General features: G+C 63.9%; 63 protein-coding genes and 5 pseudogenes (1 of these 68 only partly in view). 38 read left to right on the top strand and 30 right to left on the bottom strand.

From position 1 onward, the window contains the following. Nucleotides 1-128: 128 nt before the first annotated feature. The 5 genes from RMO95_RS00620 to rsxG all read right to left on the bottom strand — a co-directional run bounded on the left by RMO95_RS00620 (nt 129) and on the right by rsxG (nt 3,359). Nucleotides 129-662, bottom strand: coding sequence for an RnfABCDGE type electron transport complex subunit B (locus RMO95_RS00620; RefSeq protein WP_310448639.1), 534 nt, complete (start codon nt 660-662; stop codon nt 129-131). A gap of 15 nt (nt 663-677) precedes the next feature. Then, a complete protein-coding gene (rsxA, locus tag RMO95_RS00615; RefSeq protein WP_310448638.1) occupies nt 678-1,259 on the bottom strand; it encodes an electron transport complex subunit RsxA in 582 nt (193 codons plus the stop codon). Further along, nucleotides 1,256-1,942, bottom strand: a complete 687-nt coding sequence (locus tag RMO95_RS00610) for a SoxR reducing system RseC family protein (protein ID WP_310448637.1) — start codon at nt 1,940-1,942, stop codon at nt 1,256-1,258. Before RMO95_RS00610 ends, rsxA begins: the two co-directional genes overlap by 4 nt. Then, a complete protein-coding gene (locus tag RMO95_RS00605) occupies nt 1,932-2,606 on the bottom strand; it encodes an electron transport complex subunit E (protein ID WP_310448636.1) in 675 nt (224 codons plus the stop codon). Before RMO95_RS00605 ends, RMO95_RS00610 begins: the two co-directional genes overlap by 11 nt. Nucleotides 2,607-2,720: 114 nt before the next feature. Further along, nucleotides 2,721-3,359, bottom strand: a complete 639-nt coding sequence (gene rsxG, locus RMO95_RS00600) for an electron transport complex subunit RsxG (protein ID WP_310448635.1) — start codon at nt 3,357-3,359, stop codon at nt 2,721-2,723. Between the two features lie 273 nt (nt 3,360-3,632). Between rsxG and nifL the strand changes: the two genes are divergently transcribed. From nifL to RMO95_RS00545, 11 genes are all read left to right on the top strand, one after another. After that, nucleotides 3,633-5,198: a nitrogen fixation negative regulator NifL gene (gene nifL, locus RMO95_RS00595; RefSeq protein WP_310448634.1), complete on the top strand. Its 1,566-nt coding sequence runs from the start codon at nt 3,633-3,635 to the stop codon at nt 5,196-5,198. Continuing rightward, nucleotides 5,195-6,787 carry a nif-specific transcriptional activator NifA gene (gene nifA, locus RMO95_RS00590; RefSeq protein WP_310448633.1) on the top strand — a complete coding sequence of 531 codons (1,593 nt, stop codon included), beginning with the start codon at nt 5,195-5,197 and terminating at the stop codon, nt 6,785-6,787. Before nifL ends, nifA begins: the two co-directional genes overlap by 4 nt. After that, on the top strand, nt 6,784-7,344 hold the full coding sequence (locus RMO95_RS00585; protein ID WP_310448632.1) for a flavodoxin: 561 nt from the start codon (nt 6,784-6,786) through the stop codon (nt 7,342-7,344). Before nifA ends, RMO95_RS00585 begins: the two co-directional genes overlap by 4 nt. Further along, the gene (locus RMO95_RS00580; protein WP_310448631.1) at nt 7,331-7,618 is read left to right on the top strand and encodes a nitrogen fixation protein NifZ; all 288 of its coding nucleotides are present in this window, start codon (nt 7,331-7,333) and stop codon (nt 7,616-7,618) included. The genes RMO95_RS00585 and RMO95_RS00580 overlap by 14 nt, the downstream gene beginning before the upstream one ends. Before the next feature lie 147 nt (nt 7,619-7,765). Then, complete coding sequence (gene nifB / locus RMO95_RS00575) at nt 7,766-9,277, top strand: nitrogenase cofactor biosynthesis protein NifB (protein ID WP_310448630.1); 1,512 nt, start codon at nt 7,766-7,768, stop codon at nt 9,275-9,277. A 10-nt stretch (nt 9,278-9,287) separates the two neighbouring features. Next, nucleotides 9,288-9,566, top strand: coding sequence for a 4Fe-4S dicluster domain-containing protein (locus tag RMO95_RS00570; RefSeq protein WP_310448629.1), 279 nt, complete (start codon nt 9,288-9,290; stop codon nt 9,564-9,566). A 2-nt stretch (nt 9,567-9,568) separates the two neighbouring features. After that, entirely contained in the window at nt 9,569-9,982 is a 414-nt protein-coding gene (locus RMO95_RS00565; RefSeq protein ID WP_310448628.1) for an ArsC/Spx/MgsR family protein, read from the top strand. Nucleotides 9,983-9,994: 12 nt separating this feature from the next. Next, nucleotides 9,995-10,282, top strand: coding sequence for a 2Fe-2S iron-sulfur cluster binding domain-containing protein (locus RMO95_RS00560; protein ID WP_310448627.1), 288 nt, complete (start codon nt 9,995-9,997; stop codon nt 10,280-10,282). Between the two features lie 51 nt (nt 10,283-10,333). Beyond that, nucleotides 10,334-11,230 carry an ADP-ribosyl-[dinitrogen reductase] hydrolase gene (gene draG / locus RMO95_RS00555; protein ID WP_310448626.1) on the top strand — a complete coding sequence of 299 codons (897 nt, stop codon included), beginning with the start codon at nt 10,334-10,336 and terminating at the stop codon, nt 11,228-11,230. Nucleotides 11,231-11,327: 97 nt separating this feature from the next. After that, nucleotides 11,328-11,552: an AbrB/MazE/SpoVT family DNA-binding domain-containing protein gene (locus tag RMO95_RS00550; RefSeq protein WP_310448625.1), complete on the top strand. Its 225-nt coding sequence runs from the start codon at nt 11,328-11,330 to the stop codon at nt 11,550-11,552. Next, nucleotides 11,549-11,950, top strand: a complete 402-nt coding sequence (locus tag RMO95_RS00545; RefSeq protein ID WP_310448624.1) for a PIN domain-containing protein — start codon at nt 11,549-11,551, stop codon at nt 11,948-11,950. The genes RMO95_RS00550 and RMO95_RS00545 overlap by 4 nt, the downstream gene beginning before the upstream one ends. Nucleotides 11,951-12,009: 59 nt before the next feature. Here RMO95_RS00545 and RMO95_RS00540 read toward each other — a convergent pair whose 3' ends face one another. Then, on the bottom strand, nt 12,010-12,363 hold the full coding sequence (locus RMO95_RS00540; protein WP_310448623.1) for a type II toxin-antitoxin system PemK/MazF family toxin: 354 nt from the start codon (nt 12,361-12,363) through the stop codon (nt 12,010-12,012). A 38-nt stretch (nt 12,364-12,401) separates the two neighbouring features. Beyond that, nucleotides 12,402-12,653, bottom strand: a complete 252-nt coding sequence (locus RMO95_RS00535) for an AbrB/MazE/SpoVT family DNA-binding domain-containing protein (protein ID WP_310448622.1) — start codon at nt 12,651-12,653, stop codon at nt 12,402-12,404. 360 nt (nt 12,654-13,013) lie between these two features. Between RMO95_RS00535 and RMO95_RS00530 the strand changes: the two genes are divergently transcribed. Next, nucleotides 13,014-13,226, top strand: coding sequence for a hypothetical protein (locus RMO95_RS00530; protein WP_310448621.1), 213 nt, complete (start codon nt 13,014-13,016; stop codon nt 13,224-13,226). A gap of 2 nt (nt 13,227-13,228) precedes the next feature. Here the strand turns inward: RMO95_RS00530 and RMO95_RS00525 are convergent, their stop codons facing one another. Continuing rightward, entirely contained in the window at nt 13,229-14,089 is an 861-nt protein-coding gene (locus RMO95_RS00525) for an SIR2 family protein (RefSeq protein ID WP_310448620.1), read from the bottom strand. Between the two features lie 213 nt (nt 14,090-14,302). Beyond that, nucleotides 14,303-15,238, bottom strand: coding sequence for an NAD(+)--dinitrogen-reductase ADP-D-ribosyltransferase (locus RMO95_RS00520; RefSeq protein WP_310448619.1), 936 nt, complete (start codon nt 15,236-15,238; stop codon nt 14,303-14,305). A 134-nt stretch (nt 15,239-15,372) separates the two neighbouring features. Between RMO95_RS00520 and nifH the strand changes: the two genes are divergently transcribed. The 9 genes from nifH (at nt 15,373) to RMO95_RS00475 (ending at nt 23,088) form a co-directional block, all read left to right on the top strand. After that, nucleotides 15,373-16,257 carry a nitrogenase iron protein gene (gene nifH, locus RMO95_RS00515; protein WP_310448618.1) on the top strand — a complete coding sequence of 295 codons (885 nt, stop codon included), beginning with the start codon at nt 15,373-15,375 and terminating at the stop codon, nt 16,255-16,257. Between the two features lie 70 nt (nt 16,258-16,327). Next, the gene (gene nifD, locus RMO95_RS00510; RefSeq protein ID WP_310448617.1) at nt 16,328-17,809 is read left to right on the top strand and encodes a nitrogenase molybdenum-iron protein alpha chain; all 1,482 of its coding nucleotides are present in this window, start codon (nt 16,328-16,330) and stop codon (nt 17,807-17,809) included. Nucleotides 17,810-17,965: 156 nt separating this feature from the next. Continuing rightward, on the top strand, nt 17,966-19,534 hold the full coding sequence (gene nifK, locus RMO95_RS00505; RefSeq protein WP_310448616.1) for a nitrogenase molybdenum-iron protein subunit beta: 1,569 nt from the start codon (nt 17,966-17,968) through the stop codon (nt 19,532-19,534). Between the two features lie 54 nt (nt 19,535-19,588). Beyond that, on the top strand, nt 19,589-19,813 hold the full coding sequence (gene nifT, locus RMO95_RS00500) for a putative nitrogen fixation protein NifT (protein WP_310448615.1): 225 nt from the start codon (nt 19,589-19,591) through the stop codon (nt 19,811-19,813). Nucleotides 19,814-19,827: 14 nt separating this feature from the next. Further along, complete coding sequence (locus tag RMO95_RS00495) at nt 19,828-20,025, top strand: 4Fe-4S dicluster domain-containing protein (RefSeq protein ID WP_310448614.1); 198 nt, start codon at nt 19,828-19,830, stop codon at nt 20,023-20,025. A gap of 316 nt (nt 20,026-20,341) precedes the next feature. Next, complete coding sequence (locus RMO95_RS00490) at nt 20,342-21,055, top strand: dinitrogenase iron-molybdenum cofactor biosynthesis protein (RefSeq protein WP_310448613.1); 714 nt, start codon at nt 20,342-20,344, stop codon at nt 21,053-21,055. Beyond that, complete coding sequence (locus RMO95_RS00485; protein WP_310448612.1) at nt 21,052-21,348, top strand: hypothetical protein; 297 nt, start codon at nt 21,052-21,054, stop codon at nt 21,346-21,348. The genes RMO95_RS00490 and RMO95_RS00485 overlap by 4 nt, the downstream gene beginning before the upstream one ends. 13 nt (nt 21,349-21,361) lie before the next feature. Then, nucleotides 21,362-22,117, top strand: a complete 756-nt coding sequence (locus RMO95_RS00480; RefSeq protein ID WP_310448611.1) for a 4Fe4S-binding leucine-rich repeat protein — start codon at nt 21,362-21,364, stop codon at nt 22,115-22,117. Then, on the top strand, nt 22,114-23,088 hold the full coding sequence (locus RMO95_RS00475; RefSeq protein WP_310448610.1) for a hypothetical protein: 975 nt from the start codon (nt 22,114-22,116) through the stop codon (nt 23,086-23,088). Before RMO95_RS00480 ends, RMO95_RS00475 begins: the two co-directional genes overlap by 4 nt. A gap of 168 nt (nt 23,089-23,256) precedes the next feature. On the opposite strand, the gene RMO95_RS00470 is transcribed toward RMO95_RS00475, so the two are convergent. Then, on the bottom strand, nt 23,257-23,832 hold the full coding sequence (locus RMO95_RS00470) for a nitrogen fixation protein NifQ (protein WP_310448609.1): 576 nt from the start codon (nt 23,830-23,832) through the stop codon (nt 23,257-23,259). 212 nt (nt 23,833-24,044) lie between these two features. On the opposite strand from RMO95_RS00470, the gene nifE reads away from it, so the two are divergent. From nifE to nifS, 10 genes are all read left to right on the top strand, one after another. Beyond that, nucleotides 24,045-25,469: a nitrogenase iron-molybdenum cofactor biosynthesis protein NifE gene (gene nifE, locus RMO95_RS00465; RefSeq protein ID WP_310448608.1), complete on the top strand. Its 1,425-nt coding sequence runs from the start codon at nt 24,045-24,047 to the stop codon at nt 25,467-25,469. Then, nucleotides 25,462-26,859, top strand: a complete 1,398-nt coding sequence (gene nifN, locus RMO95_RS00460) for a nitrogenase iron-molybdenum cofactor biosynthesis protein NifN (protein WP_310448607.1) — start codon at nt 25,462-25,464, stop codon at nt 26,857-26,859. The genes nifE and nifN overlap by 8 nt, the downstream gene beginning before the upstream one ends. Further along, nucleotides 26,765-27,298 (top strand): NifB/NifX family molybdenum-iron cluster-binding protein, encoded by a 534-nt coding sequence (locus tag RMO95_RS00455; RefSeq protein ID WP_310448606.1) that lies wholly within the window; start codon nt 26,765-26,767, stop codon nt 27,296-27,298. The genes nifN and RMO95_RS00455 overlap by 95 nt, the downstream gene beginning before the upstream one ends. Nucleotides 27,299-27,332: 34 nt before the next feature. Next, nucleotides 27,333-27,815, top strand: coding sequence for a NifX-associated nitrogen fixation protein (locus tag RMO95_RS00450; protein WP_310448605.1), 483 nt, complete (start codon nt 27,333-27,335; stop codon nt 27,813-27,815). A gap of 352 nt (nt 27,816-28,167) precedes the next feature. Next, nucleotides 28,168-28,377, top strand: coding sequence for a CCE_0567 family metalloprotein (locus tag RMO95_RS00445; RefSeq protein ID WP_310448604.1), 210 nt, complete (start codon nt 28,168-28,170; stop codon nt 28,375-28,377). Nucleotides 28,378-28,381: 4 nt separating this feature from the next. Further along, nucleotides 28,382-28,672: a ferredoxin III, nif-specific gene (gene fdxB, locus RMO95_RS00440; protein ID WP_310448603.1), complete on the top strand. Its 291-nt coding sequence runs from the start codon at nt 28,382-28,384 to the stop codon at nt 28,670-28,672. Continuing rightward, nucleotides 28,669-29,010: a hypothetical protein gene (locus RMO95_RS00435; RefSeq protein WP_310448602.1), complete on the top strand. Its 342-nt coding sequence runs from the start codon at nt 28,669-28,671 to the stop codon at nt 29,008-29,010. Before fdxB ends, RMO95_RS00435 begins: the two co-directional genes overlap by 4 nt. Nucleotides 29,011-29,165: 155 nt before the next feature. Then, nucleotides 29,166-29,492: an iron-sulfur cluster assembly accessory protein gene (locus RMO95_RS00430; protein ID WP_310448601.1), complete on the top strand. Its 327-nt coding sequence runs from the start codon at nt 29,166-29,168 to the stop codon at nt 29,490-29,492. Nucleotides 29,493-29,513: 21 nt separating this feature from the next. Next, the gene (gene nifU, locus RMO95_RS00425; RefSeq protein ID WP_310448600.1) at nt 29,514-30,389 is read left to right on the top strand and encodes a Fe-S cluster assembly protein NifU; all 876 of its coding nucleotides are present in this window, start codon (nt 29,514-29,516) and stop codon (nt 30,387-30,389) included. A gap of 10 nt (nt 30,390-30,399) precedes the next feature. Further along, nucleotides 30,400-31,617, top strand: a complete 1,218-nt coding sequence (gene nifS, locus RMO95_RS00420) for a cysteine desulfurase NifS (protein WP_310448599.1) — start codon at nt 30,400-30,402, stop codon at nt 31,615-31,617. Between the two features lie 191 nt (nt 31,618-31,808). On the opposite strand, the gene RMO95_RS00415 is transcribed toward nifS, so the two are convergent. The 5 genes from RMO95_RS00415 to mltG all read right to left on the bottom strand — a co-directional run bounded on the left by RMO95_RS00415 (nt 31,809) and on the right by mltG (nt 35,847). Next, the gene (locus RMO95_RS00415) at nt 31,809-32,438 is read right to left on the bottom strand and encodes an ankyrin repeat domain-containing protein (protein WP_310448598.1); all 630 of its coding nucleotides are present in this window, start codon (nt 32,436-32,438) and stop codon (nt 31,809-31,811) included. Continuing rightward, nucleotides 32,431-33,204, bottom strand: a complete 774-nt coding sequence (locus RMO95_RS00410) for a TatD family hydrolase (protein WP_310448644.1) — start codon at nt 33,202-33,204, stop codon at nt 32,431-32,433. Before RMO95_RS00410 ends, RMO95_RS00415 begins: the two co-directional genes overlap by 8 nt. A gap of 8 nt (nt 33,205-33,212) precedes the next feature. Next, on the bottom strand, nt 33,213-34,163 hold the full coding sequence (holB, locus tag RMO95_RS00405; RefSeq protein WP_310448597.1) for a DNA polymerase III subunit delta': 951 nt from the start codon (nt 34,161-34,163) through the stop codon (nt 33,213-33,215). A gap of 76 nt (nt 34,164-34,239) precedes the next feature. After that, nucleotides 34,240-34,857, bottom strand: coding sequence for a dTMP kinase (gene tmk / locus RMO95_RS00400; protein WP_310448596.1), 618 nt, complete (start codon nt 34,855-34,857; stop codon nt 34,240-34,242). Beyond that, nucleotides 34,858-35,847 carry an endolytic transglycosylase MltG gene (gene mltG / locus RMO95_RS00395; RefSeq protein WP_310448595.1) on the bottom strand — a complete coding sequence of 330 codons (990 nt, stop codon included), beginning with the start codon at nt 35,845-35,847 and terminating at the stop codon, nt 34,858-34,860. Between the two features lie 102 nt (nt 35,848-35,949). Here mltG and RMO95_RS00390 point away from each other — a divergent pair, with 102 nt between their 5' ends. Further along, the gene (locus tag RMO95_RS00390; protein ID WP_310448594.1) at nt 35,950-36,996 is read left to right on the top strand and encodes a folate-binding protein; all 1,047 of its coding nucleotides are present in this window, start codon (nt 35,950-35,952) and stop codon (nt 36,994-36,996) included. 13 nt (nt 36,997-37,009) lie between these two features. Continuing rightward, entirely contained in the window at nt 37,010-37,804 is a 795-nt protein-coding gene (locus RMO95_RS00385; protein WP_310448593.1) for an NRDE family protein, read from the top strand. Here the strand turns inward: RMO95_RS00385 and RMO95_RS00380 are convergent. From RMO95_RS00380 to ppdK, 4 genes and pseudogenes are all read right to left on the bottom strand, one after another. Next, nucleotides 37,758-38,090, bottom strand: a complete 333-nt coding sequence (locus RMO95_RS00380) for a GNAT family N-acetyltransferase (RefSeq protein WP_409574914.1) — start codon at nt 38,088-38,090, stop codon at nt 37,758-37,760. The genes RMO95_RS00385 and RMO95_RS00380 overlap by 47 nt on opposite strands. A gap of 84 nt (nt 38,091-38,174) precedes the next feature. Continuing rightward, nucleotides 38,175-38,651 (bottom strand): annotated as a pseudogene (locus tag RMO95_RS00375) (L,D-transpeptidase family protein); the annotation flags it as partial. 11 nt (nt 38,652-38,662) lie between these two features. Further along, complete coding sequence (gene tadA / locus RMO95_RS00370) at nt 38,663-39,127, bottom strand: tRNA adenosine(34) deaminase TadA (RefSeq protein ID WP_310448592.1); 465 nt, start codon at nt 39,125-39,127, stop codon at nt 38,663-38,665. A 45-nt stretch (nt 39,128-39,172) separates the two neighbouring features. Next, the gene (gene ppdK / locus RMO95_RS00365; RefSeq protein WP_310448591.1) at nt 39,173-41,968 is read right to left on the bottom strand and encodes a pyruvate, phosphate dikinase; all 2,796 of its coding nucleotides are present in this window, start codon (nt 41,966-41,968) and stop codon (nt 39,173-39,175) included. A gap of 270 nt (nt 41,969-42,238) precedes the next feature. Here ppdK and RMO95_RS00360 point away from each other — a divergent pair, with 270 nt between their 5' ends. Beyond that, nucleotides 42,239-42,949 (top strand): ankyrin repeat domain-containing protein, encoded by a 711-nt coding sequence (locus RMO95_RS00360; protein ID WP_310448590.1) that lies wholly within the window; start codon nt 42,239-42,241, stop codon nt 42,947-42,949. Between the two features lie 27 nt (nt 42,950-42,976). On the opposite strand, the gene RMO95_RS00355 is transcribed toward RMO95_RS00360, so the two are convergent. The 3 genes from RMO95_RS00355 to nhaR are packed head-to-tail and all read right to left on the bottom strand — an operon-like array spanning nt 42,977 to nt 44,761. Continuing rightward, nucleotides 42,977-43,237, bottom strand: a complete 261-nt coding sequence (locus tag RMO95_RS00355) for a hypothetical protein (RefSeq protein WP_310448589.1) — start codon at nt 43,235-43,237, stop codon at nt 42,977-42,979. A 37-nt stretch (nt 43,238-43,274) separates the two neighbouring features. Further along, a complete protein-coding gene (locus tag RMO95_RS00350; RefSeq protein ID WP_310448588.1) occupies nt 43,275-43,823 on the bottom strand; it encodes a hypothetical protein in 549 nt (182 codons plus the stop codon). A gap of 14 nt (nt 43,824-43,837) precedes the next feature. Continuing rightward, entirely contained in the window at nt 43,838-44,761 is a 924-nt protein-coding gene (nhaR, locus tag RMO95_RS00345; protein ID WP_310448587.1) for a transcriptional activator NhaR, read from the bottom strand. 234 nt (nt 44,762-44,995) lie between these two features. On the opposite strand from nhaR, the pseudogene RMO95_RS00340 reads away from it, so the two are divergent. After that, nucleotides 44,996-45,300: pseudogene (locus tag RMO95_RS00340) on the top strand (M48 family metalloprotease); the annotation flags it as partial. Here RMO95_RS00340 and RMO95_RS00335 read toward each other — a convergent pair. The 4 genes from RMO95_RS00335 to RMO95_RS00320 form a co-directional block, all read right to left on the bottom strand. Then, entirely contained in the window at nt 45,225-46,001 is a 777-nt protein-coding gene (locus tag RMO95_RS00335; RefSeq protein ID WP_310448586.1) for a type 1 glutamine amidotransferase, read from the bottom strand. The pseudogene RMO95_RS00340 and the gene RMO95_RS00335 sit on opposite strands and share 76 nt — an antisense overlap. Next, nucleotides 45,998-47,128, bottom strand: coding sequence for a YbdK family carboxylate-amine ligase (locus RMO95_RS00330; RefSeq protein WP_310448585.1), 1,131 nt, complete (start codon nt 47,126-47,128; stop codon nt 45,998-46,000). Before RMO95_RS00330 ends, RMO95_RS00335 begins: the two co-directional genes overlap by 4 nt. A gap of 2 nt (nt 47,129-47,130) precedes the next feature. Further along, entirely contained in the window at nt 47,131-48,321 is a 1,191-nt protein-coding gene (locus RMO95_RS00325) for a cation:proton antiporter (protein WP_310448584.1), read from the bottom strand. A gap of 89 nt (nt 48,322-48,410) precedes the next feature. Further along, nucleotides 48,411-48,866 carry a lipopolysaccharide assembly protein LapA domain-containing protein gene (locus tag RMO95_RS00320; RefSeq protein WP_310448583.1) on the bottom strand — a complete coding sequence of 152 codons (456 nt, stop codon included), beginning with the start codon at nt 48,864-48,866 and terminating at the stop codon, nt 48,411-48,413. Between the two features lie 156 nt (nt 48,867-49,022). On the opposite strand from RMO95_RS00320, the gene RMO95_RS00315 reads away from it, so the two are divergent. Further along, on the top strand, nt 49,023-49,697 hold the full coding sequence (locus RMO95_RS00315) for a Bax inhibitor-1/YccA family protein (protein ID WP_310448582.1): 675 nt from the start codon (nt 49,023-49,025) through the stop codon (nt 49,695-49,697). A gap of 74 nt (nt 49,698-49,771) precedes the next feature. On the opposite strand, the gene RMO95_RS00310 is transcribed toward RMO95_RS00315, so the two are convergent. Then, the gene (locus RMO95_RS00310; RefSeq protein WP_310448581.1) at nt 49,772-50,530 is read right to left on the bottom strand and encodes a hemolysin family protein; all 759 of its coding nucleotides are present in this window, start codon (nt 50,528-50,530) and stop codon (nt 49,772-49,774) included. Next, nucleotides 50,482-51,075 (bottom strand): annotated as a pseudogene (locus RMO95_RS00305) (CNNM domain-containing protein). The gene RMO95_RS00310 and the pseudogene RMO95_RS00305 overlap by 49 nt, the downstream one beginning before the upstream one ends. A 171-nt stretch (nt 51,076-51,246) precedes the next feature. On the opposite strand from RMO95_RS00305, the pseudogene RMO95_RS00300 reads away from it, so the two are divergent. Then, a pseudogene (locus tag RMO95_RS00300) lies at nt 51,247-51,369 on the top strand (transposase); the annotation flags it as partial. Here the strand turns inward: RMO95_RS00300 and RMO95_RS00295 are convergent. Together RMO95_RS00295 and RMO95_RS00290 are read right to left on the bottom strand one after the other, a co-directional pair. After that, nucleotides 51,352-51,609 (bottom strand): annotated as a pseudogene (locus RMO95_RS00295) (MerR family transcriptional regulator); the annotation flags it as partial. The pseudogenes RMO95_RS00300 and RMO95_RS00295 sit on opposite strands and share 18 nt — an antisense overlap. A gap of 6 nt (nt 51,610-51,615) precedes the next feature. After that, the gene (locus tag RMO95_RS00290) at nt 51,616-51,954 is read right to left on the bottom strand and encodes a YnfA family protein (RefSeq protein ID WP_409574913.1); all 339 of its coding nucleotides are present in this window, start codon (nt 51,952-51,954) and stop codon (nt 51,616-51,618) included. Between the two features lie 84 nt (nt 51,955-52,038). Here RMO95_RS00290 and RMO95_RS00280 point away from each other — a divergent pair, with 84 nt between their 5' ends. Next, a protein-coding gene (locus tag RMO95_RS00280; protein WP_409574912.1) for a heavy metal translocating P-type ATPase crosses the window boundary here: on the top strand, nt 52,039-53,527 show its 5' portion. The gene runs 725 nt beyond the window's last position; the window shows 1,489 of its 2,214 coding nt (coding positions 1-1,489); its start codon is at nt 52,039-52,041; the stop codon falls past the right edge of the window.

Below are 53,527 nucleotides of genomic sequence, written 5' to 3'. Positions count from 1 at the left end.
CCAGCCGGCTGCGGCGGCGCGACGCATGCGTCGCGAATTCCCGCCTCGCCCCCCTTGAAGGGGGAGGAGTTGGCGCTTCATGCGATTGCTCTGGGGCGAGGGCGCGGCGGGGCATCGTACCCATGATGTCAGGCGACGGCAGCCGCAGGCTTGGGCCAGATCCAGTGCTGCAGGCTGACCGGCACCGGCACCAGGGACATGGCCTCGGTCGGGCAGCGGTCGATGCAGGCGGCGCAGCCGGTGCAGGCCTCGCGGATCACGTTGTGGATCTGCTTCGCCGCGCCGACCACGGCATCCGTCGGGCAGGCCTTGATGCAGCGGCAGCAGCCGATGCAGATTTCCTCGGCCACCACGGCCAGCTTGGGGCCATCGTCGACCACGGCTGAGAGGTCGAGCTTGACGCCCAGCATCGCCGCCAGCGCTTCGGCCACCGACTTGCCGCCGGGCGGGCACAGCGTCGGCAGTGCCTCGCCGCGCGCCAGGGCCGCCGCCGCCTGGCTGCAACCGACATAGCCGCACTGGCCGCATTGCGAGCCGGGCAGCATGTCCTTCAGCTTGCCCTCGATCGGATCTTCCGCGACCGCCAGATAGCGCGCTGCGGTGCCCAGCAGGGCGCCGAGGGCGAGGCCCATCAGGGCGAGGGTTGCGACGGCTATGAGCATGGCATTCTCCTTTTGCTATCCGGTACTGATGCCCGAAAACCCCATGAAGGCCATCGCCAGCAGGCTGGCGACGATGAAGCCGAGCGGCGGGCCGGCGAACAGGCGCGGCACCTCGGCCAGTGCCAGGCGTTCGCGCAGGCCGGCGAAGATCACCATCACCAGGCTGTAGCCGAGCGCCGAGGCAAAGCCGAACAGCGTGGCGCCGAGGAAGCTCATGCGGCCTTCGACCAGCAGCAGGGCGACGCCGAGCACGGCGCAGTTGGTGGTGATCAGCGGCAAGTAGATGCCGAGCATCTGGAACAGGGCCGGCGAGACTTTCTTGATGGTCAGCTCGGTGAATTGCACGGCGCTGGCGATGACCAGGATGAAAGTCACGGTGCGCAGATAGCCCAGGCCGTAGGCGTCGAGCAGCCAGTGCTGCACGGCCCAGTCGGCCATCGACGACACCGTGATGACGAAGGTGGTGGCCAGGCCCATGCCCGCCGCCGTGTCGATGCGCGTGGTGACGCCCATGAAGGAACACAGGCCGAGGAAGCGGGCGAGGATCACGTTGTTCACCAGTGCCGCGCCTATCATCATCAGGGCGAAATCTTTCATGGCGAATTTCCAATCGAAAGTGTCATGGACGCTCCCTCCCCTTCAAGGGGAGGGTTGGGGAGGGGATGGGTCAAACTGGCGTGACACGTCGACGGAACGCCCGTTTCTTCCCCCATCCCCCTCCCGGCCGCTGCGCGGCCCACGGCTGGCTTTGCACAGCTAGCCGGCTGCGGCGGCGCGACGCATGCGTCGCGAATTCCCGCCTCGCCCCCCTTGAAGGGGGAGGAGATGCGCAGGAAGCGCGGCGCCAGATCGCCGCGTGCGGCCAGGCGCCGCGCGACCGTGCCTGCCGCCAGCAGCCCGACCACTAAGCCGGCCGCCATCGCCGCCATGGTGGCGAGGTCGCTCGCCCAAGCACTTTCGGCAATGCCGCCAGCCGTCAGCGCTGTTACCAGCGGCAAGCCATAGGCGGTCAGCGCGGCGCGGATCAGTGCACGCTCGGCGACGCCCACCACCACGCGCTCGCCGACATGCAGGTCGTCCGCGTTGTCCAGAGAAAAACGCCGCGCCGCGATGCGGTCGGTCACTGTGCCGATGCCGCCGGCCCCGGCCCCAGCGCCGCAACTCGAAGCCGAGGCGCAACTGCCGCAACTGCTGGTCTGTTCCGGTTCGAGCCAGGCCGTCGCGCCGTCGACGCCGACCACGCGGGCGATGCCTTCGACGGTATGCAGGTCACGCGACACTGTGCGCCCCTCCCATCTGGATTTCCTTGCCGGCGCGCAGGTCGACCATGCGCTTGACGACGACCAGCAGGCCGGTGACGAGGAAGCCGCCGGGCGGCAGGATCATCATCAGCACGCCCATGTCGGCCGGCAGCAGGCGCAGTTCGATGGCCTTGAAGGCCGGGCCGAGCAGCAGCGAAGCGTCGGCGAACAGGGTGCCGTTGCCGGTGATCTCGCGCACCGCGCCGATCGCGGTCAGCGCGATGGTGAAGCCCAGGCCCATGAACAGGCCGTCGAGGAAAGAGGGCAGCACCGGCTGCTTCGCGGCGAAGGCTTCGAGGCGTGCCAGCGGCAGGCAGTTGGAAACGATCAGCGGAATGAACAGGCCCAGCACCTTGTACAGCTCGTGCATCCAGGCGTTCATCGCCAGGTCGACCAGGGTCACCATGGCGGCGACGATCAGGATGTAGACGGGGATGCGCACTTCCGGAGTGATCAGCTTGCGGAACAGCGCGACCAGCAGGCTCGATGCCGCCATCACTACGGCGGTGGCCAGCCCCATGCCGAAGCCGTTGGTGGCGCTGGCGGTCATGGCCATCGCCGGGCACATGCCGAGCAGCATGCTGAAGACGCCGTTGTTGTCCCACAGGCCGTCCTTGACGATGGTCTTGTAATTGTTTGCCATGTCACGCCTCCGCTGGGCCGCCCCGAGGAGGCGTAGCGTCAAAACTTTGGAAGCCGCAAAGCGGCTGAACCGTAGTCACCCCTTTCCTTGGGAAAGGGGATGGGGGATAGGTTGTCATTTCGCCTCCGTGAGCGCGGTCTTGTTCGCGGCGAAGAACTCCAGGCCGTCGCGGATCGCGGCCAGCACGCCGCGCGGCGTGATGGTGGCGCCGGCGAACTGGTCGAACTGGCCGCCGTCCTTCTTCACCTTCCAGCGTTCGGCCGGCGGATTGCCCAGCGACAGGTCGTTGAAACGCAGGATCCAGTCGCCTTTCTTGACCTCGATCTTGTCGCCCAGGCCCGGCGTTTCCTTGTGCGCCAGCACGCGCACGCCGAGTACCTTGCCGTCGGCGGACAGCCCCAGCATCAGCTTCATCTCGCCGGCATATCCCGTGCCGTGGATCTCGTAGGCGACGCCGGTGACGCGGCCTGCCTTGCGTGCGCGATAAATCGTTATTTCGCGGCCGTGGGCGTTCTTCATCAGCAGCGTGTCGGTCACCGGATTGTTGTCGTGGAGAGTGGTGGGGATCACCTGGGCCAGCGAGTTCTGCCGGTCTTCGAGGGCGCGGGCGGCGATGTCGTCCAGCGTCAGGCGGTCGGTGACGGCCAGCACCAGGCCGAAGCCGAGGCAGAAGGCGCCGAGGATCACGCCATGCATCAGGCCGGGCGGCTTGATCGCGACGGTTTCGGGCTGGAGGGCGTGAGGGCTGTTCATGGTCTGACGAAGATTCCTTTGCCCATCGCTTCGCATCTTCCGTGCCACCGCATGTTGCGGCGCACACCAAAGCCGTGCATGCGCGCCCAAGTCCGCACCAGCATGGGGGTTTTCGCCTTGCCGGGACGCCTCGCCGTGTCGCCAGCGCCAACTCTTGGCTGTGTCGCAAGTCCTACAAAACACGGGGTAAATACTCCAAATCCAGCGTGAAATCAGACTCGGCACGGAACCTGCTGAATGGAGCGAAGACATTGGATCCGGAGATGGTGCGCCATGGCGAAGAAGCAACTTGAGACGGTGGGCGGTGGGGCTGAAGGCGCCGAGACCGCGGCGGCAATTCATCCGCGCGTATTCCAGCAGACCGTGGACCAGGCCGACATCGCGATTTCGATCACCGACGTCGGCGGCAACATCCTCTACGTCAATCCCGCCTTCTCCCGCGTCACCGGCTACGCCGCCGACGAGGCGGCCGGCCGCAACGAATCCATGCTGTCCAACAAGACCACCCCGCCCGAGGTGTACAAGTCGCTGTGGCAGAGCATTTCGCGCGGCGAAGCCTGGAGCGGGCGGCTGATCAATCGGCGGCGCGATGGCAGCAAGTACCTCGCCGAACTCTCGATTTCGCCGGTGGTCGATGCCGGCGGCGCGATCGTCAATTACCTCGGCATGCATCGCGACATCACCGCGATGCACCGCCTCGAATGCGAGGTGAAGAACCAGAAGGCGCTGATCGAATCGGTGGTCGATGCGGCGCCGATGGTGATCGCGGTGCTCGACGTCGATGACCGCGTGCTGCTCGACAACCAGGAATACAAGAAGCTGCAGGCCGACCTCGGCATGGCCGAGCCGGCACCGATGCTGATGACGGCGATCCGCGCCGGGCTGGAACTCGACACTGTGAAGGGGCGGCGCAATTCCGGCTATGCCTTCCTCGACCGCGAAGTGCGCCTCGACCTGCCGGGCGGCAAGCCGCCGCGCTGGTTCTCCTGTTCCGGCAGCCGCGTGCGCGAGGACGACAGCGGCGCCGACGCCTTCTTCGAGGGCGGCGGGCGCGACTACCTGCTGCTGGTAGCCAAGGAAATCACCGGCCTGCGCGCCGAGCAGGAAAAGGGCCGCGTCGCCGCGCTGCAAGTTGTGATGGCCGAGGAGGACCGCGTCTCGGCGCTGCGCGAGAGCCTCTCGGCGGCCACTTTCCGCCTCGAAGGGCCGCTCAACATGATGTCCTCGGTGGTCGGCATGCTGGCGCGGCGCAACGGCGACGCCGACCCGATGGCTGTGGCGCTGGCCGACGCGATGGCCGCCGGGCAGCAGGCGCTGGCCGAGTTGCGCGCCATGATCCCCGCCGAAACGCGCGAACCTGCCGGCGCCATCAACGTCAATGAACTGCTGCGCGACGTGCTCGACCTCAGTACCAAGCGCCTGCTGGCCTCGGGCGTCAGCGTCAACTGGAAGCCGCAGGCCATGCTGCCGACGCTGCAGGGTTATCCGAACCAGTTGCGTTCGATGTTCAAGGCCCTGATCGACAACGCCATCGAAGCCATGAGCGCGCGCGGCTGGCGCGAGCGCGACTTGTCCGTGATCACCCGGGCGCAACCCGGCGGCATCGACATCGTCATCGAGGACAGCGGGCCCGGCATTCCCGCCGGGCAGCAGCTCAAGGTGTTCGAGCCCTTCTACACCACCAAACGCGAAGGCACCGCCCAACGTGGCCACCTCGGCACCGGCCTTTCCGCCGCGCAGCAGGTTGCCGCCGATCACGGCGGCACGATAGAGGTCGACCCGGCCAAGCTGGGCGGCTGCCGCGTGCGCGTGCTGCTACCCGTGAAGCGTCGATCATGAGTGAACTGCGCTCGTCCACCCTGCTGCGCGCCCATTACGAGATGCTGTTCCGCGTCTCGCAGGCCTTGTCGCGCTCGCTGGATTTTCACCAGACCCTGCGCGAGGTGCTGCGCACGCTCGAAGTCACAGGCCATTTGAGCGGCGGCATGGTCGGCGTGGTCGATCCCGACAGCGGCGAGCTCGGCGTGCATGCCGTGCATGGCCTCGACAGCGAGGTTTACGAACCGGTGCGCTACCAGCCCGGCGAAGGCCTGGTTGGCATGATCCTCGAAGGCGGCCGCACCATCGCCGTCCAGCGCCTGGGCGACGAGCCGCGCTTCCTCAACCGGCTCGGCCTTTATGACAAGGAGCTTCCCTTCATCGCCGCGCCGATCCAGGTCGGCGGCGCGCTGCAGGGCGTGCTCGCGGTGCAGCCCGACGAGCCCGACGACGGCCTGCTCGCCGAGCGCGTGCGCTTCGTCGAAATGGTGGCCAACCTGATCGGTCAGAGCGTGCGCCTTTCGCTCGAAGTCGACCGCGAACACAAGGCCCTGGCCGAAGAGCGCGACACCCTGCGCCGCACCGTGCGGCAGAAGCACGGCTTCGACAACCTGGTCGGCCATTCGGGACCGATGCGGCGCATTTTCGAGCAGATCCGCATGGTGGCGAAATGGCCGACCACGGTGCTGATCCGCGGCGAAACCGGCACCGGCAAGGAACTCATCGCCAACGCCATCCACTACAACTCGCCGCGTGCGCGCGGGCCCTACGTGCGGCTCAACTGCGCCTCTCTGCCGGAAAACCTGCTCGAATCGGAACTCTTCGGCCACGAAAAGGGTGCCTTCACCGGCGCCGTGGCGGCGCGCAAGGGCCGCTTCGAAACCGCCGACGGCGGCACGCTGTTCCTCGACGAGATCGGCGAAATCTCGCCGGCCTTCCAGGCCAAACTCTTGCGCGTGCTGCAGGAAGGCGAGCTGGAGCGCGTCGGCGGCAGCCGCACAATCAAGGTCGATGTGCGCCTGATCGCGGCGACCCACCGCGATCTCGAAGCGGCCGTGGAAACCGGCGAGTTCCGCGAGGACCTCTACTACCGGCTCAACGTCATGCCCATCCTGCCGCCGCCGCTGCGCGAACGCATGGAAGACCTGCCCGAGATCGCCCGCTTCCTGCTCGAACGCCTGGGCGGCATCCAGAGCCGGCCGCTGTCGCTGACCGCCGCAGCCCAGCGCCGCCTGGCGCAGCACAGCTGGCCCGGCAACGTGCGCGAACTGGAGAACTGCCTGGAGCGCGCCTCCGTGATGTCGATGAATGGCGAAATCGACGCCGAGCTGATCCGCATCGACAAGCCGCGCACCGGTCCGGGCCGCGGCGCCGCGTCCCCAAAGGGGACTTCCTTCGCCGTATCGCCAGCGCCAACTCTCAGGCCGCCACTCGACGCCGACGGCGACGCGATCGAGCCCGGCAGCGAGCAAAGCGAACGCCAGCGCGTGATCGCCGCGCTGGAGCAGGCCGGCTGGGTCCAGGCCCGCGCCGCGCGCCTGCTGGGCATGACGCCGCGCCAGATCGCCTACCGCATCCAGACGCTCAACATCGAGGTGCGGCAGATATGACGGATAAGATAGCCGTCTATTTCGGCACCGACACCGGCCGCACGCGGCGCATCGCCAAGCTGATCGCGCAGAAGCTCGGTGATCGGGCACTGGCCCCGGTGAATATCGGCCGCACCGGCGTCGAAGACTTTCTCGCCCATGAGCTGCTGATTCTCGGCGCACCGACCTACGGCGACGGCGAATTGCCCGGCCTCGCCACCGGCCTAGCGCAGGAAAGTTGGGCCGAGTTCCTGCCGCGGCTTGAAGGGCAGGACATGCGCCACCAGACCGTGGCGCTGTTCGGCCTCGGCGAGCAGGAAAAATACGGCCACGAGTTCGTCGATGCGCTGATCCTGCTCCATGACGCCGTCGTCGCTTGCGGCGCCCGCGTGATTGGCGTCTGGCCGACCGATGGCTACGCCTTCCAGGCTTCGCAGGCGATCATCGACGGCCGCTTCGTCGGCCTCGCGCTGGACCCGGTCAGCCAGCCGGCGCTGACCGAGCCGCGCATCGATGCATGGCTGCGGCAACTCGATGAAGAATTGCAAACCCTGGAGTTGCACGATGCCCACACATGAAGCCTATGAAATCGGCGAGATCGTTTTCAGCCGCGAACTGCTGGTGAACGACGGCGGCATTCCCGATGTCGCCGCCGACGCCGTGCTCGCCACGCCGGGCCGGCGCGGCGTAGTGGTCAACCATGGTCACGTCGAAGCCGATCCCGATCAGGCGATCTACCTGGTGCGCTTCGAAGGCGAGGGCGGCGCCCTGAGCGAGCTCGGCCCGCCGGTCGGCTGCCTGCCCGCGGAACTGACCCAGGACGAGGCCTGGGCCAAGGCGGCGGCAGCGTAGGCATTACGCCATTGTCGCTTTTGCGACAGCCCAGGCGAGCCGGAAAAATTGCCGAATTTCAAGACCTTAGGCAGAACGATCGGCATGGCATGAGGGTTGCTGAATCACGGGTGTCCCCAGCCCGGGGGAATGCAAGGGAAGCTCGCCATGGATCTGCCTGTCATCGAATCCACATCACCCCAAGCCGGCGGCTGCAGCGCCGGCAGTTGCGGCTCATCTGCCTCCCAGATGGGCGGTATGTCGGATGAAATCCGCGCCCGGGTGCAGGACCATCCCTGCTATTCGGAAGACGCCCACCACTATTTCGCGCGCATGCACGTCGCGGTGGCGCCGGCCTGCAACATCCAGTGCCATTACTGCAACCGCAAGTACGACTGCGCCAACGAGTCGCGCCCCGGCGTGGTTTCGGAACTGCTGACGCCCGACCAGGCGGTGAAGAAGACGCTGGCCGTGGCGGCGACGATTCCGCAGATGACGGTGCTCGGCATCGCCGGCCCCGGCGATCCCCTGGCCAATCCCACACGCACTTTCGAGACCTTCCGCCAGCTCGCGCTGAAGGCGCCCGACATCAAGCTCTGCGTGTCGACCAACGGCCTCGCGCTGCCCGACCATGTCGAGGAATTGTCGAAGCACAACATCGACCACGTCACGATCACCATCAACTGCGTCGACCCCGATGTCGGCGCAAAAATCTATCCGTGGATCTTCTGGCAGAACAGGCGCATCCACGGCCGCGAGGCTGCCGCGATCCTGATCCAGCGGCAGCAGCAGGGGCTGGAGATGCTGGTGGCGAAGGGGATACTGGTCAAGGTCAATTCGGTGCTGATCCCCGGCGTCAATGACGAACACCTGAAGGAGGTGTCGAAGATCGTCAAGGCCAAAGGCGCCTTCCTGCACAACGTCATGCCGCTGATCGCCGAAGCCGAACACGGCACCTTCTACGGCGTCATGGGACAGCGCAGCCCGAATCCGGCGGAGCTGAAGAACCTGCAGGATGCCTGCGAGGGCGACATGAACATGATGCGCCACTGCCGCCAGTGCCGCGCCGATGCGGTGGGCCTGCTCGGCGAGGATCGCGGCGACGAATTCACCATGGACAAGATCGAGGCCATGGACATCGACTACGAAGCGGCCATGGCGGTGCGCGCCGAGTTGCGGGCGAAAGTCACGGCGGAGCTGGAGGCCAAGCGAAACAAGGCGCATGCACCGGCGGGGCTGCAGGTGGTGCAGTTCATGCCGCGCCAGAAAACGCCGGCCGGACGGGCGGTGCTGATGGCTGTGGCAGGGAAGGGCGGCCTGGTCGCGGTGCACTTCGGCCACGCGAAAGAATTCCTGGTCTATGAAGCCTCCGCCGCGGGCGCCAAGTTCGTCGGCCATCGCAAGGCCGAGCAGTACTGCGCCGGCGACGAGACCTGCGGCGATGGTGAATCCGTCCTCGACAGGACCATCAAGGCCCTCGATGGCTGCGAGGTTGTGCTCTGCTCGAAGATCGGCTTCGAGCCCTGGGGCAATCTCGAAGCGGCCGGCATCGCGCCCAACGGCGAGCATGCGATGGAGTCGATCGAGGACGCCGTGATGGCGGTGTGGAATGAAATGCTGGCGGCGGGAAAGCTCGACGCCAAGCCCGCATCGAACTCAACCCCGGCCAAGTGCGCCTGAGGAAACCGTCATGGCACTCGAAATCATCGAAAGCTGCGTGAACTGCTGGGCCTGCGCGCCGCTCTGCCCCAACAAGGCGATCTACGAAGCCGCGCCCCACTTCCTGATCGACGCCGACAAATGCACCGAATGCGTCGGCGATTATGCCGATGCGCAATGCGTTGCGATCTGCCCGATCGAAGGCGCGATCCTCGACGAACTCGGCGCGGAAATGAACCCGCCGGGTTCCCTGACCGGCATCCCGCCCGAGCGCTGGGCGGCAGCGCAAGCGGAAATCATGGCGCGCTGATCATGGCCACCATCACCTTTTACGAAAAGACCGGCTGCGCCGGCAATGCGCGCCAGAAGAAGCTGCTTGCGGAGTCCGGCCACGAGGTGCTGGCGCGCGACCTGCGCCACAAGGCCTGGACCAATCTGGCCCTGCTCGAATTTTTCATCGGCCTGCCGGTCACGCAATGGTTCAACCCTGCCGCGCCGGCCATCAAGTCGGGCGAGATCGTGCCCGGGGAACTCGACGAGCCGACCGCACTGGCGCTGCTGCGCGACAACCCGCTGCTGATCCGGCGGCCGCTGCTGCAGGTCGGCGAGGAGCGAAGAGTTGGCTTTGACGCCACGGCGATCGACGCCTGGATCGGGCTCGCGGATGTGCCCGACGAAAACCTCGAAGCCTGTCGCCATGGCGGCGAGCCTTGCCCGACTTCATAACCGGAAAACCCCATGCCCAAAGCTCAAGTCACCTTTCAGGACATCGGCATCACCGTCACCGTTCCCGCCGGCACGCGGCTTATCGAAGTCTCGGAAAAGATCGGCGCCGGCATCACCTACGGTTGCCGCGAAGGCGAGTGCTGCACCTGTCTGACCAAGATCATCTCCGGCCACGAGCACCTGGCCGCGCCCTCGATGCTGGAAGACCAGGTGCTGAAGGACAATCTCGCGCCGCGCCACCACCGCCTCGCCTGCCAGGCCCAGTTGCTGGGCGGCAGCATCGTCGTCAAGCCCGCCTGATGCCGGACGACTATACGCGCCGGTGAGGCGGCGAGAAATGCGGAATTCCGGGTGACACTTTCCGCGCGCGCCGAGGCGGCCTATCTCGGCCTCGCGCTGGGCGATGCGCTGGGTGCCACCGTCGAATTCATGACCTCGCGCGAGATCGCCCATCACCATGGCGTGCATCGCGAGATCGTCGGTGGCGGCTGGCTCCGGCTCAAGCCCGGTCAGGTCACCGACGACACCGGCATGGCGCTGGCGCTGGGCGAGGCCATCCTCGCCAATGACGGGCGGGTCGAAGCGCTGGCCTGCGCGCGCGGCTTCGACGCCTGGATGCGCCGCAAGCCGGTCGACATCGGCAACACCGTGCGGCGCAACCTGCTGCGCTTTCGCCACACCGGCGAGCCGCAGGCGCCGGCATCCGAACACGATGCCGGCAATGGCGCTGCGATGCGCGTGCTGCCGGTGGCGCTGGCGACGCTGGGCCGGCCCGAGGCCGAGGTGCGCGCCGCCTGTCGCGCCCAGGCCCACGTCACGCACCACAACGCGATGTCCGACGCCGCCTGCGAATTCCTCGCGCTGGCGGTGCAGGATTTCCTGCTCGGCAAGTCCCTGCGCGAAGTGTTCCGTACGCGCATCCAGCCATTGGTGCAGGCGCAGCCGGCCTTCGCCTTCCGCGCGCGGCCGCGGCGCGAGAATCCCAGCGGCTGGGTGGTCGAGACCCTGCAGGCGGTGCTGCAGGCACTGGTCGATGTCGGCGGCTTCGAGCCCTGCCTGGTCGATGTCGTCAATCGCGGCGGCGACGCCGATACCACCGGCGCCATCGCCGGCATGCTGGCCGGCGCGCTCTACGGCCGCGAAGCCTTGCCAGCGCGCTGGCTCAATGCGCTCGATGCGCAAGTGCGGGAGGCCTGCGTGGCGCAGGCGCGGGCGCTGGTCGGTGCTGACGTCCCCAGTTATCGCTAGCGCAAGTCACCACGCGGGGCGCGTGATGCCCTTGACCCGGCTGCGTGGCCGAATTACATTGCTCACCATTAGGTAATTCACTTTGATGGAGAGTTCCATGAAAAGCACACTGACTTCCCGTGGCCAGACCGTGGTTCCGGCGAAAATTCGACGCCAGTTCGGCCTGACGCCGGCAGATGGCCTGGAGTGGCTGGTGGAGGGTACGACGATACGCGTGGTTCCGGTCAGGCGCGACACGGTGGCGGCCTTTCGCGGCCAGGGCAAGGGCGGCGCGGTCAAGCGTTTGCTGGCGGAACGCAAGGTCGATCGGGCACGCGAGTGAAACGCTGGCTGCTCGACACCTCGGCCCTGCTTGCCTTGCGCGACGACGAGGCAGGGGCCGACCGGGTCGCGGCGCTGCTGAATCAGGCCCAGGCCGGGCGCGCCGGGTGTTACGGCTGCTTCATGTCCCTGATGGAAGTCTATTACCGGGTCTGGAAGGACGAGGGCAAGGCCGCCGGGCGCCTCGCCTACGAGCAATGCCTGTCCTTGCCGATCGAGTGGCTGCACGAATCCGTCGAACTCTTGGAGGCGGCCGCCGCGATCAAGGCGACCAACGCCCTGTCGCTGGCCGACGCATGGATTGCGGCCGCCGCAGGCCTTGCCGGCGCGACCCTGGTGCACAAGGACCCGGAGTTCGCGGCACTCAAACTGAAGCAGGAAGTGTTGCCGCTCAAATAACTGCGGCCGTCGTTGTCGGCGTGTCGCCAGCGCCTACTTTTGCCGCCGGACCGGCTTTCTCAGGCCAACCGGACAATCTGGTTCAGGCGTTCGCATACCTGTGCCAGCAAGACGTCGGACAATCGTCCGAGCGGGTGAGGCTTGCCGCCACGCAAACGCCAATCGAAGGACTTGGGCTGGTGGCAAAGCACGTAACTGGGCTGGCCGGCCTTGCGTCCCTTGGCCGGGCCGACGGCCACAGCGAAAGGGTTGTCGGCGTTGTAGGCCGCCGTGGTCATCGGCAATCCGATGACCAGCGAAGTCTTGTCGTTGAAGTTGGCGGGCGAGAGCACCAGAAAAGGATGGACGTCGCGCATCTCGCGGCCGACTTGCGGATTGCAGTCGATCCAGATGATGTCCTGGCGATCCGGCACCCAAAGGCGGCGCTTAACCGAAGTCGACGGCTTCCTGACTACCACCGCTCGGCACCGATCCGTTCACTGGCCATTGCTTCGCCGCCATGCCGCGCCGGATCGAACTGTGCGAGTCGCTGTTCGAGCGTCAGTGTTGTATCAGCGACCGGCGTGATGACCACCAGCCCGCCCTCCACCGAGACGCGAACCCGCTGGTCGACGCTGAGATGCGCCGCGCGAGCCACCGCCGCCGGCAAACGGACACCCAGATTGTTGCCCCACTGCTTGATGTCGAGAACGGCTACGGTCACGATCTTCCCCCGAGAATGTTTAGACAGTAGTTTAAACGGTGAAGTACGCGAGGTCAATCCGACCGATTCCGAACCGGAGTGGACTGGTCGTTCCGGGCATGAGCATTGTTCGCGAGCGAGAAATGTTGGTCGCGCGCGGCGTGCACAGAGAGCAATAGTTGGCGCTGGCGGCACGGCGATCCGCGGTCTCGGGGAAATCGAAATCACACTGATCCTTTTAGCTTGGTGTGGATTTTGTTCCTGTCCATGTCGTTGGGAACAGGGACACCGGGAAGGCTGTGAGGTGGCCTTTATCCTTGCAAAATCAGGAGTAGACATCCATAAATGCAGGGATGATCGATCGCCTCCTGACGGCTGAACTTGAAGCAGCTTTGGCCCTTTCGTCTGCGCTGGCGGCAGGACTTCATCCACAGCTACCTGGAGCGCGACATTCCCCAGTTCGGTCCGCGCATCGCCGCCGACCTCAAGCCGGTGCGCAAGTTCGTCGTCTATCCGGGCGCGGACCGCTATCGCCTGGCGGAGGATATCGAGGCAATTCCGCTCGTCGAACTGGCGGCAATGCTGCGGGGATAAGATCAGGCGGCAACCGGGCTGCCCGCCAGTTCGGCGACGAGTTCGCCAAGCTCCGCTTCGACCAACTCCAGTCCCTGTTTTGCGCAGAAACGCCGCTCCTTGTCCGTCGGCTCAGCGATCAGCGCCCAGCCGGCGGGTTCTTTCGCCGCGTCGTAGATCAGGTCGGAGAAGACCATGCGTTCTGAATCGCGGTCGAGGCGCATGCCGAGCAGCAGGTAGCGCTTGCCTTTGCGTTTGGCCTTGACGAAGGCCGGCACGGCGAAGCCGCCCATCAGTTCGGTGATGTAATCGACATAGTCGGCATCCGAGGCGATGTAGCTGGATTTTGGCAGCGGCGCGCCCATCGGCTTGAACAGGACGGGCAGGGCGGGGTCGGCCTGGGTCGGGTCGATTTCGGCGTAGCTGTCGCCGTCGTGGGCGTAGAGCTTGAAGCGGTAGTCGGTGCCGCCGATGCGGGCACAGCCGAGGATCAGCAGGTGCGGCATATGGGCGTAGCTGTCCTGCAGTTGCGTGTCGCGGTTGATGTCGATCACGTAGGGCGGGGCGATTTCGGCTAGCCAGTCGTGCAGCGCGGCGCGCGTCCATTTGCTGGTGGCATAGGTGGCGTCGAGGAAGCGCGTGACGGTGCTGCGGCCGCGCTTGAGTTCGATGTTCATGGCGGCGCGGGGGAATTCGTACATGAGTTTCGGCGCCATCGGCTGGCCGTTGTTCATGGCCAGGATCAGTTGCTCGCCGGTGGCCGGGATCGGTCGTCCGTCGAGTTTCGATGTGACGCCGGCGAGGACGCCGGGGCCGAGATAGGGAACGATGCTGCCGTCGGTCAGGCCGGCCTGCCATTGGTCGAGGAGTTCTGTAGGGATCATTTTGGTGTGCTCCGGGTGGGGTAGGTGTGTTCGTGCAAGAAGCGCACCCGGGGTGAAGGCCTGTGCTGGCAAGGGCTTGCGGATTGATTGTCGGACTTGCTACAAGACAAGAGTTGGCGCTGGCGGGACGGCGATTGGTGGTGATTTCCACGCGGTTACGTCACTATCCCCCCGGCCCTCGCCTTGAAGGGAAGGGAGATTGAACTGCGGCGATCAGGTGCTCGCCAGCCTCACCCGGTAGAGGCCGCCGATCACCACGTATTCGTCTTCGGCCTTGAGCATGCCGGGCAGCAGTTGGCTGTAGAAGGCCAGCTTGGGCAGCGGCACGTCGACGCTGAGGATGCTGTCGCCGAACTCGCCGGCGCGCTCGCGCGAGCGCGAGAAGGAACTGATGTTGTTGAGCAGCACCACTTTGTCAAATGAGTTGGCCTCGGGTCCGCTGTGGACATCGTCGTCGGCGATGATCTCGTGGTCGCTCAGGCGATTGACGCCGCGATACAGGCGGATGTGGCTGCGCTGCGGAAACTGCCGCGTAAGTTCGTACTGGCAGTAGGCGTAGAGCAGGTCGAGCTGGGATTCGAGCGCGTTGGTGCCGTAGAGGCCGGCGGCACGCATCTCGACATAGCGCTGCCAGGCGGCGCTGCCGGGTTCGCGCAGCGAATCACCGTGGTGGCGCGGCATCAGGCCGAAGCGTGACTCGACCCAGCCTTTGAGCACGGCGGCCTCGCGGCCGTCGGGGTCGAAGGCCCAGCCGCGCACCATGCGCAGGTAGCTGGCCCTGGCACGCGATTTCGGCTGGTGCTCGGTGAGCCCGGCTTCCTCGGGATGGCTCAGGCGGAAGTGCGCCTCCATGTAGCCGACGAAACGTTGCGACCGTTCCGCGGCGGCTTCGATCTCGTCGAGCAGTTCGAACAAAGGGCGGTGCAGGGCGGCGACGCCGTCGATGGCGAGCGCCGCCGGCGCGCGCTGGTAGGTGAGGCCGCCGAGGATGGATGCGGGCAGGTTGCAGCGGTTGATCGGCAGCCGAACCGATTTCGGCAAGGCCGGCGCGGGTGGGTCTCCCTTGTCGGAGCCGCTACAAACTTGCGCGTCGATGTCGCACATCGAAGCCGCAGCGGATACCTCGGGTATCGCGGGAATCCTTGTCACGTCAGGGTTTACGGGAATTCACAGCGGCTGGCACGCTCCGTGCAGTAGTCCTGCCGTGAGCATGGGAATTCAACCCGGCTCCAAAGAATTCAACGCAGGACTTCAACGCAGGACCTCAACAAGGAGAGCGCATCATGGCAAAACTTCGTCAGGCCGCCATCTATGGCAAAGGCGGTATCGGCAAGTCTACCACCACGCAAAATCTCGTCGCCGCGCTGGCCGAAGCCGGCAAGAAGGTGATGATCGTCGGCTGCGATCCCAAGGCCGACTCCACCCGCCTGATCCTGCACGCCAAGGCGCAGAACTCGGTCATGGAACTGGCGGCGGAAGCCGGTTCGGTGGAAGACCTCGAACTGGAAGACGTGCTGTCGGTCGGCTACGGCGGCATCAAGTGCGTCGAATCCGGCGGCCCGGAGCCCGGTGTCGGCTGTGCCGGCCGCGGCGTGATCACCGCGATCAACTTCCTTGAGGAAGAAGGCGCCTATACCGACGACCTCGACTTCGTTTTCTACGACGTGCTCGGCGACGTGGTCTGCGGCGGTTTCGCCATGCCGATCCGCGAGAACAAGGCGCAGGAAATCTACATCGTCTGCTCCGGCGAAATGATGGCCATGTATGCCGCCAACAACATCGCCAAGGGCATCGTCAAATACGCCAACTCGGGCGGCGTGCGTCTGGCCGGCCTGATCTGCAACAGCCGCAACACCGACCGCGAAGACGAACTGATCATCGCCCTGGCCGAAAAGCTGGGCAGCCAGATGATCCATTTCATTCCGCGCGACAACGCCGTGCAGCACGCCGAAATCCGCCGCATGACAGTGATCGAGTACGACCCGACGCACAAGCAGGCCGACGAATACCGCTCCCTGGCGAACAAGATCGTGGAGAACAAGAAGTTCGTGATCCCGACCCCGATCACCATGGACGAGCTCGAAGCGCTGCTGATGGAGTTCGGCATCATGGACGTCGAAGACACCGCCATCATCGGCAAGACCGCGGCGGAACTCGCCGCCGCCTGACGAAGTATTCCTCCGTAATTTCACGGGCGCCGTGCACGCATGAGTGCCGGCGCCCCACAAGGAGAAGCATATGTCTACATTGACACGCGAACAGACCGAGGCCCTGATCCAGGAGGTGCTCGAGGTCTATCCCGAGAAGGCGAAGAAGGACCGCGCCAAGCACCTGGCGGTCAACGACCAGTCGGTCGACCAATCGAAGAAGTGCATCACCTCCAACCGCAAGTCGCTGCCCGGCGTGATGACCGTGCGCGGCTGCGCCTACGCCGGCTCCAAGGGAGTGGTCTGGGGGCCGATCAAGGACATGATCCACATCTCGCACGGCCCCGTCGGCTGCGGCCAGTATTCGCGCGCCGGACGCCGCAACTACTACGTCGGCACCACCGGCGTGGACACCTTCGGCACCATGAACTTCACCTCGGATTTCCAGGAGAAGGACATCGTCTTCGGCGGCGACAAGAAGCTGACCAAGCTGATCGGCGAAATCGAACAGTTGTTCCCGCTGCACAAGGGCATCTCGGTGCAGTCGGAATGCCCGATCGGCCTGATCGGCGACGACATCGAGGCGGTGGCCAAGAAGGCCGCCAAGGAAATCGAGAAGCCCATCGTCCCGGTGCGCTGCGAAGGTTTCCGCGGCGTCTCGCAGTCGCTCGGCCACCACATCGCCAACGACGCGATCCGCGACTGGGTGCTCGACGCGCGCGACGGCCAGCCCTTCGAGTCCACGCCTTATGACGTGTCGATCATCGGCGACTACAACATCGGCGGCGACGCCTGGGCCTCGCGCATCCTGATCGAGGAAATGGGCCTGCGCGTGGTGGCCCAGTGGTCGGGCGACGGCACCCTGGCGGAAATGGAAAAGACGCCGAAGGTGAAGCTGAACCTGCTGCACTGCTACCGCTCGATGAACTACATCAGCCGCCACATGGAAGAGAAGTACGGCATACCGTGGCTCGAATACAACTTCTTCGGCCCGACCAAGATCGCCGAATCCCTGCGTGCCATCGCCGCGCATTTCGACGACACCATCAAGGCCGGCGCCGAGCGCGTGATCGCCAAATACCAGCCGATGATGGAAGCCGTGATCGCCAAGTTCAAGCCGCGTCTGCAGGGCAAGACCGTGATGCTGTATGTGGGCGGCCTGCGTCCGCGCCATGTGATCGGCGCCTACGAGGACCTCGGCATGGAAGTCATCGGCACCGGCTACGAGTTCGGCCACAACGACGACTACGACCGCACCATCAAGGACATGGGCAACGCCACGCTGCTCTATGACGATGCCAATGGCTTCGAGCTGGAGGAGTTCGTCAAGAAACTGAAGCCCGACCTGGTCGGTTCCGGCATCAAGGAAAAGTACGTGTTCCAGAAAATGGGCATCCCGCTGCGCCAGATGCACTCCTGGGATTATTCCGGTCCCTATCACGGCTACGACGGCTTCGCCATCTTCGCCCGCGACATGGACATGGCGATTTCCAATCCGTGCTGGACCAAGCAGGTCGCGCCCTGGCTGAAGCAGCCGGAAGCCGAGACTGAAGAACTGCCGAAAGCTGCGTAAAGCCATTAGCCACAGAGGACACAGAGAGCACAGAGAAAACCCTTGCGCCTTGCCTTTAACTCTGTGTCCTCTGTGATCTCTGTGGCAAAAAAGGTTTATTGAATTTCAACTTGCGCTCGCGTCCACAAATGAGTGGCGCAGGCAAAGGAGATGAAGATGCAAACCGTAGATGAAATCAAGCCCTGTTACCCACTGTTCCGCGACGACGACTACAAGGCCTCGCTGAAGAACAAGCAGGACCTGTTCGAAGAAAGGCATCCGGCCGAGAAAGTGCAGGAAGTCTTCAAATGGACCACGAGCAAGGAATACCAGGAGCTCAACTTCAAGCGCGAGGCGCTGACCGTCGATCCGGCCAAGGCCTGCCAGCCGCTGGGTGCTGTTCTGTGTGCTCTTGGATTCGAAAAAACGCTGCCCTATGTGCATGGTTCGCAGGGTTGCGTGGCCTACTTCCGCAGCTACTTCAACCGTCACTTCAAGGAGCCGATCTCCTGCGTCTCGGATTCGATGACGGAAGACGCGGCGGTGTTCGGCGGCCAGAAGAACATGTTCGACGGCCTCGAAAATGCCAAAGCCATGTACAAGCCGGAAATGATCGCGGTGTCCACCACCTGCATGGCCGAGGTGATCGGCGACGACCTCAACGCCTTCATCACCAACACCAAGAAGGCCGGGCATATTCCCGAGGACTTCCCGGTGCCTTTCGCCCACACGCCGTCCTTCGTCGGCTCGCACGTCACCGGCTGGGACAACATGTTCGAAGGCATCATGCGCTCCTTCACGCTGAACACCATGGAAGGCAAGGTGGTCGGTTCGAACCAGAAGCTGAACTTCGTGCCCGGCTTCGAGACTTACCTCGGCAACTTCCGCGTCATCAAGCGCATGATGGCCGAGATGGACGTCGAGGCGACGCTGCTGTCCGATCCGAGCGAAGTGCTCGACACCCCGGCCGACGGCGAATTCCGCATGTACTCGGGCGGCACTACCCAGGCCGAGATCAAGGATGCGCCCAATGCCGTCAGCACTATCCTGATCCAGCCCTGGCAACTGGAGAAGACCAGGAAGTACGTCGAGAACACCTGGAACCACGAAGTGCCCAAACTCAACATCCCGATGGGCATCGACTGGACCGACGAGTTCCTGATGAAGGTCTCCGAGCTGACCGGTAAGCCTATCCCCGAATCGCTGGCCAAGGAACGTGGCCGCCTGGTGGACATCATGTCCGACTCGCACGCCTGGCTGCACGGCAAGAAGTTCGCGCTCTACGGCGATCCGGATTTCGTCATGGGCATGGTCAAGATCCTGCTCGAATGCGGCGCCGAGCCGACCCACATCGTCTGCAACAATTCGAGCAAGCGCTGGGTCAAGGCCATGGAAAAACTGCTGGCCGAGAGCCCCTTCGGCGTCAATGGCAAGGTCTATCCGGGCGCAGACCTGTGGCACATGCGCAGCCTGTGCTTCACCGACAAGCCGGATTTCCTGATCGGCAACAGCTACGGCAAGTTCATCCAGCGCGACACCCTGCACAAGGGCCCCGAGTTCGAAGTGCCGCTGATCCGCATCGGCTTCCCGCTGTTCGATCGTCATCACCTGCACCGGCAGACGACGATCGGCTATGAGGGTGCCATGCAGGTGGTGACCACGCTGACCAATGCAGTGCTCGAAAAGCTCGACGCCGACACCATGGGCATGGGCACGACGGACTACAACTTCGATCTCATACGCTGACCTTCACTTCCCTCTCCCTTCGCGGGAGAGGGACTGGAGGAGAGGGAAATCATCATGGCCAACATCATGGTCGCAAAGAATGCCACCGGCGCCTACTCGTTCTACCTGCCCAAGCGCGACCTGGAGGACGCCATCGTCGCGATGGAGTTCGACACGTCCGAGAAGTGGGGCGGCGAGATCAGGCTCAACAACGGCGGCGTTTACTACATCGAGCCGCAGGCCGTCCCTGCGCGCTTTCCCATCTCGCTGCGGGCGCGGCGGGTGGATGCGGCTGAATAACCGGGAGAAACATCATGGCAATGAAAATCATCCAGGCCGAATGCACCTCGTGCGGCGACTGCAAGCCGGTCTGCCCGACCACCTCGATCACCGACAAGGGCAGCATTTTCAAGATCAACGTCGAGACCTGCACCGAGTGCGAAGACGAACACGATTCGCCGGCCTGCCTCGATGCCTGTCCGGCCGGCGACGCCTGCATCGTGTATCTCTGATACACCATGCAATTTAACGCCCGCCTCCTCCCGGCCGTTCCACGGCTGGCTTTGCACAGCCAGCCGGCTACGGCGGCGCGGAGCAGTGCTCCGCGCTTGCCCTGTTCCTCCCCCTTCAAGGGGGAGGTTAGGTGGGGGATGGGGCGAGTATCCGCGGCATTTCCCCCCATCCCCACCCCGGCCTCCCAATCGCAAACGTTGCATGCGACCTTCCCCTTGAAGGGGAGGGAGGCGGGCGTCGGCGCGATCAAGTCAGCGCACATGCCCTCAAGGGGAGGTGACTATCTGGCTCGCTGCGCTCGAAAGGAGTAGCCCAATGTCACAATCCATCACCCGCGAAGCGGCGCTGCGCGTGGCCCTGGCCGCCCGCGAGCTGGACGAACTGCCGGTCAGGGAGCTGGTTTCGGCCCTGGCTGCGCGTCTCGACCTGCCGCTGACCGAAGCCAAGCTCAAGACCGTGACGGTCGCCGACCTGCAACTGATCCTGCAAGGCGACGACGTCGTCGAGACCGGTACGCCGAAAGACCAGCTCAAACAGGCCGTGCGCCTGCTCTGGGGCGAAGGTGTCAGCGGCAGCGATCTGCCGGCGCCCGAATCCTATGCCGATGGCGACCTGCCCGGTTCGATCCGCGTCGCCTGCGCCTCGAACAGCGGCGAACTGCTCGACGGCCATTTCGGTTCCTGCGAGCGCTTCCTGATCTACCAGGTGTCGCCCGCCGCGGCGCGCCTGATCGACCTGCGCCCGACCCTGGAAGCCGACCACGCCGAGGACCGCAACGTCGCGCGCGCCGCGCTGATCAAGGATTGCCAGGTGGTCTATGTGCAATCCATCGGCGGCCCCGCGACGGCCAAGGTGGTACGGGCCAACATCCATCCGGTGAAAGTCGGCGCTGGCGGTACGGCGCTTGATACTCTCGTCCAGCTACAACAGGCCTTGAACTCGCCGCCACCCTGGCTGGCCCGCGCCATGGGCGTCGAGGCCGGCTCGCTGGCGAAATTCGTCGCCGCGGCGGAGGACGCCGAGACATGATCGCCGCCGGCATGCTCGAGCGCGTTGCCGCTTCGGTCGCCGCGGCGAACCCGAAGCTGGCCGACATCGACCTGCAGCACCAACTGCGTGCCGAGTACGGCGGCCTGCGCGTGGTGGTCTGCAGCGACGACGACCTTCCGCCCAGGCTGCCGCCGGCACATGGCAATGCCCGCTGCAATCTGTACTACCTCGACACCGGCGCGCACTGCGTCACGCTGACGCGCGACGCAGCGGCGGCGAGCGGACTGGTGGTGGCGCTTTTGGCTGGTCCACTCGATGCGGCCGGCGACTAGGCGCGAACGCAGCATGCTGGCCGCCGCGGGCCAAGACGCGCCGCATTGCGCGCACTGCAGCTACGCCGCGACCCTGCGCGCCGGCGGCGCCTGCGATCCGCACGATGCCTGCGTCATGGCGCACAGCGGGCGGCGCATCGACCGTTTCCTCAAGCGCCATCCGCAGCACGCGGAACGCTTTCTGCAAGACGAATTCTGGGAACGCCGCGCCATCGCCGTGCGCTACGCGCCGCTGGCCGCGATCGCCGCGCTGGTGACCGATCGCGACGAAGCGGTGCGCCGCGTCGTCGCCTCGCGCCTGGCGCCGGAAGACGCGGCCGTCCTGATGCGCGACCCCGACCGCGAAGTACGCATTACGGTGGCGCAGCGATTGGCGCCGGAGCAGTTGCTGAAAATGGCCGGCGATCCCGACTACATGGTGCGCGTGGTGGTGGCGCGGCGCCTCCCGCACGGCAAGCTGTCGCGCCTGATCGACGACCCCGAGCGCGAAGTGCGCAAGACCGTGGCGCGCCGTCTGCCGGCCTTCGCCCTGGCGCGCTTGCTGGAAGATCCCGAGGTCGAGGTGCGGCGCATCGTTGCCGAGCGCGCCCTGCCGCAGGAAGCCCTGCGGCTGCTCGACGACGACGATTGGCTGGTGAGGCTGGCCGCGGTACAGCAAGCGCCGATGGATGCCGTGCGCGGGCGGCTCGACGATGCGGAGGCCGAGGTCCGCCGTGCGGCGCGGGAGCGCCTGCGGCAGGGCACAGGAACAACGGAGCAGCCGAAATGAACAAGCAGACGACATGGAACGAACTGTCGCGCAGGATAGCCGAACTCTGCGTGCGGGTGCCGGCGTCGGCCGGGCCGGACGTGCTGGCGCGCGCGTTGTCGGCGCTGGCCCCCGAGCTGGTCTTCCGCGAAGTGCTGGCGCGTGGCGGCTGGTATCGCCTCGGCGGCGTGGTCGATGCGGCCGGCGTGCATCTGGCCGACGACCTGGAACAGTGGGCCGGCGCCGAGCTCGCCGCGCGCGGCGATGATATGAGCGTGCTGTACGAGGACTTTGCCGGTCGCGGCCTGCGCGCGACGCGGCTCTCCGGCCGCACGCATTACTTCGTCGCCGCCAGTGGACCTCAGACCACCGATTTCGTCCAGATCGAAATCGAGGAACTGCAGGAAGTGGTTTGTCACGCGCTGTTCGCGGGCGACACCTTGCCGACCGGCATCGAGGAACTGGTCGATCCGCGCGGCGGCGAGAACGGTTGTGGCGCGGCCGCGCGGCCGCTGGGGGCACCCTTCCTGGCGCTGCGCCGGCTGACTCCGATCGACGATTTCGTCGCCCGCATGCGCGCCCAGAAGCCGGAGCCGCAGCCCATCCATCGATTCATCGCGGCCTGGGGAAAATCCAGCGCCGGCGCCGTCACGCAGTTCTCCAACCACTGGGTGCTGGCGCTGCGCGAACATCTCGACCGCTACCGGCAACCCGTACTGCATGCCAAGCCCGTCGCCGCGCTGAACGGCGAGCCGCCCAAATTCGCCGCCACCTTCGGCATGCAGGGCCTGGCGCTGCGCGATGCGCTGGCGCGCTACGACAAGGCCGTCGGCTATCCGATGGCCTGGTTCTTCCACATGCTGACGACGCGCAGCGCGCCGCACGCGCTGGCCGCTGCCGTGATCGACGACCTGCAGGCCGGCTTCCATTACCTGCCAGACCGCGATGCCGCGGTGGTCAAGGAGTGGCTGTACCAGCCCTATGGTTTCTGAGCCACTGCTTCAGAGCTTGTGAAGAAATCGTAGCGAGCGGGCCGCAGCGGGGCGCGGCCGGAGCGCAGCTACCGGAATGTACGTTGTTGTACATGAGGATAGCCGGGTTTGCCAAATGAGCCGCCCAAGCCCCGATCCGGTACGCGCAGTAGATTTATTCACAAGCCCTCAGATTTCGGGGCCGAAGCAGAGCGAGTAGTCGCAGCAAGCGGCGCAACTCGGCGACTTGCAGATCAGCACCTCGGCCTGCTCGCAAAGCTGGCGGTAGAAGAACTTCTTCCACTTCATGTCGCCGGCATTCTTCGTCTTGAGCGCCGTGAAGCGCGACTGCATCAGGGCGTTGAGTTCGACCCGACTGGGCAGGCCGAGGTCCTGCCAGAGGTGGTTATCGGCCATGCTCGCAGTGGCGATGGCGTGGGCCAGCCAGCGCGAGTCGGGCGCGTCGCTGGTGCGGTGCGCCAGCAGCAGGGCCACCAACTCGTCGAATTCGTCCATGCCGGCGCGCGCCTCGGCCTCGGCCTGTTCGCGCCAGATGTGCAGCAGCGGGCGCAAGGGCGCCGCGGCGGGGAAGTAGGTCAGCAGCACCGCATCGAGATCGCGCGCGGCCAGGCCGGCGACCGGCGCGCGCCAGGGCCCGCGCCGGTGCGGCGCCAGCGCGATGGTGCCGGCCAGCGCCAACGTCTCGGGCAGATCCGGATAACTGGCGAAGGCCAGCAGGTGAGGGCGCAGGTCGGTGGCGTTCATGGCGATCGGTGGTGCATGAACAATGCCAGGCGCCAAAGCCGCGCCGCTACGCGGGATCGGCAAGCGCCTGTAGCAAATCCGACAAAACAATGTGCGGCCTGTCGCATCGCCGTGTCGCCAGCACCAACTCTTCAGCGCCGTCAAGGGCTTGCGCCCTGGCACGAGGCTTGCGAAACAGACTGCAACCCACTGGCCAACCCGCGAGGCCCACGATGAAAGCCTTTGAGATCGCCGAACTGCTGAACGAGCCCGCCTGCGCCCACAACAAGAAGGAGAAGTCCGGCTGCGCCAAGACCAAGCCGGGCGCCACGGCCGGCGGCTGTTCCTTCGACGGCGCGCAGATCGCGCTGCTGCCGATTGCCGACGTCGCCCACATCGTGCACGGCCCGATCGCCTGCGCCGGGTCGAGCTGGGACAACCGCGGCACGCGCTCTTCCGGCCCGACGCTCTACCGCATCGGCATGACCACCGACCTCACCGAGCAGGATATCGTCATGGGCCGCGGCGAGAAGCGGCTGTTCCATGCGATCAAGCAGGCCATCGACGACTACCGCCCGTCGGCCGTGTTCCTCTATTCGACCTGCGTTCCGGCGCTGATCGGCGACGACCTCGGCGCCGTGGCGAAAGCCGCCACCGAACTGTGGGGCGTGCCCGTGGTGCCGGTCGATTGCGCCGGCTTCTACGGCACCAAGAACCTCGGCAACCGCATTGCCGGCGAGGCCATGTTCAGGCACGTGATCGGCACCCGCGAGCCGGAGCCGGTGCCGGAAAGCGCGCAGCGTCCCGGCATCACCGTGCATGACGTGAACCTGATCGGCGAATACAACATCGCCGGCGAGTTCTGGCACGTGGCGCCGCTGTTCGACGAACTGGGCCTGCGCATCCTCTCCGCGCTGTCAGGCGACGCGCGCTTCCACGAAGTGCAGACCATGCACCGTGCCAAAGCCTCGATGGTGGTCTGCGCCAAGGCCTTGCTCAATGTCGCGAGGAAACTCGAAACCGATTACGGCGTGCCTTTCTTCGAGGGCAGCTTCTACGGCATTACCGACACCTCGCAGGCCTTGCGCGATTTCGCCCGCCTGCTCGGCGACGCCGACCTTACGGCGCGCACCGAGGCGCTGATCGCACGCGAGGAAACGCGCATCCGCACGGCGCTGGAACCCTGGGCCGAACGCCTCAGGGGCAAGCGCGTGCTGCTCTACACCGGCGGCGTCAAGTCCTGGTCGGTGGTATCGGCCCTGCAGGACCTGGGCATGAACGTGGTCGCCACCGGCACCAACAAGTCCACCGAGGAAGACAAGGCGCGCATCCGCGAGATCATGGGCGAGGACGCGAAGATGATCACCGACAGCAGCCCCAAGGCCTTGCTGCAGGCCTACAAGGATTACCAGGCCGACATCCTGATCGCCGGCGGGCGCAATCTCTACACGGCGCTGAAAGCCCGCATCCCCTTCCTCGACATCAATCAGGAACGCGAGTTCGGCTACGCCGGCTACGAAGGCATGCTGGAACTGGTGCGCCAGCTCGCGCTGACGCTCGAAGCGCCGGTCTGGGACAAGGTGCGCAAGCCCGCGCCGTGGGCGGCGCAGAAGGCCGTCGGCGAGCCTCTCTCTGCCTTGGAGGCCGGGCATGGCTGAAATCCTCAAACGCAGCAAAGCCCTCGCGGTGAACCCGCTCAAGGCCAGCCAGCCGACAGGCGCGGCGCTGGCCTTCCTCGGCCTGCGGAACGCCATCCCCATGCTGCATGGCTCGCAGGGCTGCACGGCCTTCGGCAAGGTCTTCTTCGTGCGCCATTTCCGCGAGCCGATTCCATTGCAGACCACGGCCATGGACCAGGTGTCGACCATCATGAACGCCGACGAGAACGTGATCGAAGGCCTGCGCGTGATCTGCGAAAAGAATGCGCCCGACGTGATCGGCCTGCCGACCACGGGTTTGTCGGAGACCCAGGGCGTGGACATCAAGCGCCTGGTGCGCGAGTTCCGCGAGAAACATCCCCAATTCGCCGCGACGGCCGTGGTGCCGGTGAATACGCCGGATTTTTCCGGCTGCCTCGAATCGGGCTTTGCGCTGGCCATGGAAGCCATCATCGATGTGATGGTGCAAGAGTCGGCGTTGGCGGGACGGCGCAAGAAACAGGTCAACGTCCTTTGTTCGTCCATGCTGACGCCCGGCGACACCGAGGCGATCCGCGACTGGATCGAGGCCTTCGGCTTGCGCCCGGTGATGCTGCCCGACATCGGCGATTCGCTCGACGGCCATCTGGTCGATGCGGAGAGCACGCCGCTGACGCTGGGCGGCACGCCGAAGAATGAAATCGCCAGCATGGGCGAATCGGCGGCGACGCTGGTCATCGGGCGCTCACTGCACAAGGCGGCGGACTTGTTGAAAGCGCGGACCGGCGTGCCCGACCATCGCTTCGACCACCTGCTCGGGCTCGACGCCTGCGACGCCTTCACGATGGCGCTGGCGCAGATTTCCGGCCAGGCGGTGCCGGCGAAAATCGACCGCCAGCGCGCGCAACTGCAGGACGCGATGGTCGATACCCATTTCATGACCGGCTTCCTGCGCGTCGGCATCGCAGCCGATCCCGACCTGCTGCTGGGGCTCGGGGTTTTCCTCGCCGGCGTCGGCGCAGAAATTGTTTCGGCGGTCGCTCCGGCGCGCGCCGAGGTGCTGGCCGGAATGCCTTCGCACGCGGTGCAGATCGGCGACCTCGAAGACCTCGAACGCGGCGCGCTGGCCGGCCGCGCCCAGTTGCTGATCTCCAATTCCCACGCCGCGCAGGCCGCCGAGCGCCTGCAGATACCGTTGCTGCGCGCCGGCTTTCCGCAATACGACTGGGTCGGCGGCTACGCGCGGACCTGGGTCGGCTATCGCGGCGCGCGCGCGGCGCTGTTCGACATCGCCAATCTTTTCCTGGGCAACCACCATGACACCCCTGCCTATCGATCCATCTACCGCACCGACGCCGGCCTCGATCCGCAAGAACGGACGCCGGCTGGCGCTGGCCTGGTCCGCCACTAGCGCGATGTCAAACAAGCCGGCCATGCTCAGGCTCGCCTTCGCCAGCGACGACCGCGCCACGGTCAACCAGCACTTCGGCGCCGCCGTCGGCTTCGCCATCCATGCCTTCGACGGCGAACGCTGGCAACTGGTCGAGCTCGCCGAATTCCCGCCCGAGACCATGGACGGCAACGAAAACAAGCTGCTCGCGAAAATCGCCGCGCTGGCCGGTTGCGCTGCCGTGTATTGCCTGGCGGCCGGTGGCTCGGCGGTCAAGCAGCTGCTGGCTGCCGGCGTGCAGCCGGTGCGCCTCGACGACGAAACGCCGATCGACGCGCTGCTGAAGCAGGTCAGCGCGGCCATCAGGGACGGCGGCATTCCCTGGGTGGACAAGGCGCTGCGCGCGGGCGGCGATGCCGCGCGCTTCGAGCGCATGGCCACGGAAGCCTGGGAAGAATGAAGTACCGCACACCATCCACCTACGGAGAAACACCATGAATGCTGCTGCCCTTACCCTCGCCGCCGAAACCACCGACGACCCGATCTACCAGACCGACTTCATTGTCGAGATGCTGCGCCAGACGCGCGCGCTCGACAGCTACGGCCAGTGGGACGGCAAGACGCCGCAGCAGATCCTCGACAGCTATGTGCTGACCAAGGAGAGGAAGCGCGAGATCCCGGTCATCGGCGATCCCGACGACCAGATCATTTCGCGCGTCAAATCCTTTCACAACGCGATCGCGGTACTGATCGAAAAGGAATGCAGCCTGATGGCCGTGCCCTTCGTGCAACTGACGCACGAAGGCTTCGGCCGCGCGCTGATCGTGGTCGGCAAGCTGGTGGTGATGGACCGCACCCTGCGCGACGTGCATCGTTTCGGCTTCGAGAGCCTGTCGAAGATGAAGACCGAGGCCGATAAGTATCTCGGCGTCGCGCTGGAAATCATCGGCAAGTATCCGGAAGTGGCAGGGCTTTGAAATGAAACTTGGCGTCTGTTGCGCGAACGGGACGGAGGGGTGCTCTGCGCCGCTCATGTCACCCGTCGGCGCCGTTCCGGCGCCTCCTCCTTCTTTACTTCGCTTTGCAGAGCACCCCACCGTTCCGTTCGGGACACGCCGTGGGTGTTTGGAGGTGAAGAGCCGCGGGCGTATCCCGCCGGGGGGGGCAGGGGGCCGCCATGGCGAAGTAAAGAAGGAGGACCGGGCGCAGCCCGGTCCGGGTGACATGAGCGATGGCGGCCCCCTGTCGCCCCCGGCGCGCGCCGCCGCCAGCCAACCAACAAGGGGTTTCCAGCGTCGCGGATGGCGCAACGCGTGATGGAGCAAAGACATGACCGACGAAGAACTCAAGGACCTCGACAAGGAGGTCAGGAAACTCAAGCGCATCGCCAGCGAATGGGCAGGAAAGCTGCACGACCTGGTCGAGGACCGGCTGCCGGCGGGCTATGCCGAAATTCCCGAAATCTCGCAGGGCACGTTGCAGGCCTGCCGGGCCTGGGCGGACGCCAGCGCGCGGCTGCAGGCAGCGCAGAAAGGCTGACATCATGAACACGATCACCGGCCGTACCCGCGGCGGCAGCGCATGGACGCCGCAGTTCGCCATGGCCATCGACCCGAAGAAGTGCATTGGCTGCGGCCGCTGCTACAAGGTCTGCCCGCGCAGCGTGCTCGATCTGGTCGAGCGCGGCGAGGACCAGATGGATGAAGACGAGGACTACGACGACGACCAGATGATGGTCATGACCATCGCCGACGGCGGCGACTGCATCGGCTGCGGCTCCTGCGGCCGCGTCTGTCCCAAGGGCTGTTACAGCTATTCCAGCGCGGAAGCGTGAGTCCCGATTCGGCACGCGCCGCCGGCGAGGCCGTGCTGGCGCGGCTGCGCGCCGAGGCCTTGCGCTACGGCGTCGAGCTGCCGGGCCTGGTCTGGGAGTCGGCGCATTTCGATCGGCAGCGCGATCCGCTCAGCGGCCTTGATGCGCTGCTGGCGCGCTGGCAATGCGCCGGGCGCAACGTGCAACTCGTCCTGCGGCCCGACGGCCACGTCTATGGCGAATGCGATCTGCTGGTCGACCATCCGACGCGGCAAGGTTTCTGGATGGACACGCTGGGAGTCTGGGGCTTGCCACCGGCACTCCGGTGCGAGCCCAACCTGATCGCCAAACCCGACTGAGTACGCTTGTCATGTTTGCGACAAGGCCGCCGTGTCGCCAGCGCCAACTTTCGCAAAAACAACAAGTTGCCGACGTGGCACGGGCTTTGCGCCATATCGCCTGACGCAGCCCAACGACGACAACCCACGACACCCCGCCCCCAAGGAGAAACGCCATGATCAATCTGACTCCCGCCGCATCGAAAGCCATCAACCGCTTCATCAAGGGCGCCGAGAATCCGGTCGCCGGCTTGCGCATCTTCGTTTCCGGCGGTGGCTGTGCGGGCCTGCAGTACGGTTTGCGCCTGGAGCAGGACAAGGCCGAGGACGACTACGAATTCGACATCGGCGCCGGCGCCAAGCTGCTGGTCGACCCGATGAGCCGGCCGATGCTGGAAGGCCTGACCGTGGATTTCGTCGACAGCCTGACGCAGACCGGCTTCAAGTTCAACAACCCGAACGCCACCGGCGGCTGCGCCTGTGGCCAGTCGTTTTCCGCCTGACTTACGTTTAGGAGCACGGCCATGTGGGACTACTCCGAGAAAGTCCGCGAGCATTTCTTCAACCCGAGGAACTCCGGCCCGCTGGAAAATGCCAATGGCACCGGCGATGTCGGCTCGATCAAGTGCGGCGACGCACTGCGCCTGATGCTGAAAGTGAACCCGGAAAGCGAGGTCATCGAGGACGCGCACTTCCAGACCTTCGGCTGCGGCTCGGCGATCGCTTCGAGCTCGGCGCTGACCGAGATCATCAAGGGCAAGACGCTGGATGACGCCTTGAAGGTCAGCAACCAGGACATCGCCGACTACCTCGACGGCCTGCCGCCGGAGAAAATGCACTGCTCGGTGATGGGCCGCGAGGCGCTGCAGGCCGCCGTGGCCAACTACCGCGGCGAGGTCTGGAGCGACGACCACGAAGAAGGTGACCTGGTCTGCAAGTGCTTCGCCATCGACGCCGTGATGATCGAGGACACCATCCGCGCCAACGGCCTCAAAACGCGCGAGGAAGTCACCAACTACACCAAGGCCGGCGGCGGCTGCTCGGCCTGCCACGAGAAAATCGAGGACGTGCTGATTGCCGTGAATGGCCGCCTGTATTCGAGCGAGCCCAAAGTGAAGAAGATTCCAGCGGAGTCGCCCGTCAAGCCGCAACTGACCAACTACCAGCGCATCCGCAAGATCGAGGACACGCTCGAAGCCATCCGCCCCATGCTGCAGCGCGACCATGGCGACGTGACGCTGATCGAGGTCGACGGCAAGAAGATCTATGTCGCGCTGTCCGGCGCCTGCCAGGGCTGCCAGATGGAAGCGGCGACCCTCGGCGGCATCCAGCACAAGCTGGTCGAGGCGCTGGGCGAGCTGGTGCAGGTGCTGCCCGTCGGCGCCATGGCCAATCACTGAGGAAATCGCGATGAACCCGATCTACATGGACAACAACGCCACCACGGCCTGCGATCCGGCGGTGGTCCAGGCCATGCTGCCTTTCTTCACCGAGCAGTTCGGCAACGCCTCGTCGATCCACAGCTTCGGCGCTCAGGTCGGCAAGGCGCTGAAGGAAGCGCGGGGCAGGGTGCAGACCCTGCTCGGTGCGGCCCACGATTCGGAAATCGTATTCACTTCCTGCGGCACCGAGTCGGATTCGACCGCCATCCTCTCGGCGATCAAGGCCCAGCCCGAGCGGCGCACGATCATCACCACGGTGGTCGAGCATCCGGCGATCCTGACGCTGTGCGACCAGCTCGAAAAAGAGGGCTACGTCGTGCACAAATTGAAGGTCAACAAGAAGGGGCGCGTCGATCTGGACGAGTACAAGTCCCTGCTAGGACAATTCGGTGACCGCGTCGCCATCGTCTCGGTGATGTGGGCCAACAACGAGACCGGCACCATCTTCCCGGTCGAGGAAATGGCCGAGATGGCCCATGAGAAAGGCATCATGTTCCACACCGACGCTGTGCAGGCCGTGGGCAAGCTGGCAATCGACCTCAAGAGCACCAAGATCGACATGCTCTCGCTCTCCGGCCACAAGCTGCACGCGCCCAAGGGCATCGGCGTGCTCTACGTCCGCCGCAATACGCGTTTTCGCCCGCTATTGCGCGGCGGCCACCAGGAGCGCGGCCGGCGCGCCGGCACGGAAAACTCGGCTTCCATCGTCGGCCTCGGTGTCGCCTGCGAGCTGGCGATGCAGCACATGGCAGCCGAGAACACCGTGGTCAAGCGTCTGCGCGATCGGCTGGAGCGCGGCGTCCTGGCGAAAGTGCCCAACGCCTTCGTCAATGGCGACACGCTCTACCGCCTGCCCAACACCGCCAGCATCGCCTTCGAGTACGTCGAAGGCGAGGGCATCCTGCTCATGCTCAACAAGCAGGGCATCGCCGCATCGAGCGGCTCGGCCTGCACCTCGGGATCGCTGGAACCTTCGCACGTGATGCGCGCGATGGGCATTCCCTACACGGCCGCGCACGGCACGATCCGCTTTTCGCTGTCTCGCTACAACACCGAAGAGGAGGTCGACCGCGTCATCGCCGCCGTGCCGCCCGTCATTGCGCAACTGAGAAAGCTGTCGCCGTACTGGAGCGGCGAAGGTCCGGTGCCGAATCCGGAACAGGCGTTTCGGCCCGAGTACGCCTGAGCAGTCCGCTGCAATCACATGGATTTCGGCGGATTCGCGACATGGCTGCGCGCGCAGTGTCGCTTGATCTGGTTTGATCTGACGCACAAACCGCGCCGTTATTATTTTACATAATGCCAATTATGCGAAGTATAGAATGCGAATAACAAGGCGATCAGATCCTCCAAAAGCCCCCAGGAACGACAGCCGGGTTATTCGACCGCGCCCACCGAGCGTAGATAGCTGGCGATGTCGTCATGGCCGAGCTTCCGTGCCAGCTTGATCGCCGTGACGCCTTCGAAATCCGCGATATCCATATCCGCATCGGCATCGATCAATTGTCGTACCACTTCAAGCTTGCCGTTCTTGACCGCGAGCATTAAAGCGGTTTGCCCGTTTGGCGCCCGTGCATCGAGCTTTCCGCCCTTGGCGATCACCAACGCGAGCACCTCCGTATCGCCACCGAAAACCGCGTAATGCAGCGTTGTCCAGCCGCTGGTATTGAGTTCGGCACCGTGTTCGAGCAATGCCTTGACCGCTTCCAGTTTTCCATTGAGAGCAGCCACCATTACCGCCGAATCGCCGTATTGATTGCGCCGGTTGACGTTGGCCCGATTGGCCAGCAGGGTTTGCAGCAGTTGCAGGTTGCCGGTGCGGGCGGCGATCATCAGCAGGGTCGATCCGGCGCGGTCGGAGGTGTTGACGTCCATGCCGCGCTTCAGCAGGTCCACCACGGTTGCAGTGTCGTTGTCGTTGGCCGCGGCGAGGATGTCATCGTAGGCGCCGCCGCGAGCCAGTCCGGTGAAGCATAATATACTTAGTATTATTAGTAAGTTACGCATTTTTATCGACGCCAAACAGGCGGAAGAAGTTGCTTGTGGTGGCATCTGCCAACTCCTCGACACCGATGCCCCGGAGCTTTGCGACTTCCTCGGCGACGTGGCGTACCAGTGCCGGGTGATTGAGTTTTCCTCGATACGGCACGGGTGCCAGGTAGGGGGCATCGGTTTCCACGAGCAGCCTATCGAGCGGCACCAGGGTGGCCACTTCCTTGATTTGCAGCGCATTCTTGAAGGTGACGATGCCAGAGAAGGAGATGTGAAAACCCAGCGCGAGGGCCGCTTCGGCAACCGAACGGTTTTCCGTGAAGCAATGGAAGACCCCGCCGACCTCGCCGGCGCCCTCCTCTTCAAGGATGCACAAGGTATCGGCCGCCGCCTCTCTTGTATGGATAATCAATGGCTTGCGGCACTTTCGTGCGGCCCGGATATGGGTGCGAAAGCGCTCGCGCTGCCATTCCAGGTCGCCTTCCAGACGGTAGTAATCCAGCCCTGTCTCGCCTATTGCGACAACTTTGGGGTGATCGGCGAGGCGTAGCAGGGTTTCTTCGTCGGCTTCCTGGCCGTCCTGGGTATCGGGATGAACGCCGACCGCGGCATACAGCCGGGGAAAGCGCTCGGCCAGCGCCAGCACTCCCGGAAAACGCTCCAGGGTGACCCCGGCGACCAGAGCCCAGCCGACCTGATTTGCCTGCATGGCGGCCACCAGTTCATCCTCGCGTCCCTGGAATTCAGGAAAATCGAGGTGGCAGTGGGAATCGACCAACAAGGCGTTCATCAATTTGCAGGTCGCAGGCCGCGCAGGAAATGGGCGGCGAGACTTTCAAGAAACAGCAATTGATTCAAGGGATGGCGCGCGCTGCGGCGAAATTGGCCGATCTCGCGCCAGGCCGCCAGCAGGGCGCGCGGATTGAGGGTTTGCACGTCTTTCGGTCGCGGCCAGCCGCCGTGATAGCGAACCTCGCCGGCAATGCGCTCCTGCGCGAGGTCGAACAGCCAGCGTTGCACGCCTTCGACCAGGTTTTCCATGCGAAACAGGCCGTCACCTTTGAGCAGGCCGTCCCAGCGCGCAGCGAGCGCGATCGGATCGGCCGGTGGTGCAATCAGGGAATCGACCAGCGCGTCGATCGGTGCCAACTGCCCTTGATCCTTCCATTGCGCGACTCGCATCGGCGCCCCGCCGGCCAGATCGAGGTAGCGCCTGGCCTGCTTTTCGAGTCCGGCATCCGCCAGCCAGGCCGCCGCCGAGGCAGCATCCGGTGCGCCAAACGGGATCACCCGGCAGCGGCTGCGAATGGTGGGCAACAGAGATTTTGACCTGGTTGACACCAATATAAAATAAACACTTGCAGGAGGTTCTTCTAGTATTTTAAGAAGTGCATTTGCCGCCGGGCCATGCATTGCCTCGGCTTCCGTGATGAGCACCACGCGGTTGCCTTCTCGATGACTTCCGACAAAAACGAAGGCCTCAAGTTCGCGAATCTGGTCGATGCGGATAACACTCGAGCCGCGCTTCTTGGCCTTGTCGTTGCCGGCGTCCTCGGGCTCGTCATCGCCGTCCGGCGCAATCCGGCGAAAGTCCGGATGATTGCCGGCTTCCAGCCAGCGGCAGGCGTGGCATTCGCCGCAGGCCGTGGGGCCGGGCGCGAGGGACTCGCAAAGCAGCAGCGCGGCGATCTGTTCGGAGAAGGCGGCCTTGCCGACTCCCGCGGGACCGACCAGCAGCATGGCGTGCGGAAGCCGGTCGAGACCCTGCCCAAGCAGCTGCTCTTTGACTATTTCGTTCCAGCTAATATTTTTTAAATCAGAGTGATGCAACTATATTCTCAAGTACTTTGTTAATAACTATTGGCGTCTGCGTAGCGTCAATTATCCGCACGCGCCCGGGGTTTTCGCTGGCGATGCGCAGATAGGCTGAACGTACGCGCTCGAAAAATCCTGCCTGTTCCTGCTCGAAGCGATCCGGCTGGGTGGTCGCCGCATGCAGGCGTTGCTGGGCAACGGCCACCGGCGCGTCGAAAATCAGCGTCAGATCCGGCTGCAGGTCGCCCATCACCCAATGCGCGAGTTCTTCCAGTTTCTTCCAGCTGAGTCCGCGCCCTCCTCCCTGATAGGCAAACGAGGCATCGGCGAAACGGTCGCAGACGACCCACTCGCCGCGGGCCAGTGCCGGTTCGATGACTTGCGCAATATGTTCGCGACGTGCTGCGAACATCAGCAGCGCTTCGGTTTCCAGGTGCATGGAATCCGTCAGCAGCAGGGCACGAAGCTTCTCGCCCAGCGGCGTACCGCCGGGTTCGCGGGTGGCGACCACCGTCCGCCCCTGCTGGCGCAGGTGCTCGATCATCCAGGCGTGCTGGGTGCTTTTCCCGGCACCGTCAATGCCTTCGAAGCTGATGAAGCGACCGCGCGAGGTTCCCACCTATTGCTTCTGGTATTTCGCGACGGCGCTGTTGTGTTCGTCGAGCGAGGCCGAAAACTCGCTCGATCCGTCGCCGCGGGCAACGAAATACAGCATGTCGCTCGGAGGCGGCTTTGCCGCCGCCTGCAGCGAGGCAAGTCCCGGCATGGCGATCGGCGTCGGTGGCAGACCTGGACGCGTATAGGTATTCCATGGCGTATCGGTCAGCAGATCGTTCTTGCGCAAATTGCCGTCGAAGGCCGGACCCAGACCGTAGATCACCGTGGGATCGGTTTGCAGCAGCATGCTGCGCCGCAGCCGATTGACGAATACCGCGGCGATCTGCGGACGATCCGCCGGCGTCCCGGTTTCCTTCTCGACGATCGAGGCCAGAATCAACAACTCGTACGGAGTCTTCAAGGGAAGCGTGCTTTCGCGCCCCCCCCATGCGATGGCGAGCCTGGACTGCATCGCCCGGTAGGCACGGCGATACACGTCGAGATCGCTGCTGTCCCTGTCGAACAGGTAGGTATCGGGAAAGAACAGCCCTTCCGGGTGGCGTTCCTTGGCGCCCACATGCATGAGTATCTGGGCGTCGCTCAATTTCAGCGAATCATGGGAAAGGCCAGGATGTTCATTCAGTGCGGCACGGAACTGGCGGAAGGTCTTGCCTTCGACCAGCACGATTTCGCTTTGGGTTACGTCGCCGCGCGTCAGCTTGTCGAGCAGTGACAGCGCGGTCAGGCCGCCTTCGACTTCATAGCTGCCGGCCTTGATCTTCGACGATCGGCCGAGAACGCGTCCCAGCAGTTCGAGTTGCCAGGCAGGGAGATCGACGCCGGCCGTTTCGATGATCTGCGCCGCAGACCGCAGGCTGGAGCCCGGTGGTATCGAAAAAGCGGTCGGATCGCTGCGCATCGGCAAATGGCGTACCGAAAACCAGCTCGAACCCACGATGACTCCGACGAATCCGAGAATCACCAATAACAGGATTAGCTTGAATGTACGCATGGAGAGACCAGGCAGGACTTGAATAAGGGCCGGATGGGCGCAATCTGCAACGTTGCCGCGATAATAGCACTGTCAACTTACTGATCAACCCGGACGAATTCCATGACCGAAGAAACAATTTCCTTCTTTGCCAGCCAAGGCCTGGCGACGGATGGCAGCAGCTTCGGCGCTGCCGCAGAAGAGCTTGCCGCGGCACAAGGCGGCGCCGTTCTCGCCCCGCTCGTCGACCTCGGCCTGATCCGCGCCAGTGGCGCCGATACTGCGAATTTTCTACACAATCTGCTGACCAACGACATCAAGGGCATCACCGCCGGAGGCGGCCGCTTTGCCGGCTTCTGCACCGCCAAGGGACGCCTGCTGGCGCTGCTGCTGATCTGGCGCGACGGCGACGACTTCCTGCTGATGTTGCCGCGCGACATCCTGCCCATGATTCTGAAGAAGCTGTCGATGTACGTGCTGCGCTCGAAGGTGAAACTCACCGATGCCAGCGCCGAACGGATCCTGCTCGGCTACGCGGCTGCAATAGGCGTGTCGCCAGCGCCAACTCTTGGCGAAGCGGCGGCCGGTTTGCCGCGCTTCGGTGTCTCCCCAATCGATGGCGGACAGGCGATCCGGCTCGACGACAGGCGCTGGATGCTGGCGCTCGATGCCGCCACGATCGGCCCACGCTGGCAGCAACTGGCGGCGACAGCCCGGCCGGTGGGCCTGGCCGCATGGCAATGGCTGGAAATCACTGCCGGCCAGCCGCGCGTGGTCGCAGCGACCCAGGAAGCCTTCGTGCCGCAGATGCTGAACATGGAATTGCCTGCGGTCGCCGGCGTCAGTTTCAGCAAGGGCTGTTATCCGGGTCAGGAAATCGTCGCCCGGACACAGTATCTGGGCAAGATCAAGCGGCGCACCTACCGCGCCAGGCTTGAGACGGCGGTGGTTCCCGGCACCCATGTGTATGCCCCAGAAACCGGCGACCAGCACTGCGGCGCGGTGGTCAGCCTGGCGCCCTCCCCGGCCGGAGGTTTCGAATGCCTGGTCTGCGCCCAGAGCGGCGCCGTGGAAGCCGGTGAAGTGCATGTCGGCACCCCGGCCGGCGAGCGTCTGGAATTTCTGCCCCTGCCCTACACCCTGCAAGAAGCCCCCTCGGGTGCGAACTGACCCGAGCTGATCGATGTGCCTGATCCTCGTCGCCTGGCGGGTACATCCTGACTACCCGCTGGTGGTGGCCGCCAACCGCGATGAGTTCTTCGCCCGGCCGACCGCGTCGGCGGCCTTCTGGCAGGACGCACCGCAAGTGCTGGCCGGCCGTGACCTCGATGCCGGCGGCACTTGGATGGGCGTCACGCGCAGCGGGCGCTTCGCGGCGCTGACCAATTTCCGCGATCCGGCACAGAACCGCGGTGGCGCGCCGTCGCGCGGCGGACTGGTGAAGGATTTTCTGTGCGGCGACGAAGATCCGCAGAGTTATCTCAAACGCGTCGCCGCTCACGGCCGGGCATGCAACGGCTACAACCTGCTGGTGAGCGACGGCGCCACGCTGTGGTGGTCGTCCAACATGGGCGGTGCCGCGCGTACGCTGCAGCCGGGCGTGTATGGGGTGTCGAATCACCTGCTGGATACGCCATGGCCGAAAGTTGGCGCTGGCAAGACGGCGCTGGCACAGGCCCTCGAACGGCTGCCGGACGATGAGGCGCTGTTTGCGCTGCTCCAGGACGACGGCATCCATCCCGACGACGAATTGCCGCAGACCGGGATCCCGCTCGACTGGGAGCGCCTGCTGTCCTCGGCCTTCGTCAAATCGCCGAATTACGGTACCCGCAGTTCCACGGTGTTGTGCGTCGGGCAGGATGGCTGGGCGGGCTTCGACGAGCAGACCTGGCTGCCGGGCGCACAGCGCGGACCAAGGCAATGCTATCGGTTTAGCTTGAGCGCACCATCGTTCGGTGCGGAATCCCGGCCTCGATGAATTCGGGCCCTTCCTCGACAAAGCCGAAGCGCCGGTAAAAGCCGCCGGCCTGGGTCTGCGCGTGCAGCGCCAGGTGTCGCAGGTTCTGCCCTGCGGCCTCTTCCAGCAGACGCTCCAGCAAGGCGCGGCCGACGCCTTTGCCGCGCCAGTCGGGCAGCACCGCCATGCGTCCGATGTGGCCATCCGGCAGCCGCCGCCCGGTGCCGATCGCGCTGCCCTCGGCATCACGGGCGACCACATGGCGGCTCACCGCATCGTGCTCGTCCATTTCGAGCTCGCGGGGCACGTGCTGCTCCTCGACAAACACGGTCTCGCGCACCGATCGCGCCTGCCCGCCGAGTTCGCTCCATGAGCCCGTCTCGATGCCGAATTCGACGATATCGACTGGCGTATATGCCGGCACCCGGTCGAACAGTTCGATGATGTCGGCGTTTCTCATGCGGACACAACCGATCGAGCCGGGACTACCCATCGCCACCGAGTCTGGCGAGCCATGCAGATAGATGTAGCGGCGCATGGTGTCGACTTCGCCCAGCCGGTTGCGTCCCGGCTCCTTGCCGGAGAGCCACAGGATGCGCGTCAGAATCCAGTCGCGGCCGGGGAATTCGTCCGCGAGTTGCGGTGTCCAAACCTCGCCGGTCGGCCGCCGACGCCTGAATACGGTATTCGCCGTGGCGCCAGCACCAACTTTTGCGCGCACGATATGCCGGCCGCGCGGCGTGCAAAAGCTGCCGTTCTGCTCGCCGGCCCCATTCTTTGCGGTGGATACGTCGTAGCGGCACAGCAGCATGCCGCGCTCGTCATGCAGTTCCAGGCTTTGCTGCGGCAGGCTGATGCGGATCTGCATGGCAGCTTGATTCAGGCGACCAGCGTGCGTCCGCGGCGCGCCGCGAAAAAGCCCGACAGCAGGCTGCCGCAAGCTTCGCCCAACACGCCGCCGACAAGCGTCGTGTGGTGATTGAGGCGGGATTCGGCGAACAGGTCGATCACGCTGCCGGCCGCGCCGGTCTTCGGATCGCGCGCGCCGAACACTACGCGCTCTATGCGCGCATGCATGATGGCGCCGGCGCACATGGCGCAGGGTTCCAGCGTTACATACAGGGTGCAGCCCGGCAGGCGGTAATTGCCCAGACGCGTGGCGGCATCGCGCAAGGCCATGATTTCGGCATGGGCGGTGGGATCGTGGCGGCCGATCGGCTGGTTGAAGCCGCGGCCGACTACCTCCCCTTCCAGCACGACCAGCGCGCCCACCGGCACCTCGCCGGTGGCGCCAGCCTCGCGCGCCAGATCCAGCGCCAGCCCCATGAAATGCTCATCGTCCATGGGGCTGATTATGGCATCGCTGCCATGCGCTGCGGGGTTTCCCGGCTAGGCGTTCTTGGTGACTGCGCCGCCCGTCTCCAGCAATTGCGCCTGCGCTGCGGCCAGGCGCGCGATCGGCACACGCGGTCCCGAGCAGGACACGTAGGTGAGGCCGATGCTGTGGCAGAACTGGATCGACCCCGGGTGGCCGCCATGCTCGCCGCAAATACCGACCTTGAGGTCCGGACGCGTCTTGCGCCCTTCGCTTACGGCCAGTTTCATCAGTTCGCCGACACCCTTCTGATCGAGCACCTCGAAGGGATTGTCCAGCAGGATTTCTTCCGAGATATAGCTTGGCAGGAACTTGTTCTCGGCATCCTCGCGGCTGAAGGAGAAGGTGGCCTGCGTCAGGTCGTTGGTGCCGAAGGAGAAGAACTCGGCATCCTCGGCCATGCGTCCGGCGCGCAGACAGGCCCGCACGACTTCCAGCATGCTGCCGAACTTGACGTCCACCTTGATACCGTGGGTCAATTCGACGACCTTGTGCAGGCGTTTCACGTAGCTGTGAATGCGGCACAACTCCTCGACCGTGGCCACCTGCGGCACCATGATTTCCGGATGGACCTCGGTGCCCTCTTTGGCGCAGAGGGCGGCGGCTTCCAGAATCGCCTGGATCTGCATCATGTAGATCTCGGGATAGGTAATGCCCAGGCGCACGCCTCGGTGGCCGAGCATCGGGTTTACCTCGGACAGCGCGCGGACCTTCTTGAGGATCTTTTCCTTCTTGTGGATCGCATCTTCTTCAAGATGGCCGTCCTTGAACGCCTTCATGCTCACCGACAACTTGCCCAGGCCGTCCGAGTACTGCTGATACAGGCGCGGACTGAGCAGCTTGAGTGTTTCCGGCAACTCTTCCATGGCCTTGATCGAATCCCGCATATGGTGCAGGTGGGCGATCTCCAGCTCCAGTTGCGCCGTCGTCGGCAGGAATTCGTGCATCGGCGGGTCAAGCAGGCGCACCGTGACCGGCAGGCCCTTCATGGCCTTGAAAATGCCCTTGAAGTCGGCGCGCTGAATCGGAAGCAGCCTATCCAGTGCGGCCTGACGCTCCTCGACGGTTTCGGCGAGGATCATCTCCTGCACGATGGGCAGGCGATCGGAACTGTTGAACATGCGCTCGGTGCGGCACAGGCCGATGCCCATGGCGCCGAACTTGCGCGCCCGCGCGGCGTCGTCCGGGGTGTCGGCATTGGCCATCACCTTGAGTCGCGCGACTTCGTCGGCCCAGCCCAGCAGGGTCGCCATGTCTTCCGAAAACTCGGCTTCGACGGTGGGCACTTCACCGGCATAAACCTTGCCGTTGCTGCCGTCGATGGTGATCACGTCGCCTTCGTGCAAGGTGGTCTCACCGATCACGGCGCGGCGCGCCACGTCGTCGATGATGATCGCTTCGCAGCCGGAAACACAGGGTTTGCCCATGCCGCGTGCCACCACCGCAGCATGCGAGGTTTTGCCGCCGCGGCTGGTGAGGATGCCTTGCGCCTGGAAGAAACCGTGAATATCTTCCGGTTTGGTTTCCTCGCGCACCAGTATGATGCGCTCACCGGCTTGGCCGCGTTCCTCCGCCGAGTCGGCGTCGAACACGATCTTGCCCGAGGCCGCGCCGGGCGAAGCCGGCAGGCCGGTCGCCAGCGGCTTGCCCTTGAAGTCGGCCGCGAGCTGCGGCGCCAGCATCTGTTCCAGCAGGGTCGGGTCGATCCGCATCAGGGCCTTCTCGCGCGTGATCAGGCCTTCCCGGTACATCTCGACCGAGGTACGCAGCATCGCTCGTGCATTCATCTTGCCGTTGCGAGTCTGCAGGCAGTAGAGGCGCCCCTTCTCGATGGTGAACTCGAAGTCCTGGACCTCGGCGTAGTGTGCTTCGAGGCGCGCATGGAGTTCCTGCAATTGCCGGTAGATTTCCGGCATTTCCTGCTCCATCTCGGCAATCGCCTTCGGTGTGCGTATGCCCGCCACCACGTCCTCACCCTGGGCGTTGACCAGGTATTCGCCATAGATGAGGTTTTCGCCGGTGCCCGGATTGCGCGTAAAGCCGACGCCAGTACCGGAATCGGAGCCCATGTTGCCGAAGACCATGGTCACCACATTGACCGCGGTGCCGCTGGCCATTTCCTTGGTGATCTTGAACTGACGACGGTAGTCGATCGCGCGCTTGCCGTTCCAGGAGCGGAACACTGCGCCAATGGCGATTTCCAGCTGCTGATAGGGATCTTCCGGAAACGGCTTGCCGGTATGCCGGGCGACGATGGCAAGAAATTCGGTGGCGAGTTCGGCCAGGTGCTCGGCCTTCAGATCGACGTCCTGGCTGGCACCGTAGCGAGCCTTGATCGACGCCATCGCCGCATCGAAGTGTTCGTCGCCGATGCCCAGTGCGATCTTGCCGAAAAGCTGGATGAAGCGGCGCCAGGCGTCATAGCCGAAGCGCGGGTTGCCGGTCAGGGCGATCAGGCCTTTGAGGGTGGTCTGGTTGAGGCCGAGATTGAGGACGGTGTCCATCATGCCCGGCATCGACATGGAAGAACCCGAACGCACCGAAACCAGCAGCGGATTGTCGGCACCGCCAAAGGTCTTGCCGGTCTTTTTCTCCAGTGCCTTCATGTGCGCCAGCGTCTGATCCAGCGCGCCTTCGGGCAGGCGGTCCTTTTCGAGGAACGCGAGGCAGGCGTCCGTGGTGATGACGAAGCCTGGTGGCACGTTGAGGCCAATCTGCGTCATCTCGCACAAGTTCGCGCCTTTGCCGCCGAGCAGCATCTTGTTCTTGCCATCACCTTCCTCGAAGGCAAACACCCATTGCCGTTTCATCAATACTTCTCCTTGTTGTCTTGCCAGTGGATTGCCGCTATGCACAATTATTTTATCGTCACTAGTAGGGGAATTTCACAAAGAAAATCACTTTACTCACCATAAGAGCATTCCATCCTGACGCAAGATGCGCTAAATTATCCAAAATTCATCAAATTTCTTCGAGGACGGCCACAGGGTACTGATTCAGTCATAAAATAAATTACTCGGCATCCGGCAATTGTTTTTCACTCGTGAAATCAACGCTACGCAAACAGGCTATCGACTGATATGGACATCGTCAGACAAAAGCAAATCAGGGAATGGACCCTGCTTGGGTTGGTCGGGAGCATGGCATTGGTTGCCAATCTTCCGCGGCACGCGCTCGACGGCATCGGCTTGGATCCGGGCCTGCTGATGGCGGTCCTGGGGCTGATGGTCGTGTTTGCCCTTTTCCTGTATGTGCGGTTTTTCTTCTTCCTGCTGTATGCAATGCTGGCAGTTGGCGCCAATCTGCCGGAACAATGGGCCGATTCGCTGGGTATCAGCCAGACACCGCTGCTGCTCGCCCTGATCGCAATGGTTGCGCTGTCCCTGCTCAACTATGGCGCCAAGGCGCTGCCCACGGGGCTGGAACCGAAAAAGCGCAAACAGAACCTCGAAGCTACCAAAGTGTTGCTCGACGCCATCGAGCGCCGCAATCTTTCCTATATCAAGACCCTGTTGGCCATGGATTTCGATCTCGACGAGCCCGACGCCGATGGCACGACGCCGCTGATGCGCGCCGCCCAGCGCGGGGAGTTCAAGATAGTCCAGTTACTGATCAAGCGCGGCGCCTCGCCATTGGTGGTCGGGGCTGCCGGCAAGGCTTCGGATCTGGCGCAAAAGAACAACTTTCCGTCGGTCGCCGAATTCTTGAAGAAGGTCGAAGAAGTTCAGGCAGCGGAAGCCTCGCGGCGGGCCGCAAGCCAGTCTCAGCGCGATACGGCAGTCGTTGCTTGACCCAGTGGCTTACTCTCGGCGAGAAGCCTACCTTCCCGTCCCGGCGCCGTCAGAGGCGTCTCGCGCGTCCCGTAGCGGCTCGCCGGCCATCAGGTGGAGGGCGATGACGATTCCTGCGATCACGTTGCCCAATGCAAATCCAGCAAGTAGCAGCCTGGTGCCGATGGGCAGTTGATAGGCGTGCAACACGAAAGAGATGGCCGACGACAGGCCGTTGAGTACGATAAGTACCCAGAACAGGGGATTTCGCGGCTGAATGAGTCGCGCGAACTTCAGTTCGCTGGCCATAAGGCATGATCGCTACAGCCTGCGTCACGGCACACGACTAGTAACCGGGCCGCAGCAGATAGATTTCCACCCAGTGCCGCCGCGAATCCCGCTCCTTTTCGTGCTCACCACCGAAACTGGCCAACAGGATGCGTCGTGAGAGCACGCCAAGTTCTTGCAGGCGTTCCTTGACTCTTTGCAGGACTTTCTCTGCGAGTCCGATATTCAATGCCGGGCTGCCGCGATCCGGAACATGGCTTTCGAGGCGCAGAAGAATGCGCTCATCCCGCTTTGCCTCATTGGCTATTTTCGCCAGTCGGCCTTCCATCTCCACGGTAAATCCCCCGCTGCCCGGGTCGATCTTTATGACTGCATCGGGTTCCGGTTCATGGCTGGCTTCCGCCTGCGGAGAAACCGGTGGCGCTGGCTTGGGCGCAAGCTTTCGCCTACCCTGATCACTATCGGCGGGAGATTGCTGGAGTCGCTGGGTAGCGGCGGACTCGGCCTTGTAGCCCGTCGATTGGGGTGCGGCCGATTGTGCATTTCCGGCGCTCTTCGGCGGGGCTGCGCATGCTCCCAGGCAAAGCGAAGTCGCCGCGATCATCATGCTTGCTGCAAGTCTCATTTCTTCCTCGCTGCGATGGTTCCGCCAAAAATATCGTGCTGGGCGAACCGGCAGATGGCGGCAATGATGGGATGGGTCAGCTTGCGTTCATTGGTAATGGCAAAGATCTGTTCGCGCACGGTATCAATTCTGCCCACGACCTGAACGTCATGCTGACTGACGATGTAGGACTCGATCGCCGTCGGCGCCACAAAGAAACCAGCCCCGGCCTGGCCGAAAGCCTGCAACAGCGCGCTGTCGTCGAACTCACCGACAATGCGCGGCCGCAACCGCTCGGCCTCGAACCAGCGCATCAGGCGCGGCTGCAAGGCCACATCGACTCCGGGAAGCAGAAAAGGCGCGGCGTCAAGCAGCTGCGGAAATGGCCGCGACACCTGCTGAACCAGGGCTTGCGCGCCGAACACGCTGACACCGCTTTCACCCAGGAAATGGTCGTAACCGCGCACATTAAGGTTGTCGGGCATGGGACGATCGGCGATCACCATGTCGAGGCGATGTATCGCCAGGTCCGCCAGCAGCGTCGTCAGACGCCCTTCGCGGCAGATCAGTTTGATCGGTTCCTCGAAGCCGAGGGACGGCTCGACCAGGCGATAAGCCACCATTTTCGGGACCGAGTCGGCAATGCCTACGCGGAACGGTGCACCGTACGGCAGCGCGCCGTCGCGCAGCGAATCCAGCATTTCATCGCTCAGGGCGAATATCTGTTCGGCGTAGCCGAGCAGGCGTTGTCCGGTTTCGGTGAGTTCCAGGCCACGTCCGACACGCCGAAACAGGTCAACCCCGAGCGTGGCTTCGAGTTCACTCAGTTGCCCGCTGATCGACTGCGGGGTGAGATGCAGTTGCTCGCTGGCGCGGGCGATGCTGCCGGATTTGGCAACCATCCAGAAATAGCGCAAGTGCTTGAAGTTGAGGGCGGCCATGATGTTTCGTCGATGATTTATGCGCTGTGCGCCGCAGCGCTGGCAGGTGCCTGGATCCGGCCTGGGTGCGCAGACCGTCACATCCATTTATGCGATCAATTTTCAATTGTATTCGATTTGTACGAGTCTTTTGCCGGCTCTATCATCGCGCAATCGGTGAGCTATCCTAATCACCAAACGTCAATGCCTTTGCCACCGGCATGAGCAAGTACAGATCACTCATTGCAGTGTCCACCGGCCTTCTTCGTCACCATGATCGTTGCCGAACTGGTATTGGGTGTCCTGGCTTCCGTCATCGTCATGTGGTTCTCGCGCCAGCGTGAATTCCGGGCCGATCAGGGGGCGCCAGCCTCGCCAGTAGGCAAAACATGATTGCCGCGCTGCAACGCCTGAATTCGCTGCATCCGCAGCCTCTGTCCGACAAAATGGCCGCATTCGGCATTGCCTGCGCCAGCGGCGATCTTCAGCGCGCGGCGGCGAGAAAGGCCTCCAGTAGCGGCGCGCAGTCGAGCAAGTCGTCGTCGGCGAACTGGGCGTGAAACTCCGGGTGCCATTGCACGCCGCAGACGAAGCTGCGACCGTCCCAGCGTATCGCCTCCACCACGCCGTCGGCACCCTCGGCCTCCACCACCACGCCACGACCGAGGCGGTTGATCGCCTGGTGATGGATCGAGACGACCTTGCCTTCGACACCGCCGCCGAACCAGTCGACGAACTTGCCGCCGGCGACGAACTTCACCGTGTGGCTGTTGCGATCGTAAGCGGGCGTCTCGTGCCCGGAGGCTGCCGGGAATTGCGTCGGCAGATCCTGGAACAGCGAGCCGCCCAGTGCGACATTGATCAACTGCATGCCGCGACAAATGCCGAGAATGGGCTTGCGGGCTTCCATGAACTCATGCACCAGCTCCAGTTCGTAGGCGTCGCGCACCGCATCCCCATTCCATTCCGGCCGCAACGGCTCTTCGCCATAGGCTTGCGGGCTGACATCGGCGCCGCCTTGCAGGATCAATCCGTCAAGATACTCGGCATAGTCGCGTAGGCGGATATTGCTGCGCAGCAATGTGCCATCGGCCACCACCGAGGGCACCATCAGCACCAGCACATCCCGCGACATGGCCCACTGCGCCACGCTTTGCTCCAGCACCTGCAGCGTCCTGCTGCGAATGCCGGCACCGCCCAACTCGGGATGAAAGATGCGGGCCGAAAGGCCGATGCGGATCGGCCGGCGCCGCCCTATCATGTCGCCCTCCCGTTGCGGAAGCTGCGGACGGCTGCATCGACCACGCCCGCGACGCCGCCCTGCTCGCTATATTGCCTGCGCAGGAAGCTGGCGTGATTGCCCGCGTGGACAGCAACGGCGTAGAGCTCGTCGAGAGCTGGCTGACTGTCCAGCGCCGCGGCATGGGGAGTGAGGTGGCGCAGCGTGGCCAGGATGTCTTCGCGCAATGAACGGTTCTCGTTGGTCTTCGGATGCACGATGGCGCCGTCGAGACCGAAACGGCAGGCCTGAAAACGGTTGTAGTTATAGACCAGGTAGTCGTCCTCGGCCGGCGGCGGTTCCTGGCCTTGGAGCAGCATGCGGCATAGGGCCTGCAGGTAGCTGGCCAAGGCCGCGGCACGTTCGACACTCAACGGTGTATCGCAGACGCGCAGCTCGATGGTGCCGTACTCGGGCTTGGGGCGGATGTCCCAGTAGAAATCCTTCATGCTCTTCACCACCCCGGTAGCCTCCATCTTGGCGAAGTAATTGCGTTCGAAGTCGTTCCACTTTAGCAGGAAGGGCGCACGACCCGAAAGCGGAAAGGCAAACACCGAATTCAGGCGCGCCGAGTCGAACAGGGTGTCGACTCCCTGCGAAAAGGGCGACGACGCCGACAGCGCGATGAAATGCGGCAGATAGCGATTCAGCGCATGCAGCAGGTAGAGTCCTTCGTCGGCGGAACCGCAGCCGATATGCACATGCTGGCCGAACACGGTGAATTGCTTGGCGAGGTAGCCGTAAAGTTCGGAAAGCTCCTTGAAGCGCGGCTTGGCGAAGATGCGTTGGTCGAACCAGCGCTGGAAGGGATGGGTACCGCCACCGCAAATCGCGACATTGAGCCGGTCGCCGGCCACCACCAGAGTGTCACGCATCTGTCGCAACTGTTCCAGCAGTTCGTCATGGCGGGTATGCACGTCGGTGGCGATCTCGATCATGCTCTCGGTAATTTCCGGCTTGACGTCGCCGGGGAAGGGTTTGCGGGCAAGCAGATGCAGCATGTCGGTGGCTGCCGCGGCGAGATCGAAATCGGTGGGGTTGACCAACTGCAGTTCGAGTTCGACGCCCATGGTCAGCGGACTGCTGGTCTTGAAGGCTTCGAGCGCCATGCTCAGCCCTCCCGTCCCGGTTGCGCTTCGCCGGCACGGCACAGCGCCCATTGCGTTGCCAGCGGCCCCAGCACGTTGAGCAACAGCATCATGGCGGCCACTCCGGGCAGGTGCTCGACGAGTTTCGCATCGAGATGCCGCGTCTGTTCCAGCAGCATCATGGAGAACACAGACAGCGGCATCAGCGCGACGCCGGTCAAGACTCCCTTGCGCCAGCTCAGTCCGCTGATCCGGGCGAACAGCGTGGTCGCGCAGGTTTTGACCAGCAGGCGCGCCATCAGCACTGCCACACCCAGTTCGATGCCGGCGACAACATGGCGCCAATCGAGCGTGGACGCAATGAACACAAACAACAACACGGTCAGCAGGTCGCCCAGGGCACCGAAATTTCGCTGGGCCTGCGACAGCAGGACGCGACGATGACGGGCGACCAGTCCGAAAGCCAGCGCGGCGAGGATCGGCGAGAACTTGAAGGCATCGGTCAGTGCCGTGAGCAGCAGCACGGCCAGGGCAAATGCCACCGTGGTGTGGTGCGTGAGTCCGCCGGTGACGCGCAGCAGGCCGGGAACTGCGACACCGAACAGGGTGCCCAGTCCGGCGGACACCAGAACCACGACCACGCTGTTCCACACCGCAGTGAATACACCGCCGTTGCCTGTCAGCATCGCGTAACCCACGACAGCCTTGAAGGCGACGACTGCGAATACGCAGTTAAAGGCCGACAGATGCAGCGTGCGCTCGGTCACCTGCCCCGATCCGCGCAATTCGTTGACCACCCTCAGCACGGCAGCCGGCGAGGTCGGCACCGCCAGGGCCGCCAGCAACAGCGAGGGTATCGGCGCCTGGTCGAATATCCGGGCGATGAAAAACACCACAGCGAAGGTACCCGTGGCTTCGACCACGCTGGTAGCGCCCAGCCACGGATTGGCGCGCAGCCAGCCGAGGTTGATGCGATAGCCTAGCTCGAACAGAATCAGCGCGAGGGCGACATTGGTCAGCAACACCATCGCTTCGCCGGACGGCTGGGACAGAAAGCCGCCCTGGCTCGAAGCCATCAGGAATCCGGCGATGGCGTAACTGCTGATCCGCGGCAAACCGAGCCAGCGACGCCCGAATTCGCCTGCCACCCAGGCAAGCGCCAGTGCGGCCGGCCAGGCGATCTCGACAAGGATGAGGTTGAGACTCGCTGCCATGGTCTCCCTTTATTCAAGCATGTCCGACATCAACCGGCCTTCGATCTTTGCCGGCGCCGCCAGGGTCACCGTCCCGCCAGCACCAACTTTCAGTCCGGTGACGGCTTGCTGCCCTCGCCCCCGGTGAGCAAGGTGCGCAGCCCGACATAGGGTTTTTCGGTTTCCGCGATCGCGGGTGTGGACTGCGCTTTGGCGAGTTCCGCCGCGAGTTCGTCGCCGCGGCGCTGTTGCTCGGCCAATTTGCGCTCAAGGTCTGCGACCTGGCGACCGAGCCGTGCCGTCGCCCACTGCCCACGGATTACGGTCGGTGAGGAAAGCAGGCCGGCAATCAGCGCACCGAGACCGAGCGACAGCAGCAATACCAGCGCCAGCGAACCCTCGAAACGCCAAACGGCAAGCGTCACCACCACCGGCGTGTTGTTCTGCAGAGCGAACAACACCGCTCCAATGGCAAAGACGATACCGACAATCAATGTGAGCTGCATGACGAATTTTCCATTTTGGTGCTCCGGTTTCAATCCTGAGCGACGAATCAATTGGAACACGATAATCGCAAAAGACGATGAAGCCTATGCAATAGCCAACTCTTTAATTCGAATATATCGAAGTGTGACCACAGACAATTCGAATGGATCGATACATTTAAAGCTCCTACAATGGACTCGTATCCGTCTGTAATCCAAGTTAACGAGGAGAAGGAAATGAGAAACCTGCAGGCAATTGCCATTCCGCATAGTGGCGCCGAGTCGGTGCTGGCGACCAACAAGGTGATTCGCAATACCTACATGCTGCTATCGATGACGCTACTGTTCGCCGCGGCAACCGCGGCCGCTGCGGTCGCACTGAAACTCCCGCATCCCGGCCTGGTAGTGACCCTGGTCGGCTACTTCGGCCTGCTGTTCGCTACGACCAAGCTGCGCAACAGCGCTTGGGGCCTGGTATCGGTATTCGCCCTGACCGGCTTCATGGGCTACACCCTGGGGCCGATTGTCAGCCACTATCTTGGCCTGCCCAACGGCGGCCAGACAGTGATGATGGCCATGACCGGCACCGCCGCGATCTTCCTCGGCCTGTCCGGTTACGCGCTGACCACGCGCAAGGATTTCAGCTTCATGGGCGGCTTCCTGATGGTCGGCGTCCTGCTCGCCTTCCTAGCCGGCCTGTCCGCGATATTTTTCGAGATTCCGGCGCTGTCGCTGACCGTCTCGGCCGCCTTTGTCCTGTTGATGTCGGGTCTGATCCTGTATGAAACCTCGAACATCATTCATGGCGGCGAAACCAACTACGTCATGGCGACCGTGACGCTGTTCGTGTCGATTTTCAATCTCTTCACCAGTCTCCTGCATTTGCTGGGCTTCATGAACAGCAGCGACTGATCAAAGCAGTACGATGCCGACTGCCTGAAACAAGCAAGGTGGTCGGCCCGTGGATTCGCACCTTTATCGGCAATTCACGAACTGCCGACTCCGCCGGCGACCTGGTCCGAGACCTGCGCATCGTCGGTGGGTGGCTCTGCCGGTTCAGGCAATCGGCTCGCGAGCACCTTATCCACCCGCTTGCCGTCGAGATCGACCACTTCCAGCGGCCAGCGCTCCCAATGGGCAATATCGCGCGTCTGCGGCAGGCGCCCCAGCAACCACATCATGAGGCCGCTAAGCGTGTGGTAGCGCCCCTTGTCTTCATCGGGGACGGCCTTCAGCTCCAGCCGGTCCTTCAATTCGGGCACCGGAATCAGGCCGTCAAACAGCCACGAACCGTCTTCGCGCTGGACCGCCCAGGCATCCTCCTGATTGTGCGGCTTGAACTCGACGGTGACGGCCTCCACCAGCACGTCCTGCAGCGTGACCAAACCCTGTACCTCGCCATATTCATCGACCACCAGCACCATCTGCATGCCGGAGGCGCGGAAATGCCCCGGCAAGTCCATGCCGTTCAGGGTTTCCGGAATGAAAACGGCGGGTTGCAACTGGGTGGCGAGCTCGATCGGTCCGCCCTTGAGCTTCTGGTTCAACAACTGCTTGGCATTGACGATGCCGAGTACTTCATGCAGTCCGTCGCGACAAACCGGAAAGCGAGAATGGTCGGAGGCGGCAATCCATTGCAGGTTCTCTTCCAGCGAGCGCTCGACATCCGGGTGGACGATATCGGCTCGGGGAATCATCAGCGAACCGATCTGGCGGTCATCCAGGCGGAAGACATTGCGCACCATCTCGTGTTTTCCTGCCGCTCGATCACCCCGGCTTCGGAGCCTTCCTCGATCATGGCGTGAATCTCGTCTTCCGTCACGCCATGGGCAGCCTGTTCGTGCTGTCCCAGCAGGCGCAGGACCGTGTCGGTGGAGAAACTGAGCAGGTGCACGAAAGGCCGCGTGAACAGCGCGAGAAACTACATCGGGCGCGCCACGGGGCGGGCGATTCCTTCCTGATCGATCTGGCCAATACGCTTGGGTACCAGTTCGCCGATGACGATGGACACATATGTGATGACCACCACCGCCAGCGCTGTGGCGGCGATGCTGCTGGCTTGCTGGTCGAAGCCCAGACCGTAAAGCCAGGCGGCGAACGGGGCGGCCAGGATCGCCTCGCCGACGATACCGTTAAGGATGCCGATCGAAGTAATGCCGATCTGGATGGTCGACAGGAAACGCGTCGGCTCGTCATGCAGCGTGATCGCGACCGCGGCAGCCCCATCGCCATTCTCGGCAAGCCTTGCCAGTAGCGCGCGACGTGCCGTTACCAAGGCGATCTCGGACATGGCGAAGAGGCCGTTGATCAGCATCAGGATGATGAGCAACGGGATTTCCATGGCGTAATCCCGGATCAGTTAACGATGAATGACTGCCCCATCAAAGATGAGCTTCCCCCGAAAATTCGTCTTCCAAGAGATGGGGTATAACGCCCCGGTAAATTGGAAGGAGAAGCGAAGTTGAAGAAGATACCGAAGCAGGAATACACGGCCGAGTTCAAGGGACTGGCGGTGAAACGAGTGAAGGCTGGCCAGAGCGTTGGAGCCGTGGCCCGGGAACTGGGGCTGATCGAGCAAGTCATTCACGCCCCCGCAGTTTTCCGCTGGCGAATCCTTGAAGCGCAGCAATAGCCGAATCTCGTCGAGCGTCATGTCCAGACTGCGACAGTTGCGTATGAAGCGCAGCCGTTCCGCATGTGTCGGCCCATAGATGCGGTAGTTGCCATCGGTACGCGCAGTTTCAGGCAGCAGGCCCTCGCGCTCGTAATAGCGAATGGTCTCCACTTGGGCGCCGGCATGGCTGGCAAGTTCTCCGATTTTCATAAGCGCCTAAACACTTCGACCTGGCTGCATGGCAATGATGGCCATGCCGACAAGGCTCACCGCGCCGCCGACTAGATCCCAGCGCGTCGGAGTAAGGCCGTCGACCTGCCAAAGCCAAAGCATGGCGATGACAACATAGACGCCGCCATAGGCTGCATAGATACGCCCAGCCGCGCCAGGATGCATCGTGAGCAACCAAGCGAACGCTGCCAGCGACAGAGCGGCTGGGATAAGCAGCCAGCGGGAATGTTCTTGCGTCAAGACAAGCCACGGCAGGTAGCAACCGACAATCTCAGCCAGCGCTGTAATGACGAAGAGACCAGATATCCTGAAAAACTCCAGCATCTTTTTTCCTTCCATCATCATTGTAGCTGCTTGACTCTTTAGTCGCTACAGGGTTTCAAATGCTGGAAAGCAAGGAGAATTTGCATGACATCGCCTACATCCGAACACACCATTCCAATCAAATCCTCCGGCTGCGGTTGCAGCGACAGTTGTTCGACAACGCTTCCCCTTTCCGAAGCGCCCGTCGCGGCTAGTCAGGCTGGCGCGACCGTGCTGCTGATTCCGGCGATGGATTGCCCCAGCGAGGAAAACGACATTCGCCGCGCCCTGGTGGGTATCGATGGCATTCGTTCCTTGAGCTTCCAACTGTCGGCACGGACGCTGTCCATCGACGCACCCGACTCGGTATTGCCCGCCGCCGTCGCGGCCATTCGGCAGGCTGGTTACGAAACCAAGACGCTTGCCACTGGCTCGGATGCAAAGGAAGTCAGTTCGGTAAAGGCCGATTTGTGGAAAGCCCTGCTGGCGCTGGCCTTGGCCACGGGCGCCGAACTGGTGCACTTTATTGCGCCCGATACGATGCTGTTCATGGGGCTGGGCATGACGATGGCGTTCATCGCCATCGGGCTCGCCGGCTTGTCGACCTACACCAAGGGATTGGCGGCGTTGCGCCGGGGCCAGTTGAACATGAACGCGCTGATGGGCGTGGCCGTGACCGGTGCCTTCCTGATCGGACAATGGCCCGAGGCGGCGATGGTCATGGCGCTGTATGCCATCGCCGAACTGATCGAGGCGCGTTCGGTGGATCGAGCGCGCAATGCCATCAAGAGCCTGCTCGATCTGACACCCGATACGGCTGAGGTTAGGCAGGCCGAAGGCGTCTGGCGTGAAGTCCCTGCCGGGCAAGTGGCGCTCGACGCCTGCGTGCGCGTCAAGCCTGGCGCGCGAATCCCGCTCGATGGCCGCGTGACGGCGGGAACGAGCGCGGTCAACCAGGCCCCGGTCACCGGCGAGAGCATCCCGGTGGACAAAGCCGAGGGCGATATGGTGTTCGCCGGCACGATCAACGAAACCGGCATGCTCGAATTCCGCGTCACGGCGATCTCCACCAATACGACGCTGGCCCGAATCATTCATGCCGTGGAGCAAGCCCAAGGAACAAAGGCACCGACTCAGCGCTTCGTTGACCGCTTTGCCGAGATATACACGCCGTCGGTGTTCGCGATGGCCGTCGCGGTGGCCCTGTTGACGCCCTGGCTGCTCGGCTGGAACTGGTCCGATGCGCTGTACAAGGCGCTCGTGTTGCTGGTGATCGCTTGCCCGTGCGCGTTGGTGATCGCCACGCCGGTTACGGTGGTCAGCGGATTGGCGGCGGCAGCGCGGCGCGGCATTCTGATCAAGGGGGGCGTCTATCTGGAAGAGGCGCGCAAGCTGCGCGCTATCGCGCTGGACAAGACCGGCACCATCACCGAAGGCAAGCCGCGCCTGGTGGCGACCGAGGTGTTGTCTTCGGCCGTGCCAGAAGCCCGGGTGTTGGCGTGGGCCGCCAGCCTCGCTGGGCACTCCGATCATCCCGTCTCGAAGGCTATCGCGCGCGGACTCAACCTGCCCGAGAATGGCCTCCAGGATTTCG

Origin of the sequence: Sulfuritalea sp., from assembly GCF_031426875.1 — a bacterium.
In the GTDB taxonomy this organism is placed as follows: domain Bacteria; phylum Pseudomonadota; class Gammaproteobacteria; order Burkholderiales; family Rhodocyclaceae; genus Sulfuritalea.
Note: the sequence above shows the minus strand (reverse complement) of the source record. Positions and strands in the feature narration are given on the sequence as shown.

Bases quoted from the DNA above. Each gene is read 5' to 3' on its own strand.
- nhaR (WP_310448587.1), bottom strand. From the start codon at position 44,761: ATGGCCGCCCTCAACTTCAAGCACTTGCGCTATTTCTGGATGGTTGCC.
- ppdK (WP_310448591.1), bottom strand. From the start codon at position 41,968: ATGAAACGGCAATGGGTGTTTGCCTTCGAGGAAGGTGATGGCAAGAAC.
- RMO95_RS00480 (WP_310448611.1), top strand. From the start codon at position 21,362: ATGCTGGCCGCCGCGGGCCAAGACGCGCCGCATTGCGCGCACTGCAGC.
- RMO95_RS00620 (WP_310448639.1), bottom strand. From the start codon at position 662: ATGCTCATAGCCGTCGCAACCCTCGCCCTGATGGGCCTCGCCCTCGGC.
- tadA (WP_310448592.1), bottom strand. From the start codon at position 39,127: ATGGACGATGAGCATTTCATGGGGCTGGCGCTGGATCTGGCGCGCGAG.
- RMO95_RS00330 (WP_310448585.1), bottom strand. From the start codon at position 47,128: ATGGCGCTCGAAGCCTTCAAGACCAGCAGTCCGCTGACCATGGGCGTC.
- holB (WP_310448597.1), bottom strand. From the start codon at position 34,163: ATGCTGCTGGTCGGTCCCGCGGGAGTCGGCAAGGCCGCCTTCTCCGAA.
- nifB (WP_310448630.1), top strand. From the start codon at position 7,766: ATGGATCTGCCTGTCATCGAATCCACATCACCCCAAGCCGGCGGCTGC.
- nifA (WP_310448633.1), top strand. From the start codon at position 5,195: ATGAGTGAACTGCGCTCGTCCACCCTGCTGCGCGCCCATTACGAGATG.
- nifS (WP_310448599.1), top strand. From the start codon at position 30,400: ATGAACCCGATCTACATGGACAACAACGCCACCACGGCCTGCGATCCG.
- RMO95_RS00485 (WP_310448612.1), top strand. From the start codon at position 21,052: ATGATCGCCGCCGGCATGCTCGAGCGCGTTGCCGCTTCGGTCGCCGCG.
- nifK (WP_310448616.1), top strand. From the start codon at position 17,966: ATGCAAACCGTAGATGAAATCAAGCCCTGTTACCCACTGTTCCGCGAC.
- RMO95_RS00355 (WP_310448589.1), bottom strand. From the start codon at position 43,237: ATGGCCAGCGAACTGAAGTTCGCGCGACTCATTCAGCCGCGAAATCCC.
- RMO95_RS00565 (WP_310448628.1), top strand. From the start codon at position 9,569: ATGGCCACCATCACCTTTTACGAAAAGACCGGCTGCGCCGGCAATGCG.
- rsxG (WP_310448635.1), bottom strand. From the start codon at position 3,359: ATGAACAGCCCTCACGCCCTCCAGCCCGAAACCGTCGCGATCAAGCCG.
- nifH (WP_310448618.1), top strand. From the start codon at position 15,373: ATGGCAAAACTTCGTCAGGCCGCCATCTATGGCAAAGGCGGTATCGGC.
- RMO95_RS00390 (WP_310448594.1), top strand. From the start codon at position 35,950: ATGACCGAAGAAACAATTTCCTTCTTTGCCAGCCAAGGCCTGGCGACG.
- mltG (WP_310448595.1), bottom strand. From the start codon at position 35,847: ATGCGTACATTCAAGCTAATCCTGTTATTGGTGATTCTCGGATTCGTC.
- nifL (WP_310448634.1), top strand. From the start codon at position 3,633: ATGGCGAAGAAGCAACTTGAGACGGTGGGCGGTGGGGCTGAAGGCGCC.
- RMO95_RS00315 (WP_310448582.1), top strand. From the start codon at position 49,023: ATGAGAAACCTGCAGGCAATTGCCATTCCGCATAGTGGCGCCGAGTCG.
- rsxA (WP_310448638.1), bottom strand. From the start codon at position 1,259: ATGAAAGATTTCGCCCTGATGATGATAGGCGCGGCACTGGTGAACAAC.
- RMO95_RS00335 (WP_310448586.1), bottom strand. From the start codon at position 46,001: ATGATAGGGCGGCGCCGGCCGATCCGCATCGGCCTTTCGGCCCGCATC.
- RMO95_RS00455 (WP_310448606.1), top strand. From the start codon at position 26,765: ATGACACCCCTGCCTATCGATCCATCTACCGCACCGACGCCGGCCTCG.
- nifT (WP_310448615.1), top strand. From the start codon at position 19,589: ATGGCCAACATCATGGTCGCAAAGAATGCCACCGGCGCCTACTCGTTC.
- RMO95_RS00525 (WP_310448620.1), bottom strand. From the start codon at position 14,089: ATGATCCCTACAGAACTCCTCGACCAATGGCAGGCCGGCCTGACCGAC.
- RMO95_RS00605 (WP_310448636.1), bottom strand. From the start codon at position 2,606: ATGGCAAACAATTACAAGACCATCGTCAAGGACGGCCTGTGGGACAAC.
- RMO95_RS00350 (WP_310448588.1), bottom strand. From the start codon at position 43,823: ATGATGATCGCGGCGACTTCGCTTTGCCTGGGAGCATGCGCAGCCCCG.
- RMO95_RS00415 (WP_310448598.1), bottom strand. From the start codon at position 32,438: ATGCGTAACTTACTAATAATACTAAGTATATTATGCTTCACCGGACTG.
- nifU (WP_310448600.1), top strand. From the start codon at position 29,514: ATGTGGGACTACTCCGAGAAAGTCCGCGAGCATTTCTTCAACCCGAGG.
- RMO95_RS00570 (WP_310448629.1), top strand. From the start codon at position 9,288: ATGGCACTCGAAATCATCGAAAGCTGCGTGAACTGCTGGGCCTGCGCG.
- RMO95_RS00445 (WP_310448604.1), top strand. From the start codon at position 28,168: ATGACCGACGAAGAACTCAAGGACCTCGACAAGGAGGTCAGGAAACTC.
- fdxB (WP_310448603.1), top strand. From the start codon at position 28,382: ATGAACACGATCACCGGCCGTACCCGCGGCGGCAGCGCATGGACGCCG.
- RMO95_RS00360 (WP_310448590.1), top strand. From the start codon at position 42,239: ATGGACATCGTCAGACAAAAGCAAATCAGGGAATGGACCCTGCTTGGG.
- RMO95_RS00585 (WP_310448632.1), top strand. From the start codon at position 6,784: ATGACGGATAAGATAGCCGTCTATTTCGGCACCGACACCGGCCGCACG.
- RMO95_RS00290 (WP_409574913.1), bottom strand. From the start codon at position 51,954: ATGCTGGAGTTTTTCAGGATATCTGGTCTCTTCGTCATTACAGCGCTG.
- RMO95_RS00430 (WP_310448601.1), top strand. From the start codon at position 29,166: ATGATCAATCTGACTCCCGCCGCATCGAAAGCCATCAACCGCTTCATC.
- RMO95_RS00385 (WP_310448593.1), top strand. From the start codon at position 37,010: ATGTGCCTGATCCTCGTCGCCTGGCGGGTACATCCTGACTACCCGCTG.
- RMO95_RS00550 (WP_310448625.1), top strand. From the start codon at position 11,328: ATGAAAAGCACACTGACTTCCCGTGGCCAGACCGTGGTTCCGGCGAAA.
- RMO95_RS00495 (WP_310448614.1), top strand. From the start codon at position 19,828: ATGGCAATGAAAATCATCCAGGCCGAATGCACCTCGTGCGGCGACTGC.
- RMO95_RS00450 (WP_310448605.1), top strand. From the start codon at position 27,333: ATGAATGCTGCTGCCCTTACCCTCGCCGCCGAAACCACCGACGACCCG.
- RMO95_RS00475 (WP_310448610.1), top strand. From the start codon at position 22,114: ATGAACAAGCAGACGACATGGAACGAACTGTCGCGCAGGATAGCCGAA.
- RMO95_RS00580 (WP_310448631.1), top strand. From the start codon at position 7,331: ATGCCCACACATGAAGCCTATGAAATCGGCGAGATCGTTTTCAGCCGC.
- RMO95_RS00490 (WP_310448613.1), top strand. From the start codon at position 20,342: ATGTCACAATCCATCACCCGCGAAGCGGCGCTGCGCGTGGCCCTGGCC.
- RMO95_RS00470 (WP_310448609.1), bottom strand. From the start codon at position 23,832: ATGAACGCCACCGACCTGCGCCCTCACCTGCTGGCCTTCGCCAGTTAT.
- RMO95_RS00325 (WP_310448584.1), bottom strand. From the start codon at position 48,321: ATGGCAGCGAGTCTCAACCTCATCCTTGTCGAGATCGCCTGGCCGGCC.
- RMO95_RS00560 (WP_310448627.1), top strand. From the start codon at position 9,995: ATGCCCAAAGCTCAAGTCACCTTTCAGGACATCGGCATCACCGTCACC.
- RMO95_RS00310 (WP_310448581.1), bottom strand. From the start codon at position 50,530: ATGGTGCGCAATGTCTTCCGCCTGGATGACCGCCAGATCGGTTCGCTG.
- nifE (WP_310448608.1), top strand. From the start codon at position 24,045: ATGAAAGCCTTTGAGATCGCCGAACTGCTGAACGAGCCCGCCTGCGCC.
- nifN (WP_310448607.1), top strand. From the start codon at position 25,462: ATGGCTGAAATCCTCAAACGCAGCAAAGCCCTCGCGGTGAACCCGCTC.
- nifD (WP_310448617.1), top strand. From the start codon at position 16,328: ATGTCTACATTGACACGCGAACAGACCGAGGCCCTGATCCAGGAGGTG.